The organism is Tissierella sp. (assembly GCF_031460495.1).
GTDB lineage: Bacteria > Bacillota > Clostridia > Tissierellales > Tissierellaceae > JAVKTS01.
In genome coordinates this window covers 1-57,671 of the sequence record NZ_JAVKTS010000004.1, presented here as the reverse complement: position 1 = coordinate 57,671, position 57,671 = coordinate 1, and the positions used below count along the sequence as shown (strand labels likewise).

The following is a 57,671-nucleotide window of genomic DNA, read 5'->3' as shown; positions in this document are numbered from 1 at the left end:
TCCCAATTTTTCATTATCCATTTATTATCCTCCCTTTAATTATTTATTAGGTAAATAAGGTTCAATTATTACTTCCCCATCCTTAATCTTTGCTACCTCTGGTACTCTAAAGGACTCAGAGTATTCATCAGGAGACCTGGAAATCTTATCTCCGATACGAAGCTGTGTAGGCTGCAAGTTGTATGAAGCTACTATGGAATTTAGATTTCCATTCATTCCTGCATGTGCTACACCTCTAAGTGTGCCAAGGACTATTATATTGCCATTAGCCACTATCAAGGCACCAGGGTTAACATCGCCAATTATAACTATATTACCATTATATTCGACTACTTGCCCTGATCTTAATGTCCCATTTACAAACCTTGTCATTCCACATTCAATACCTTCAAAAATACTGCCCTTATTATTCATGTCATTCTCTTCCATACTTTCATCCTTGGATTTTGAAGGTATCTCTGTAATATGCTGTGGTAGTTCATCATTTGAGACTATGAAATCATACTTATATTTTAAAATCATCTTCAATTCCATTATATCCTCAGGAGGCATCGAATCAGATTTTACACCAAGAAGTTTTGTGCCACGATAAAAATTAATTGTATCTTTCAACTTTGTATCTAGATCATTTTTTACATCTAATAAACTAGTACCTTCTACATTTACAAATATTCCTTCCCTTACGCCTTTAAATGTAATTAGTTCTTCTCTCAATTTAATTAGTACCTCCACAATAGTTAAATTATCGTGCTTTTATCTTGCTAAAATGTTTCTAATTGGTAATGCTTCTTTAGTTTCAACTGCATTTAAACCAAGATATTCTGCAATAATATCCCTAGCCAAAGGTGCTCCATATCCACCACTTCCTCCTTGGAAAATCACCACTGCCACTGCTATCTCAGGATCATCGTATGGTGCAAATGCAACAAACCATGCAAAATCATCATAAGTATCACCAGTCGAAGGGTTAATTCCTGATTTTTGCGCAGTACCTGTCTTGGACCCTACTTGAACAGGTAAAGATGAAAAAACTCTCCTCATTGAACCATCATTGGATACTGACAGCATACCTTTTTTAATATGTTCTAGGTTTTCATAATTATTTAGTTCTATTTTTTCAGTTTCTACTTGGTTTTCAAATACTGTTTTAGAATTATTATAATTCTTGATATTATCAATCAAAGTAGCTTTATTTCTATAACCACCATTGGAAATAGTTGCAATATAATTTGCCATTTGTATAGGCGTATATGAACTCTGTCCCTGACCGATAGTAACATTTATTGTATCTGATATATTCCAGCCTGCTTGGTTTAAATATGTGTACTTGATTTTATCAGCCAAACCTTCCCTTTCACCAGCCAACACCTTTTCTGGATATATACCAAATGCATCTAATCTTCTAATAACTTCGCCCCTAGTCAATGGCTCTTCCAAATCTGTCCAATTTACTATATCTTCAATTACCAGAGCAGTATCGTCCTCAGTCATCACTATATCTTCTTTAATATATTTAAATATATTCCTTTTTAGATAGTATCTTAATGAATTTTTAGTAATAATTATCTTTTGTTGAGGATTGGGTACTCCTCCTGAAAACTCAACAGGGATATTGATTTCTATTCCTGTTTTATCGTTTAGTCCCAATTGTTTAGATAAATTTACAATATCTTCTATTTCCACTTTGATACCCAAGTTTTCTCCTGTTCTTTGATTCTTACCCAAAGCTAAGGAATAAAAATAATAGTTACATGAATCCCTAATGGCTTCATATACATTTACATGTCCATGGGTCCCGTGGCTTTGGTTCCAAATCCAACATCCAAATCGAGTATTACCTATTTCTACGTAACCCATATCCCTAATGGTCTTTGTAGGGCTTAACCCCTTCTCCAATGCTGCTAATGCAGTTACCATCTTAAAAATTGAACCAGGTTGTACTGCTGTTTGAGTTGCCACATTATATAATGGCCTTGGGGCTAATGGATCCTTATCATTTTCTGGAAACAAACTTAGCCAATCAGCATTTGAAATTCCTGTAGCAAATAAATTAGGATCATAGGATGGATAACTTACAGATGCAAGAGTATCTCCTGTTTTTACATCTATTGCCACAACTGCACCAGATGTAGCATTTTCATATGGTCTTCCCTTTTTCCTATTGGTGCCAAATTGGTAGTCTCCCCATTTGCTTTCATAAATACCACCAGTACTAATTTTATCCAATGTTTGTTTCATGGAATCTTCTGCAGTTTTTTGTAGGTTCTTATCAATAGTTAAGTAAATATTATTTCCTGGTACTGGTTTTATTTCGTCAAGTACATTTGTAGTATTTCCAATTACATCTACTTCTACTGTCTTTATTCCATTCTCACCCTTTAGGTAATCTTCAAAACTCTCTTCAATCCCTGTTTTCCCAATAATATCATTAGGCGAATAATTATTCTCTTCAACATATTTTTTTATTTCTGAAGTTTGACTGATTTTCCCTAAATATCCTAGTATGTGAGCAGCAGTAGTTCCTTCTGGATAATATCTAACAGGTTCAATAGAAACTTGTATCCCAGGTTGTTCTGATAATCCTTCCTCAATTTTTGCAACAGTTGAATCCTGTATGTTATAGGCAATATTTATTGGTTGATAAGCCATATGACCTTGTTTATTAAGCTGTTCATAGAGTCTTAAAATACCTCTAGATTCATACATGCTCAATCCTTCAGACACATCATATCTTTTTTTAATTTGATTAAATGCTTCTTCAGTATTACTTCCTTCTTTAATTTTATTAGATGTAAACCAATTATTTTTGTTATTTATAGATACATATTCAAAACCCTTAGCAATTGAAATCTTTGTATTTATTCCAAGCCTCAATAGTTCTTCTTGTGCTAAAGATTTTATTTCATCACTAGTTATAAAGTCCTCAAGTAAGTTAAATTCTTTCCCATACTCAATTAGAATATCTATAGCTGTTTTATCACCAATATTATTGTCTCCTATATATTTATATATTGCAGTTGATTTATCTTCACTTAATTCAATTGTTACAGGTATATCTTTTTCTTTAGATATCATATCAAGTAGAATTTTACCTGGTATTAAAACTTCTTCTTTACCTTTTTCATCTTCACTTATGACTAGCTTTTCCAACAAATTGTTAAGAGAAGAATTAATAACAATATTTGCAAAATCCTCTTTTGCAGTTGTTTCTTGGGTTACTTCAATGTAAGAACTCATTAATGCTCTTTTTTGATTTTTATACTCTTCATCATATGATAAAGAATACTCTTCCATGGTAATATTATCATCTATATTTTTTTCAACCATTATGTCATAGGCTAATTTCCTAGATAATGGATGATCTATTATTTTTCTAATTAAAGTCTTATCGTCGCCAATTAGCTTAACTATTGCTTCAACTGGTGATAGTTCATTTGATATTCCATTTTTGTTTTTCCATCCGCTAAGTTCATCTGTTGCTCTGTATTCAATACTAATAGAATCATTCTCATTTATTGTAATAGGAACTTCGATTCCTTTATCTCTTAAAGAATTAATTGCCCTTTCAATAGTTGTAAATTTATAGTGTTCATCATATTCAGGGTGAATATAATATGTATATAATAATTCAGGCAATATATTATGATTGATTATTATATCAACTACTTTATCATCTGGGTTAATTTCCTCATTTAAATAGCTTTCTTCATCTTTATATTTAAATACATTTAAATTAATAGGGAACTCATCAGCATAGCTAATCCCATCTTCTTCTAATAATCTAATTATAGATAATAATGCATTGTTTTTTTTATCTGTGTCTTTTATATTTAGTTCATCTTTTAAAATTTGTACTGTAAAGCTTGGTTTATTTCCGGCTAAGAGTCTGCCATACCTATCTCTTATTTCTCCTCGTGGTGCAGTTGTATATATCTCTTTCAGTCTTTTATTGTCAGATATATCCCTATAGTAATCCCCTTGGGCTATTGTTAGCGTTGCTAATCTAACAGATAGAACAATCATCAAAAATATAATAATATAGGAAAGTATATTATACCTGTTAAATATTTTTTCTAATAATTTCATATTCACTCACCTCTATCTTTTGCCAAAATTTATAGTTGGCACCACAAAAATCTTTGAAAATATCTTATATATAGGAATAGATAAAACTCCCGTATATAATATCTCTATCAATAGTACATCTTTAGCAAATGATAAAAATGGAATATCCCGGGAAAGAAAAAACATGAAAACATAATAGGAAAAGTTGTAAAAAATAATGCCAATTATAGAAAATAGTAAGGGAATAAGAGCATTATCCCTAGTTAACTTATTCTCAATTAATCCAACAGAATAGCCTATAAAAAAATAAATGAATGAGTTTATTCCTATTATAGGGCTGAAAACAATGTCCTGAATCAAACCAATCATTATCCCTATAACTCCTCCATAAAATCTTCCTTTAAATAAAGCAATAGATATAACTATAAGAAGGGCTGTATTAGGTACAACCCCCAAGATACTAATATATGGTAAAATAGAACTCTGTAAAAAGAAGTTTACCAAAATTGCCAACGCCAGTATTAATATAATCATATTTATCACTCAACCTTAATTAGATATTACATACACATTATATAACTTTTTAAAATTTATTGCTGGCTTAACATGTATTCTCTTAGTTAAATCTTCATCCCCACTAATTACTTCATCCACTTCACCTATATATATATCACTTACATAAGCACCACCTAATCCAGAAGTAAAAAGCTTGTCTCCTTTTATTACATCGGCTTTGTTGTCAAAAAGATATCCAGATATCCTACCGTCTGTACTACCTGAAATAATCCCACCATCTTGAGTTCTTAGTATCTTAAAGGAAACATTACTCAATTCAACTGTGATTATCTTTGCCCAATTGTCACCAACCTCTATAACACGACCTACTATTCCTTCAATTACAGTATTCTGATCTAATTCAACTCCTTGGATAACAGTATCACCTTTCTTTATCTTGTCATTTATCCCTTTATCAATGGTAAATCTATCAAATCGATTGTCTGGTTCTTTCCCTACAATTTGAGCTTTTAGTAAATTATAGGTAGTTGAATTTAGTAGCTTGTATTCGCTTTTTAAATAGTCAGTTTTTCCAATAAGATTTAAGTAACTCCTATTCTCATCTTCCAAAACTACAATTTGCTTTTTAAGTTCCTCATTCTCTGCCTTTAAACTACTAATATTTCTAAGGTCTTCAAAAAAAACAGAAAGATTTTCTCCCACTGAATTAGAGATTTTTCCTATGGGGGTAAGAATATTACCTATTATTTTCTCCACCTTGGTCAATGCCATTCTTTCTGTACTAGTAACGCCAATTAGAACAAGGAGAATGATAGCAACAGATGCTACCATCATTCGTTCTTTATTCCTGTTGAAAAAGGACATAATATCACCACTTAATTTATTCTTTTATTATTTGATAAAGTTTTTTTAAGTATATCAATGCTATCTAATGCTTTTCCAGTCCCTATTGCCACACAATCTAAAGGACTCTCCGCTATATGCACAGGCATTCCTGTTTCATCATTGATTAATTTATCTAAGCCATCTAAAAGTGCTCCGCCTCCTGTAAGCATTATCCCTAACTCCATTACATCAGAAGCTAGTTCTGGTGGCGTTTTTTCTAAAGTAGATTTGATTGCTTCTAAGATATTAAAAATTGGCTCCTTCATAGCTGCATATATTTCTTTAGAGCTTACTTCTATAGTCTTAGGTAATCCAGTAATCATATCTCTACCTCTTATTTGCATAGTACCTAGCCCTGAATCTGATAAAGCTGATCCAATAGTTATCTTTACCTCTTCAGCAGTTCTTTCACCAATCATTAAACTATACTCCTTCTTGATAAAGCTAACAATTGATTCATCTAACTCATCTCCACCTACTCTTATGGATTTGGATGTAACTATACCACCTAAAGATATAATAGCTACTTCTGTAGTACCTCCTCCAATATCAACTACCATAGAACCAGTTGCATCTTGAACAGGTAGTCCAGAGCCTATAGCTGCTGCCATTGGTTCTTCAATTAAATATGCATCTCTTGCACCTGCATGTATTGCTGCCTCTTCAACAGCTCTTTTCTCAACTTCTGTTACTCCACTAGGTACACAAACTACAACCCTAGGTTGAAAGAAGGTCTTCCTTTTTGTTGCTTTTCTAATAAAATATTTTAACATACTTTTAGTAACATCAAAATCAGCAATTACTCCATCCTTTAAAGGCCTAATTGCAACAATATTACCAGGAGTTCTACCAATCATTTTCTTTGCTTCTTCACCTACGGCTAATACCTGTCTAGTATTAGTTTGAATTGCCACTACTGAAGGTTCCCTAGCTACAACCCCTTTACCTTTTATATAAACTAAAGTATTTGCTGTTCCTAGATCTATTCCTAAGTCTTTTACAAATCCACTAAATAGTCCCATATTGTTTGCTCCTTCCTTTACCATAACTTAAATTAAATTTTTTTCTTTAAAACTTATATATCTATTATCTCCAATTATTAAGTGATCTAGTACTCTTATTCCAATTAAATTTCCTGCATCTATTAATCGATTGGTTATATTAATATCTTCATTACTAGGCGTTGGATCTCCACTTGGATGATTATGTATCAAAATAATAGAATTGGCATTTCTCTTAATTGCTGCCTTAAAAACATCTCGTGGATGTACTATGGAAGCATTTAAAGTGCCAACTGATATCTCCTCAGTTACGATAATCTGATTCTTTGTATCTAGTAATAAAATTCGAAAATGTTCCTTCTGTAAATACCTCATTTCGTCCATATATAGATTTACAATAGTATTAGGATCTGTTATTTTCACCTTATCTAATGCATCTTTATAGTTTATCCTCTTACCTAGTTCTATTGCAGCTAGTATTTGAGCTGATTTGCATTGACCTACACCCTTGATTTCCATGAGAGATTGCAAAGTTGTATCGCGAAGGTGTACAAGCCCTCTGTTATCTTTACTTAATATTTTTCTAGCTAAATCAATAGCAGAATCGCTCTTGTTTCCTGTCCTAATAATAATAGCGATTAATTCCTCATTTGATAAAGCTTCTGGACCGTGAGTATAAAGTTTTTCTCTAGGCCTTTCAGTCATTGGAAGTTCCTTAATAGTGTAATTTCTTTCTAGATTTTGATCAGTACTCACACTTCCACCCACTTATCTATAATATTTTTATATTAAAAAATTCATTTAATAAGTAGTCAAGCTTTCCAAGAGGTAAGCCTACCACATTAGAATAGGACCCATCAATTTTCTCAACTAATATTTCTCCATACCCTTGGATTCCATAAGCACCTGCCTTATCCATTGGTTCCTTTGTATGGATATACCTTAATATTTGCTCTTCTGATAAATGTCTAAATCTAACTGTGGTAGTTTCGTAATCTATTATCTTAGTATTTGAGTTTGCTTTAATAATACAAACCCCACTAATTACACTGTGTTCTTTTCCACTTAATGAGCTTAATATTTCAAATGCATCTTTTTCATCTTTGGGCTTACCTAGTATTCTGTTTTCTAATACAACTATGGTATCTGCCCCTATAATAATTTCTCCATTACTAAAATGTCTACTAACCCACAAGGCCTTTTCAAAAGCTAAAGCCATTACAACCTGTTCAGGTGTTTCTCCTTCTATCTGTCTTTCTTCAATATGAGAAGGAAATATCATGGGTTCTAAATTGTATTTTTTTAGCATTTCTTCTCTCCTTGGAGATGAAGAAGCTAATATTATCTTATCCATATTGCCTCCTAACCTATCTAAACTGTGATTTTAAATGTTTCTGTAGGTTTTTTGAAATATAAATTGATCCTAGACCTACAAAATATCCAGTAAACAAACCAGTTAAAAGAAGAATCGGTAGATATGAATATATTCTAGCATTATACATCATAAGAGAAGCAACGCTAACTTGGGCAAAGTTGTGAGCTACTGCTCCAAAAATACTAACCCCAATTAGGCTAAATATCTTTGAAAAGTATTTATACACAATAAACATTGCAATACAGCTAAGAATAGCACCTGAAAAACTGTATAAGAAACTAGATATGCTACCTGTAATTAGTACAAGTACAATGCTTTTTAATATTCCTACCACTAAAGCTTCTTTAAATCCAAATAGTACTAGTGTAACCAATATAACCATATTTGAAAGTCCTAGTTTAGCACCTGGTACAGTAATTGGTAAAGGAATTGCAGACTCTAATACAGACAGTGCAAGACCTATTGCTACTAATAAGGACAAGAATATCATCTTTCTTAATCTTTTCATAGTTATTTATCATCCTTAATGGCTAATATTATCAACTCCTGGTACCTCACTTGAGCCTTTTATCTCTATTACAAGTCTATTTGGTAAGCAAACAATTATTTGGCCTGGAGCAGATATAGATCCTTGCTTTACATCCAATTCATCTGGACAAGAAGCCTCGATAACTCTTACTGTTCCATCACCAATTTCAACCAAATTGTAACCGAATTCAGTTTCAATTGGGATTGTCTTTCCAATAACACTTTTGTCGAATATTATTTTCTTATATTCCTTTCCATCAACTTGAATACTGATATACTTATCCATATATCCAACTGCGTTATTCTTAATAAACCCTAAAGATGTTAGGCTAATAGCTATGATAACTATAATTAAAATCTTATCGCCTTTAGTCATTATAATCATCCTTTTAAAGTAAGTTTATTCAAATTTCATACATTACTAGTTTACCATTAATGTTTTTCATTTACAAGTTACAATTTCATAAAAGCAGGGCCTTGAAGGCCCTGCTTTTAAATTGCTGCTTCTTTAGTTAGATTTGAGTATATAGCTTTTGTAGGACATTTTTCAGCACATATCCCACAGTTAGTACATTTTTCGTAATTAATCTTCGCCAAGTTGTTTTCAAAGCTAAATGCATCCACTGGACAATTTTTAACGCATATTTGACATCCAATGCAGCCAATGTTACATTTGCTTTTTACTTCTTTACCTGAGTCTTTACTCTTACATTTTACTACAAATTGATTGTCATATGGAACTAACTCAATTATTGATTTAGGACATACTTCTATACATTTCATACATGCAGTACATTTATCTTTGTTTACAACCGCTACTCCATTTACTATCTCTATAGCGTCAAAGGCACAAACTTCTTTACAAGTTCCACAGCCTAGACAACCAAAAGTACATGCTTTTCCACCAGATTGTAATATATTAGCTGCTCTACAATCTTGAATTCCTTCATATCTATATTTCTCTTTTGCCTTATTACAATCTCCTTGGCATAGGACTGTAGCCACATTTCTATCTACATTTAGAGCATTAACACCCATAATGTCAGATACTGCCTCCGCTACTGACTTGCCTCCTACAACACAGGCATTAGTGTTTGCATTCCCTTCAGCAATGGCATTTGCTAACCCATCACAACCTGGGAACCCACAAGCTCCACAGTTAGCTCCAGGTAAAGCAGATCTAATTTCTTCTACCTTTGGATCAACTTCTACTGCAAATGCATTGGATGCAATAGATAAGATTACTCCAAAAACTAATCCTAATCCACCGAGTACGATAATTGGGTTTAAAATATCAGTCATATTCCTACCTCCTAAACAAGTCCATTAAAGCCTAAAAAGGCTATGGACATTAATCCTGCAGTAATTAAAGCTATGGGAAATCCCTTTAATGCTTCAGGAATATCCGCTAACTCTAGTTGCTCTCTTATCCCTGATATAAGGATTAATGCTAATGTAAATCCAAGGGAAGATCCTATAGCATTAAATATAGTTTGTACTAAATTATATCCTTCTTGAATATTAAGTATTGTAACTCCTAATACTACACAGTTTGTAGTAATTAGTGGTAAGTAAACTCCCAATGCATTGTATAATGTAGGGCTCATTTTTTTCATTACTATTTCAACAAATTGAACTAATGCTGCTATAACTAATATAAAAACAATAGTTTGCAAATATTCCAAACCCATTAAATCCAAAATTCCTTTTTGTATAAAGTAGGTAATTATTGAAGATAGTGTAACTACAAATGTTACAGCAACACCCATTCCTGTAGCAGTTTCCATTTTATTTGATACTCCTAAAAATGGGCAAATACCAAGGAATCGAGCGAATACATAGTTATTTACAAATATTGTACTAATCAATATCGCTGCTATACTCATTAAGTTTTCCTCCTTATTTAAATTTCACTAGTAGTTTTTTTGTTTTTAACTAAATTGAAAACACCTATTAAAATACCTAATACAATAAATGCTCCTGGTGGTTGTACAAATATTCCAGCTGGCTGAAAACTAGCTCCAAATAATGCTTTACCTAAGAAAGTTCCAGCACCAAATATTTCTCTTATACTGCCTAGTATAACAAGTGCTATAGTATAACCAATTCCCATACTAAGACCATCTACGACTGAAGGTATAATTTTGTTTTTAAAAGCAAAAGCCTCTGCACGGGCAAGTATTATACAATTTACTACTATTAAAGGAAGAAATATACCTAAGGCTTGATAAATTGGCTGGGCATATGCCTTCATAAACATTTCTATTATAGTAACAAAAGTTGCTATTACAACAACAAATGCAGGGATACGAATTTTATCTGGTATTACATTTCTAAGCAAAGAGATTACAAAGTTCGAACCAATTAATACTACGGTTACAGCAGCGCCCATAGCTATACTATTTAATACATTAGTTGTAATAGCTAATGTTGAGCACATACCAACTAATTGTACAAATATTGGATTTTCACTTGCAATACCATTTTTAAATATCTTAAACAATTTCAATCATTCCACCTCCAATTTATTTAGTTTGAAAGTTGTGCATTAAACACTTCTCTAGCTTCATTTATACCTGACAAAACACCCTTAGATGTTATAGTTGCACCAGATATAGCTTCAACAGCGATTTCTTCAGCTGTGCTCTTACCTCTAAACTTATCTGTAAATTCTGGTTCTGCTGCTTTAGAACCTAAGCTAGGAGTCTCAGAATGTTCTAATATCTGCATTCCTACAACAGTTCCGTCATTTGCAAATCCAGTAATCATTACTATATCTCCACCAAAACCTTTTGATTTAGATTTTATCGCATATCCAGCTATATTATCTCCACTATATGCTTCAAAAACTTCTATAACATTTGAATTTGCAGCAATGATTTCATTTTGTTGCCCTTGAGCTAAAGGAGCAAATTTATCCATATCACCAAATATTTCTTTTAGTGCACCAATGCTTCCTTCCATTTCTAATTCAGCAATTTTATCTTTAGTCAAATTGTTTGATACAGCTAAAACTCCCGCTGCAACTACAGTGATGATTAGTAATATTAATCCTAATTTAATAGTTTCCTTCATCTATTTCGACCTCCCAAATACTCTTGGTGCAGTAAATTTATCTATTAGTGGAGCTGCTACATTCATTAAAAGTATAGAGTATGAAACTCCTTCTGGGAATCCACCCTTTACTCTGATTAAAGCAGTTAATGCTCCAGCACCAAAAGCAAATATTATTTGGCCAATTGGTGTTATAGCTCCAGATGAGTAATCTGTTGCCATATAGAATGCTCCAAGAATCAATCCACCACCTAGTATATGGTAAACAAGTTGATCTGTCTCAACACCTAATAACAATAAGAATACTGCTGTTGTTGCAATATAAATTACAGGAATCTTCCAGTCAATAACTTTTCTAATTAATAAATACAGTCCACCAATTAATAACAACAGTGCTGAAGTTTCTCCTATTGCTCCTCCCCTATTTCCAATGAACATATTCAATATTGAAGGTAATTCTGCCGCTGCTTGAGCTACTGTAGCTGAAGCACCTGCATCTGCTGCACCATATTTCATTATAGCCAATGGTGTTGCACCAGTTATAGCATCGGCACCTGGCAATACAAAGTTTGACATAATGTTTGGCCAAGAAGTTAATAGTACTGCTCTTGCTGCTAATGCTGGATTCATGAAATTTGATCCCAATCCACCAAATAATTGCTTCACTATAATAATAGCAAATCCTGAACCAAATACTGCAATCCACCAAGGTGCATTTGCTGGTAAATTGAATGCTAATAATATTCCTGTTATAACAGCACTATAATCATTTATTGAAATTTCCTTTTTCAACATTTTTTGTATGACAGCTTCAAAAAACAAAGCTGATGCGATGGATATTAATATTAACTTTAAGGCATTAAGCCCAAAGAAATAAACAGAACCAATCATTGCAGGTATTAGAGCTATTATTACATCTAGCATTATTCTCTTAACAGATTCATTTGATCTAAGATGAGGTGAAGATGATACTATAAGTAAATCAGATATTGCAGAATCTGTCTTCGTAGGGTTTAAAATTTTACCTTCCATTTAATTTCCTCCTAACTTCTATGATTTTTTTCTTTTTGCAAGGATTTCTCTTTTAGCAAATCTAATTGACTCTACTAATGGTCTCTTTGCTGGACATATAAATGAACATGCTCCACATTCAACACAATCTAGTGCATTGAATCTTTCAGCACCTTCAAAATTCTTCTTTAATGCATGGGCAGAAATGTGTAAAGGCTGTAATGTTACTGGGCATACTTCTAAACACTTCCCACATTTAATGCAAGGAGATACTTTTTCAGCTAAAGCTTCCTCCTCTGTAAGGACCAAAATACCACCAGAACCTTTTATTACTGGAACATCCGTGGAAAATTGAGCTAATCCCATCATAGGTCCTCCCATAATTATCTTGCCTGGAGTTCCATTGAATCCACCACATTGATCTATTACTTCTTGGAATTTTGTTCCAATCTTAACTACTATGTTTTTTGGCTCTTTAATTCCATTTCCTGTAACAGTAACAACTCTTTCATATAAAGGTTTTCCTTCTAATATGGCTTCTGCTATTGCCTTAGCAGTACTAACATTGTTAACAACACAGCCAACATCCATTGGTAATCCGCCAGAAGGAACTTTTCTCCCTGTTATTGCATTGATAATTCTTTTTTCATCCCCTTGTGGATATTTTGCTTTTAAGGTTACTATTTCTATTTTATCATCTTCTCTAATCACTGACTTTAATGCATGTACTGCGTCCATTTTGTTGTTTTCGACTCCAATGAACCCTTTTTCTACATTTAATGCTTTCATAATAGCTCTTAGACCAAATACTACCTTTTCTGGCATTTCCAGCATTAACCTATGATCTGCAGTTAAAAATGGTTCACATTCTGCTCCATTTAAGATAATGGTATCAATTTTTTTCTCAGGCGGTGGTGATAGTTTTACATGAGTGGGAAATCCAGCTCCCCCCATCCCAGTAATTCCAGCCTCCTTAATAATTGAAATTATTTCTTTAGATGAAAGCTTGTCCAAAGATTCTTTAGGTTTAACTGACTCATGGACTTCTTTTGTACCATCTGACTCTATAACAATACATGCTGAGTTCATTCCAGTAGGTGTTGTTATATTTGTGATGCTTTTTACAATACCAGCCACGCTGGAATGAATTGGTGCTGAGACAAAAGCTGAAGACTCTGCAATTTTTTGTCCAATTTTTACCCTATCCCCTACATTAACTAAAGCTTCACATGGTGCTCCAGTATGTTGATGCAATGGTATATATACTACACTTGGCTCATTTGCATAAATCAGGGACTTTTTTTCTGTCAATTCCTTGCTGTGTGGTACATGTACCCCACCCTTAAAAGTGAGATTTTCAAGTTTCATTCTTTCCACCTCTTTATTAATATTTTTATAATAAACATTAAAAAATTAAGCTATATTTCCCCTAGCTTAAAATACTAATTTATATTATAACATTAAGCCCTTGAATTGTACACATTTCATAGATGTAAAAGACTGTCAATTCTTTTACAATCATTGTTAATTTTTAATGTAATCTACTCTCTAAATTATTATTTTTCTAAAAATCACAAAAATGTATTTACTTAAAATATCTTTTATTTTCAAAAATACAGTAATCTAGATATAATAAAAGGACATATTTACAGTTATTATATCAATGTCCTTTATTAACAATAAATTTCTTTAACGATTAATACCATTATTCAAAATAAATTTAGTATTGTTTAACAATTGTCAAATTTACTCGATTTTCATATTTAAATTTTATTAAGAAAATTTCATATTTAATTATTTGCTCCTACGATTCTAAATCTAACAAAGAATCATTAACTAAAATCCTTCCTTAATATCAGTATGTATAATCTACTTAAGCAGATAATACTAGCCATTAGCTAGTATTATCTTATCTTTTATATTTAATTATCACTATTGTATTTTTGGTGCAGGAGAAGGGATTTGAACCCTCACAAGCTTTGCTTACTACCCCCTCAAGATAGCGCGTCTGCCGTTCCGCCACTCCTGCTTTCAATTTACCTACATTATTCTACTACACTTTTATAGTTTTTTCAATTAATATTTATTGTAAATCCTTAGGTATATAACATTTCTCTATTCCTCTATAGGGATTAAAGAAAGCAGGATCAATATCACCAACTATTTTTGTATCCATTAATAGTGCCTTATTTTTATAAAACAAGCTAATATATGGAAGTTCATTAACAATATAAGCTTGTAAATCATCATATGCATTAATTTTGTTTTCTCTAGATCCACTTAAAAAAGCAGCTTCTAATAATTGATCCATATTTTCACTGGAATATTTTATGAAGTTCGTATTATATGGAATTTGCGAACTATGAAAAGCAAATGATAAGTCTGGAATAGCAGATAACTGCCATCCAAGGAGAGCTATATCATAGTCTCCTGTAGAAAGAAGCTCATTTACTTCAATCCATTGTTGTTCAATATCTTCCTTAGTTGCTTCTTTGTCTAAGTTCTTTCCAGTACTAATATTTATATTAATTCCAATTTCTATTAAATCCTCTTGGATTAGCTCTGCAGTTCTAAGCCTCATAGGATTATATGTGTTTGTTAGCAAATTAAAAGATATTGCCTCACCGTTTTCGTCCTCTAATATGCCGTCATCATTTGTATCTTTCCATCCTATGTTATTCAATTCTTTCTTTGCCAGTTCTAAATTATAGCCATAGGTATTAGCTTTCTCTGATAACAACCAAGAATCGGGATGAACTGGGACATCAATTTGAGTTCCATGACCTAAGTAAAGTTTTTCTATTATGGATTGTCTATTTATACCATAAGCTATGGCTCGCCTTAATCTTTGTCCGTTTTCACCAGAAAAAACTTCTTTAGAGAAGTTAAATCCTAAGAATTCATAATTTGGTGATACAAATTCTACAGCTCTAATTCTGCTGTTTCCTCCATATTTATCCCAGTCTACCCCTATAGTTGTTGCTATATTTATCTGCCCTGTTTCAAATGCAGTCAATATATCTTCTTCACTATCTAATACTCTTCCTAATATCTCATCAATATAGGGTTTTCCATCTCTATAATTATCGTTTGCCTTTAATGTTATTTGCTTCATTTTTTCATAAGATTCAAATCTATAGGCTCCCGTACCAATAGGTGTATAGTCATTTAGCTCTAATGCTTTAATGAAATCATCGTTACCACCTTTTGTTGTTACAAATACATGCTTTGGAATTATAGGAAAAGTAAGTACTTCAAGATTATTGCTAAATGCCCTATCAAAAGTAATTGATATATTACTTTCATCTATTATAGCTACTTCAAGAATTCTTCTTAAATCTGATGCGCTTGTTAATCCCATAGCCTTAGCCAACATTTCCTTATAAGTGCTATTTGTATTAGCATATTTTATTGTGTTAATTGTAAAAGCAATATCCTCTGGTTTTAGTTTTTCTCCATCATGCCAAAACACATTATCTTTTAGCCTAATTTCAATTGTTCTACCATCATCTTTTATATTATAGCTTTCTGCCAGTTGATTTTTTACATTTAAATCATTATCAAATTCAAATAATCCTTCAAAGACGAGCTTACTAAAGAAATAATAACTACTGTTTTCTGTCATTAAGGGATTTAGGGTGTTAAAAGTAGTCAAAGGTAAAACCACTTGTCCTCCCTCTACTGGTTCATCATCAATATAAGCTTCTGTTGTTTCAATATCGTCTTCATCTTCCACAGTTTTCTCAAATTGTTGGCATCCTACAACTGTCATAGCTAGTAACAATATAATAATTAGTCTTAGATATTTGTTAAATTTCATTTTTTTCCCCCTTATCTTATGCTGCCTATAAATTCATCGAAAGTTCTTTTGATATTATGTAATAAATTAATATAAAAAGAATCGTTCTCATTTGGATTCATTATATATCTTTTATATACTGTACTATAAATATTATAGCCTTTCTTTACTTTTTCTAGATAGTCTTCAGTTTCTTTAAAGGGAATAGTTGATAGATTAGCTCCATCACTACAATATTCCTCATCATTCAACCATTTATTAACATTGCCACTTCCTGCATTATATGCCGCTAGAACTAAATCCAAATTTCCATTGAATTCCTTAAATAAAGTACTAATGTACCAAGTTCCCATACTTATATTTGTTTCAGGATCAAATAGGAGTTCCTCAGTATAATTTTCTATCCCAAGGACTTGACTAGCCCATTCTCCAGTCTGTGGTCCAATTTGCATTAGTCCTCTAGCGTTTTTTGGAGATGTTGCATTTTTATCATATCTGCTCTCAACATTGATTATAGATGCAATTAAATATGGATCCAACTCGTACATTTCAGAGTATTTTACTATCATAGTCTTATATCCTATTGGATATTTAGCGCTCATAACTACAAAAGCTATAGAAACTACTAAAACTATTGTAATTAACAATATTATTAATTTTTTTATTCCTCTAATAATTTTAAACAACCGAAAATCCCTCCAAGATTAGATTAATTCTAGTAACAATTCATCTACCTGTTTATTTAATAATTCAATATCTCCACTATTGATGATTGTCTTGGAAGACCTTGTTCTTTTAACATCTATTGGCATTTGAGACTCCACTTTTCTTAAAGCTTCATCCTGTGAAATTCCATCTCTTTTCATCAATCGATTTATTTGAATAGCCTTTTCTACATATACTAACCATATGTCTGTAAATTCAATATTATAATTCTCTATTAAATCAAACTGCTCAAACAACAATGGTATATCTAAGAAAATAATATTATGTTCTCTAGACAGTCTCTTAATTTCAGATTTTATAGTTTCAAATATATATGGGTGAGTAATATTATTTAATTTTTCTCTAGCTTCTTTTTCACTAAAGATAATATTTCCTAAGCTCTTTCTATCTAAGGTTTTATCCTCATTTAATATTTTTTCTCCAAACACTTCAACAATTTCTTTATAGGCTGGTCTATTAACCTGGACTATTTCCCTAGCAATCTTATCTGCATCAATAAGGGGATATCCTTTTTCTATTATTATATTTGAAACTGTAGATTTGCCTGTTGCTATTCCTCCAGTTAATCCGATTAATATAACATTATTTTGCTTCATACCAATTAGCACCTACTTCTAAATCTACTGTGAGAGGTATACTAAGCTTAATAGAGGTCTCCATTATTTCCCTCAATAAAATCTTTACTTCCTCAACTTCATCATTCTTAGCTTCTATTATAAGTTCATCATGAATTTGTAATATAAGCCTTGATTTTAATTTTCTTTTCTTCAGTTCCTTATATACATTTACCATTGCCATTTTGATAATATCTGCAGCAGACCCTTGTATTGGAGTATTCATAGCTATTCTCTCTCCAAAGGATTTGATATTGAAGTTTTTTGCTTTAAGCTCTGGTATATATCTTCTTCTGTGTAGAATAGTCTCTACATAGCCATTTTCCTTTCCATCCTCAACTATAGTCTCCATATAGTTTTTAACCATTTCATAGTTTCTTAAATAATTATCTATATACTCCTTTGCTTCTTTTCTAGAAATATTTAAGTCCCTTGATAAACCATAGTCAGAAATCCCATATACTATTCCAAAATTTACAGCCTTTGCTCTAGCTCTCATTTCAGATGTAACTTCATCTATAGGAAGGCCAAACACTTCAGAAGCTGTCTTTGTATGAATATCTTCATTGCTTATAAAGGATTCCATCATCTTAGGATCCTTTGATATATGAGCTAACACCCTTAACTCAATTTGAGAATAATCTGCATCTACGAGGATGTAGCCATTGTTATCTGCAATAAAAGCTTTTCTAATCTTCCTACCATCATCGGTTCTAATAGGAATATTTTGCAAATTTGGTTCTGTGCTACTTATTCTTCCTGTAGTAGTAATTGTTTGGTTAAAGCTTGAATGAACTCTCTCAGTTTCTTTATTGACTAAATTTAAAAGTCCGTCAATATAAGTTGATTTCAATTTTACAATTTGTCTATATCTAAGAACCTTACCTACTATTGGATGCTGGTCAATTAATTTATCTAAGACCTCTGCATCTGTTGAATATCCTGTTTTAGTCTTTTTGATAACTGGTAAAGATAATTTATCAAACAGTATATCTCCCAATTGTTTAGTTGAATTGATATTGAACTCTTGTTGAGCTAGTTCATAAATTTCACTGGTCAGTGAATTTATCTCTCCTTCATATTCTGTTCCTAATTTTCTTAGTTCTTCCATATCAATTTTAAATCCATAATGCTCCATACTTGCTAGAACCTGAACTAAAGGTAATTCAACATTGTAGTAAAGTTCTAACATTTCCTGTTCTTCTAGAACTTTTTGCATTTTTATCTCTACATTTAATACTGTATCTAATATAAATGAAATATATTCCCCTATTTCAGATTCGTTTAAATCAGCCATTTTTCTCTTATTCTTGCCCTTGCCTAAGAGGCTTTCCTCATCTACACCATAATAATTTAAATACTCCTTACTTATATCATTGATGGAGTAAGTGTTTTGAGAGGGATTAACCAAGTATTGGGTTATCATAGAGTCAAACCTGATATTTTCAATTTCTACACCAAGTCTTGATAATATAACAATATCAGATTTTAGATTGTGTCCGATTTTTTCAATAGTTTCATCTCTGAATAAATCCCCAAAACTATTAGCAAATTCTTCTTCATGCTTATCTAAGCAAATAATATTTGTTATAGAATCCTCAGTTTTCATACCTATAGCAATTATCTTATCCTCAACATAATTACCATCATCTACTATACATTTGAATGCAAACTTTCCTGCTTTTTTTAGATTGTTTACTAATTCACTATAATCTGATTGATTAATTATATTGAATTCTAAGGGAGCATGGAGTTCTTCTTCAACTGAATATCCATCGCTTATCTTTCCAAGCAAACTATTAAATTCTAGGTTTGAGTAGATTTTTATCAAAGGGTCTAAATTAGGTTCCTTTACTTTTAAATCTTCAATACCTAAATCTAAAGGTACTCTTGTCATGATTTCACCAAGTTTTCTACTCATAAAGGCAAGATGTTTATTTTCAACTAAATTTTCCTTTAATTTTTTACCGCTAATATTATCTATATTTTCATATATATTTTCAATTGTACCATATTCTTTTAACAACTTTAATCCTGTCTTTTCTCCAATTCCTGGCACTCCTGGTATATTATCGGATTGGTCTCCCATTAATCCTTTTAAATCAATTAGCTGATCAGGTGTAATTTCATACTTATCAATAATTATATTCCTATCAAATACTTCTAATTCAGTAATTCCTTTTTTAGTAATAAATACTTTAGTACTATCAGTCGCCAATTGAAGATAATCCTTATCTCCAGTGACCAATATAACATCAATTAGATTTTCTTCCCCCATTTTTGCTAAAGTTCCTGCAATATCATCAGCTTCAAAACCAGATAGCTCTAAATATTTAATATTCATAGCGTCAAGTATTTCTCTTATAATTGGAAATTGCTGTACTAATTCTGAAGGTGTTGCTTGTCTATTGCCCTTATATTTATCGTACTCTTCATGTCTAAATGTAGGCCCTTTTTTATCAAAGGCTACACAGATATAGTCTGGTTTTTGTTCTTCCTTTACCTTGTATAACATAGTCAAAAATCCATATACTCCATTGGTATATATGCCATCCTTGTTTGATAACAAGGGTAAAGCATAAAAGGCTCTATATATTAGAGAACTACCATCTATAATCATCAGTTTTTTCTTATCCATTTCCTCACTCCTATTCAAAGCTTCATATCTTCTAGTATACCTCAAAATACAATATGAGTAAACAAAATGAAAAAGAAAAATCTTGATTTATTAAGTTTTATATGCTATTATATTTCTTGTAATCATTTTAGCCGCTGTGATGGAATTGGCAGACGTGCTGGACTCAAAATCCTGTGGTAGTGATACCGTGCCGGTTCGACCCCGGCCAGCGGCACCAAGACAAAAAGAAGTTTAAGCTTTTACGCTTAAACTTCTTTTTTTATGATGTTATAGTTTAAAATCTCACCATGGAATACACAATATGGTCAGCTGCGCTATTAATAAATGTTGTGTCTAAACTCATTTATTTTATGCTTATCCTTAACTAGATAAATTGGAATTTGTTATAAAACATCAGCATAAAATTTATCATTATGTTCTGTAAAAACAACTTCTGCCGGAAACAGATTTGTTCCCATATTCGCCAGTCCTACTACAGGCATTGCCCACTCACTTAAATCATTAAGCAACCTATAACAGTAAGTCCTTTCAGGTTCTGCAATGGTAGCCAATGGAATACCTTCTCTGCTAAATCCAATTGAAAGAACAAAACATTTGCAACATCCATTCGTGAACTTCAATAATGGTTGCTGTAGTGCATCAAAAAACACCTTTGCGCCTCTCTTATTGGGAAGATAATCCTTTACTTCTGATGATATTGGATTAAACGGAAATTTATTTCTCATTCGGGCATAGTAATCTGCAAGGCATTCACATACATATGAGTTAAAATACTCGCCCTGCATATCGACATTCTGTTTTCTTATTTCTGCCGCCGAGGAAAAATGATTCATATAATTTAAAAGTGCAATCAATATTATTAAGTCATCAGAGTACTGTTTGAGATTACTACATTTACTGCACTTACATTTATTGCACAACTTAATCACTTTCTTCATTTAAGTATAAATATCATGATATTACATACTTTACTTGTTATGCGACATAAAAATAATGCTTTAATACAATTCTTTGTTATCATAATTGTTTCTATCCTAGATGACTTAATCCATCCTCAAATTAGAGCAACTCTTGTATTTCTACACCCCTACTTAGTAACATTTTAACAGTAATTCTCATATTATATTAGAGAGTTGGTTCTCTTAAAATAAACGGAGGTGTTAATTGTGGGCGAAATACTTGGTAGAGATAGAGATAGAGACTGTGACAGAAAAGGTATGGATACTTCTTTGTTGTTCTTCTTCCTGATACTAGTATTAATTTTCTGTAACTGTGATATATTTTAGTAGATTATAAGAGTCGGGGTTTGTCCCCGATTCTTATATTTAACCCATATCTCTAGCTCCATGCTGCATATAAATTACATTATCTTCTTGCTATGTGTCGTTCATTGATAGTTTGTTTAATTCTACTCCGTGTCCCTTGATTAACAATTTTTACTAATTCTCATATACTATTATGAGATATTTTATGAATAAATGGAGGTGTTTACTGTGGGCGTTGATTTATTATGTGATAGAGGCTGCGATAGAGATAGGGATTGCGATAAAAATAATAACTTTATGTTAATATTTTTTATTGTATTAATAATTATTTTCTGTGGTGATGATTTATTCGGTGACTTCTTTGGTAGAAAAAAAAGGTGCTAAATCTCACATTAGTCGGGGCTTGTCCCCGATTCTGTTTTTATAAATCTATCCTCTAGCTCTATAGTGCATATAAATAACATTTAATGCAGCTAATAATAGCTCTTAGAATGTGGCTTATATACAATATTTTTACAATATTTTTACTAAATATTTAGTTTTAGTGTATCTAACATTTTTAACTACTTATACAATATAAAGATATCTTAATATTGATTTTTTATATACTAAAGTTCTTGCGTTATTTTTAGTATCCATGCCATAATCCTTTCTTTAAATTATTAAAAAATGAGCTACATGTCTAGCTCATAAACCTCACTTTCTTCATTTTCTAATTGTACTACTTTTAATTGTTTTTTATATTTCTATTAATATGAACCAGATCCTCATTAAAATCTTTTAGCTCGGGAAACTCTATATTTATCTTATATCTATCCTGGTATTCTTTTTTTATATGATTAGCAGCATCAATACCCCATTTATCATTATTAAGGCATATATTTAACTCTCCTATATTAGGATTATCTTCTAAATATTGATTTAATGCTACAGGAGCTAAACATCCTAATGATAGCATATGGTGATTGAATTCTTCATGATATTTAAACTTCTTTTGTAGTGTTAAATAACTCATTACTTCTATAGGAGATTCAAATATATAGAGTTTATTAGTCTCTCCTGGGATATTGAAAGAAAAAGCTTTATTACTATTCTCAACTTCTCCCTTAAATTCCTTACTTGAGTTAGTACCCCTAAGACCTGCATATTTTGGTACTCCTTCTTTATCATATCCAACAAATACACAATTTCTTCTTTCATCTTCATAAAGTGTTTTACTTTGAATACAGTTATATACCATATCCTTATCAATACCTCTGGTTTTAATTAAGTATGCAATTATATGATTAAAGGTTTTATTTTTCTTTGGTAGAATAAATTCCTTACTAGTTTCTTTATCAATAATCTTATGACTTAAGTTTACATGACTACTTTCATAGTTGTTACCTAGTAAAGTCTTTACTGCTTCTACCCAAGTATTATTTTCCAAAAACATAACTAATTGAATTGGGCCTCCACCTTTGCCCTTAGAAAAACAGTTCCATTTGTTTTTTATAGGATCGATATATAATCCACCATGACCTTCTAGCTTAAAAGTCTTTCCAGCTCTTTTAGTTTCTAAATTCAAATTATTTATGTAATCTACTATGCTGACATTGTTCGCTTCATTTATTTCTTCATCAGTATATCTTTTAACTTCCATTAGATGCACCTCCAAAGCTTTTAAATAGAATAAAGAAGTATTAAAGTGCTTTTCTTTTTTACTTTCTTTTTTCTTTATTTGTTCAATTTAAAAAAACTAGCTATAGATACTTCTATTGCTAGTTTTAACTATTGTTCTATTTCCCAATCATCTTCTAAACCCAATTGCTCTTTGGACTCATCTTTTGATCTGTTTTTCTCAAATACTTCATCTGGTAGTTCATCATAATATTCTCCCCAATTCCAAAATGCCTTATCACCTTCTTTCTGTATCCCATGAGCTACTATGAACTGGTGACCCGTAAATAGTATTGCATCATCATCCCCAATTTTCAATACCAAGGTTTGATCATTTGCACCTGTTTTAATAATATCGCCTTAAAAAAAGAAGTTTAAGCTTTTACGCTTAAACTTCTTTTTTTATTGTATTATTTCATAACTTTTTTTACCAGATTTAATTGCCCCTCACTATATGGTGGATATCTCAATGGCATATCAATGTTCTTATGAGATTTGAGGATACTCTTTTTATGTGAAAATCTATCAAAGCTGTATCTTCCATGATAGTTTCCCATGCCGCTGTTTCCTACTCCTCCGAAAGGAAGTTTGCTATTAAGTAGATGTAAGAGTCCATTGTTAATACAGCCTCCTCCGAACTCAATTCTTTCAATGATAAAATCTTCTAACTCTTTATCATTTGTAAATAGATAAAGAGCCAATGGATATCGATTTTTCCTCACCACTTTTATTATTTGATCAGTATCTTTATATGTCATAACAGGTAAAATTGGTCCGAAAATTTCTTCCTGCATGATTGCACTATCTAAATCTATTCCATCAATTATAGTTGGAGCTATATACTTTTCTTCTCTATTACTTTCTCCACCGACTATGACATGACCCTCATCTAAAAATCCCTTAAGGACATCAAATCGCTTTTCATTAATAATTCGTCCAAGATCTTTACTTTCCCTTGGATTATCTCCAAAAAAGTCTTTTATATATTTTATCATTATCTTTAAAAAATCTTCTTTCACATCTTCATGAACCAATAGATAATCTGGAGCAACACATGTTTGTCCAGCATTATAGTATTTTGCAGTAGTGAGTCTCTTTGCAGCTAAGTCAAGATTTGTATTTTTATCTACAATAGCTGGACTTTTGCCTCCTAACTCCAAAGTTACTGGGGTTAAATGAGCAGCTGCCATTTTCAATACCTCTTTTCCAACCCTTTCACTTCCAGTAAAAAATATATGATCGAATCTAAATTTTTCAATTAACATGTTACCCAAGATAGATCCAGGTCCTTGTATTACACTAATATATTCCTCATCAAATATCTCAGTGATAATTTTCTCCACAACTTTAGCTGTGTTGTTTGCTTGATTAGATGGTTTAAGGATGGCACAATTTCCCGCAGCTATAGCACCTACTAAAGGTGCCATTAACAAATGAAAAGGATAGTTCCAAGGTCCAACTATGAGTACTACCCCTAATGGCTCTGAATATAAATAAGATTTAGCAGGATATGTTGTAACAGGTGTTGCCACTTTTTTCGGTTTCATCCATGATTTTAAATGCTTCATAATATAATTAATCTCATCATAAACAAACCCTATTTCTGAAGTAAATGCTTCAAAATCAGACTTATGTAGGTCTTTATAGAGAGCATCAACAATTTCAAGTTCATATCTCTTTATGGCATCTTTCAGTATTTGTAATTTATGAAATCTAAAATCATAGGATTTGGTATTTCCATTATCGAAGTATTCCCTCTTCAAATTAAAAGCTTCTTTTATCGATATATCATCCATTGCTTTCTCCTTTATATTCAGATTTTTAAATATTAATTGTTAATTTCTTAAGGTTGCCTTAACCATAATTTTATTAAGTAGTATTTCTAGAGCATCTATAATAGACCTAGTTACTATATCTGCTTTAGCTAACAATTTTCCTGAAGTACCTTCCCCTTCAATTACAGCAATAGATAATATAGCCTCTTCAAACATTGGTATATCATTAAAGCCATTTCCTAGACAAATAGTGTTACTACCGCTTAATTTTTTCACTATTTCTTTTTTAGATTCCCCAGCATTTTCTTTAGGAAATGTTAAAACCTTAGCATTAATACCCATACATTCTTTTTCTACAGTTCCATATGTATCAGCTGTTAGGATGTAGATATTTGCGCTTTCTGATAACTTATTTATTAACTCTTGAACTCCAACAATTAATTTTCCATCTACTGCTATGGTGCCATTGTAGTCAAAGACAATATTTTTGATATCAATATTGTCTCTGCCAGGTATTTCATATATCAACATATTTATTCCCCCAATTAGCATTATCCATATATTATTCTATTATTGTATGGTCCTTTTATATCACCATATTCCACTAATTCCCATCTAAAATAAATGCAGTATAATCTGATGTTCTTTTAGCTTGAGATAAATTATGGGTTACTATTATTATAGTATATTCTTTAGAAAACCTTAAGAGTATTTTTTCTAAGGTTCATCTAATAATAAAACCATAATAGTTTTACTATCTAAGCTTCTTTAACTCTTGTAGTAGTTATTTTACCATGTACCTTATTTAATGTTTTTATCTTGAATGTTGGGTTATGAACACCAAATTCTTCTATAATATCTTCAAGTACATTAAATTCTTTTCTTTTAATAACAATTTCAATTTTATATCTTTCTTCCTCATTGTTTCCACCAACGATAGAATTGTTAACTGTATACCCTGTTTTTCTAAGTTTGTCTGCAATTTTAATTGTTTTATCCTTATCATTAAGAAATAAATCTACTTCCATAATGCCAAGTGCTAATCTATCCTCAATCTTACCGCCTATAAAAACTCCTAAAGTTCTACCCAAAGCATATGCTACTGTAAATTGAATACCATCCGAGCTAGTAACTTTACTAACCGTAGTTGCGAAAATCATAGCATCTGCAAATACTAATATATAAACTGGATTCATAATCTTTTTAGACATCAATATTGTTTTTAATGTTGCTAAAATATTTGTAAAAGCAGTAATCAAAAACAAACCAATCAGTGCAAATATAACATTTGTCGTCATCACGACACCTCCTTTTTATTTTTTTCAATAACAAAAAACTACCATGCAAATTGCATGCTAGTTAGCAAATAATTAGTTCTATATCTATTTAAATAATTCATATTGAAAATTCAAGAATAGAATAAACACGATTTTGTATAAATAAGTCTATAAGTATGCCACGAGAAGGATTTGAAATTTCTTTCCTTCTTAACTTTAAAATAAGGATAAGATTATTGCAAAATTAATTTTTTATACTTTATATTTTATACTTTTACTAATCTAACTATTAAACCAACTTTTTTATTATATCACAAATCTCCAATATATGCAAATCAGCAAAAAAGAACAAAGGATTATCCTTTGTTCAAATCTGAATTGTTCTAATATCTCAATACAGCTGCTACAGTTTTACCATCTGGGACTTTATTTGGATCAACTGCATATACCGTTCCACCTCTTGATATAGTCAGAGTTGCAGCTAAATCCATAAGTTCTTCATTTCCATACTCTTCTTCCTTATGAAATTCTATTTTATTAGTATCTGGGTTAAATTTTCCCCATTGCTCGGCTTCTTTAGAGATAAATAATGTTTCTATTTGACCACTATATGCCTGAGGAATTATTTTCTTTAGTGAGTCAGAAAACAGATTATTTTTCTGACCTGAGAACTGTTTATACTTAGCTTCAGCTAATTCTTGTATCTTTAGAAACTTAGGCTCTATAAGTTCCCATGCCATTTTCTGCAAATCATCTCCATATAATATTTCAGGATTTCCTTTTATATATTCATCTAAAATATTTGGATAACCACTGATTTCTTTATATATAGGAATCAGATATTCCACTCCTGCTAATATTAAAGGTATTTCATTTCCTCCATGTAATTTTTTTACAGATTCGTCTATTGCACGGAAGTATTTATAAAGTTGATTTTTATTAAAATCATTTTCCACACCTTGCCCTTGACTTGCTGTATTATATACAAGAGAAGAACTGCTCACTGGGTTAGCAGTACGAATTTGCAATTTAGTTCTTGGATCATCATCCACCTTCACATCTTCTACAGATTTAGGTGCATCTTCCATTACTATTTCCTTAACTGTCTGTCTTGTAGCTCTAAACAATCTAACTTCATTCTGACTAAGTGCTAATATATAGAACTGTCCATCTGTTGTAAACAAAGGAAGAAGTGGTTTAGTGTAGAGCTTATTTGAAATCACAACCTGTTCCTTTACTTCAAATGGTAAATGATAATAATTCATTCCTTCTTGGGTAATAAATATTGCTAGACCTTCTGTTTGATTTTGCCAAAATAATGTCTCATCTATTAAATCACTTGCTGGTCGTAGGATATTTCCAACTTCTGCTTTATCTAATCCCATATTAAATAATTTATCTTCAGCTTCTCTAACTTGCTGTTTAAATCGTATTGGATTTTGCTTAATATCTACTCCCATACGATAGGTAGGTATATACATTGATACACAGCATTCTTCTTCTACATTTATTAATTCTTCAAATTTCTTTCTAGTTAGTATCTCCATTATATCCTCCTTGTTGAAAAATTATTTGATTAGTTTATAAACTATTATCTTTATTAATTTGCCCACTATTTTTTCTACTATGTAGATATTTATTTAGATTAATAGGATATGAATTCAAAAATCTCCAATTGCTTTTTTGCAATTGGAGATTTTTAATATTATTGTATTTTTTTAAAATTCATTAGCTAAATTTGTGAGTGCTTCATTGTGTACTCTGTAAACTGTCCATTCATCCATTGGTACAGCCCCTATACTTTTATAGAAATTAATTGATGGTTCATTCCAATCTATACACCACCATTCAAATCTTCCACAATTTCTATCTAGGGCAGTCTTTGCTAAAAATGATAGAAGTATTTTCCCATATCCTTTTCCTCTCATTTCAGGCCTTATATATAAATCCTCTAAGTAAATTCCAGGTCTCCCTAAAAAAGTAGAAAAATTATGAAAGAAAAGAGCAAATCCTACAGGTTCACCATCATGCTCTCCAATAATCACTTCTGCAACCTTTCGTTCAAACAAGCTTTCTTTTAGTATTTCCTCTGTTGCGACAACTTCATTTAATAATTTTTCATAATCTGCTAGTTCTTTTATAAAATCAAGAATTAGTTTTAAATCCTTTTCTTCAGCAAATCTAATTTTAAAATGCTCATTTTTGGTTTTAATTATTGTATTCATTTTTTACCCCTCTTTTTCTTTTATTTTATAACATTCCTCTTGAAAAATTAGTCCATCCATATATTCCACCTGTGTGGATAAATAAAATATTTTTGTGTTTATTAAATCTTCCTTTTTTTATTTCTTCTACTAAACCATACATAGCCTTTCCAGTATATACTGGATCCAATATTATCCCTTCTAGTTTAGCTAGTTTATGAATAAATTCTATCTCTTCTGCTCTGCTTAATGCATATCCTTTCCCCACATATCCATCTAATATATCTATCTCTTCTTTATTTACAGGAATTTCTTTTCGAGTATACTTAGATATCTCTTTAATTAGCTTTCCTATAATATTTCTAAAATGCTCTGCATCATTACAGACATTTACTCCATAAATTATTGCATTATTATTTTTAATCTGATTCATATAGTATAAGCCTGCATAGGTTCCACCAGATCCTACAGCTGTAACTATGGCATCAAACTTTATACCCAGTTCATTTTCTTGCATTAGTATCTCTTCCATAGCCTTGCAATATCCCAAGGAGCCTATTCCATTGGATGCTCCTTCTGGCAATATATATGCTTTATGCCCTTCTTTAGCCAATTCATTTTTGATTTCTTCCATAACATCCATTCTATAGTTTTTGTACTCTTCGGTAGTAATGAGCTTTATCCTAGCTCCAAGTATCCTATCTAAAAAATAATTTCCCTCTAAATCAGCCTCTTTTTTTCCTCTAAGAACAAGATAAGATCCTATACCTAGCTTTGCGGCTACAGCTGCTGTCGCTCTAGCATGATTTGATTGTATACCTCCACAAGTAATTAAATAATCACATCCATTGTCCAATGCCTCTTGTACAGCAAATTCTAATTTTCTTACCTTGTTTCCAGATATTTCGCTACCTGTTTGATCATCTCTTTTTATGTAGATTTGTGAACCTAATTCTTGACTTAATCTTTCTAATTTTTCAATTTTAGTTGGAAGATTTGCAAAATTAATTGATTTTGGTAAATTCATCAGATTCCCTCCATTTTTCTCTTATTATTCTGATTATATAATATATTATTTAAGTCATATATATTATATATATTATAAACCCTAATAGCCAATATAATATTTAAAAAATCAAGGCTAGCAGATATAATATCCACTAGCCAATTTTTATTTATAGTCTATTACTTTCTTTGGACAAACCTTTGCACATCTTCCACATACAATACATTCCTTTTTATTAATTACAGGATCTCTTTCTTTATCATCCCATGCTATTGCATCTGCAGGACAAGACTTTACACACATTCCACATCTAATACATCCTTCAGTTCCAACTTTATATCCATTTTTACTTTTACTTGAAAACACTGAAAACAAAGTTCCATAGGGACATAGGTATCTATGCCATAAACTTGGCTCGAAAAATATAGTCAACAATACACCAAGTGCGAATAAAATTGGAAGTACAGGCAATCTTTTACCAGTTTTAAAAACAAATATCATTGTTCCTAAAAATAGTATTAACACACCTACTCTTATAGTATTATGACTTATCCAAGTAGGAGTTTTGATTCTCTTCCTTTTTTTCTTGGATGCATCATCATCAATTACTTCCATAACAGTATTTATAGGGCATATATATCCGCAATAAAACCTCCCTAGAAAAGTTGATAATAATAAACTCCCTAAAAAAATTACCATCCAAATCTGGACTTTCCCTTTCACTATTAAGAAACTAAAAACAATTAAAGCTAATATCTGTATCCATCTTCTATACTTTAACATAATCTTTCCCCCATATTTTATGTTATTATCCCTAAATATTACTTATTCTCAAAAGTTAATTTTCTTTGAATCTCCTTACCTTCTTCTATTTCTTTTTTACTAACTATAAATCTATCTAGGATAATAATTACTGCTGGTAGTATAATAAATGTACTCATTAAAGCTAAGGAAACATTTATTACTGTCATTAATCCAAAGTCCTTTAATATTACAAACTTAGAAGCCATCAATACGCTAAAACCACCCACTGTAGTTAGTCCTGAGGCTACTGTAGCTTTGCCTATCATGGTTACAGTAATTAACATAGATTCTAGTTTTTCTTTGCCTGATTTTCTTTCTTCAAGATATCTTTCAAGTAACATTATGGTCATCTCTGTACCCATTCCCAAGACTAATGCACCTAATGTAGCCGTAATTGGAGTATACTTTAGACCTAGTAAATACATGATTCCTCCTGACATTCCTACTATTAATACTATTGGGAATACTGGAATAAATGCCTTAACTATATTTCTGTATATGAAAAGTAATACTACAAATACTAATCCAATTCCTATTAAAGTCATCTTAATTCTTCCAGAAGTTAAACCATCTACCATCTCAACATCTAAAACAGACTTTCCAGTGACATGGACTGTCATATCTGCATCACTTACTACACCTTTTAATTCATTCACAAATATTTGTAAGTCATCTGTTGGAAGGTGTTTTATATTTAATAAAATTACAGATTTATTCTGTTCTTCATTCAAAAACATTTTGCTTTGTGATTTAGGCAAACTGTTTACCATATCTATATATTCGCTATGGGAAATATCTTCTGTTTCAGCAATATTACTTACAACAGTATCTATAGATTTAATATCAACTACAATATCATCAAATCTATCCTCTATTTCTTTTATTGTATTCTTCATCCATGATTTGTTTTCTTCAGTTAGAATATTATCACTTTCCATGTAAATTGCCATTTGATTTGTAGACCCAACAATATCTCTAACTCTATGGATGTCATTTAAAGCTACCATGTCTTGAGGCATAAATGTTTCTATATCTGTTTCTACTCCAACTTTTCTATCTGCTACTACACCAAATGCAGCAATAACAATTGAAATAGCAATAACTATTATAGAATATTTCACAACAAATTTGGCACTTCCTTGGAGCATCTTATCTAACACAGTTGGTTTATCATCGATTACTTTTACCTTTCTATTTGTCTGTTTATCAAAGGTATCCCTTAGATACAATATTGGCATAAGCAAAAATACAGATCCGATAAAACTTATAAAAACTCCTATGGTTAACATCTTTCCGAAGTCTTGAATCATAGGTACTGGAGATGCATAAAGAGAAATAAATCCTAGAACTGTGGCCAATACTGCTATAGCTACAGCCTTTCCGATTTGCGCTAAAGTTACCTTTGCAGATTTTTCTTCTTCATATCTGTTTTGGAACTGTATTGAATAATCTATCCCTAGTCCGATTAAAATAGGAAAAACAGCCATAGACACCATTGTCATAGGTACATTAATAGTTCCCATAAATCCTAAAGTTGCTATTACTGAAACAAATATAATACCTAGACTCAATATTCTCCATCTAATTTTAAATACTAATAGCAATATTACAAACATTAAAGCAACAGCCATTGCCACCATTACTTTCATATTAACTTTCATTTCAGATCTTAAAGAAGAATCTAATACTGGTTTTCCAGATACTATATATGACAAATCCTTAAAGCCTTCTTCCTCTAAGGCAGTGGATATATCTTGATAAATCGCATCCTTATATTCATCTCCTAAATTCCCTTGTAACTTTACAATCATCACACTATGATTGGGGTCAACAATTACATCAGAAAATATTGAACGAAGTTCTAAATCTTCGTCATAAAGCAAATTATCTAACTCTTCTTGTGTCGTAGGTATATTTGCTACCATCATCTCAGATTTATTGTGGAAAAGTTCTAGACCTTCTGATATATCACCTAATTTTTCACCCATTGTAACAAATCCTGCTGCCATTTCTTTTAATTCATCTGGAGAAATTCCTCCATCTAATCCTCCTGTCATAGAAGATGTTTCTTCTGTTAATTGATTGCTAACATTAGTTAAAGCATTTGCAGTATTTGCTGTTCCATCTTTTATCATTGATGTTTTCTCTGACATTGTCATAAGCCCTATTGCACTTTTACTGATGTTCTCAGATAATGTATTTAGCTTCATCTTTAATTCCATATTATCCCCTGCTAAATTGCCTAATTCTTTTAATTGGATTGAAGCCATTTTCAAGCCTTCTGATGCATTAGATAATCCACCTTGTAGTTGAGTAGCTCCTTCAGTAAGATTGTTTTGACCTAATATCAATTTATTAAAGGCTTCAGTAGATTTAGATAGATTGCTTAATTTATCTTTTATCTCCTGTGGATCTTTTATATCCTTAGAGCCTAATGTACTTCCAATTTCTATCATCTTTTCTGACATATCACCAAGTCCATCAGATATGGTTAAAATTTGCTCTTTTATTTTTTCAGATTGCATTTCTGTCATTTGATGAACTATACTTGCTGTACTCATCATTGAAAAGATATTTTCTTCATATTTAAATCGCTGTTCTATATTCCACATCTTTTCAATATTATTAACAGATAATATCTCCTCTGTTGTTGCCCCTTCAAATAAGACAATAATTGAATCTCCACCAAAGTTTTCTTCCATTATTTTATTTGATTTATATACTTCATTATCTGCTTTTACTAAAGTTTCATTACCAGTAGCCATATTTACATTCAAAGCGCCTATAATTAATATGCCAAATAGCAATACAGTTCCTAGAAAAATCTTAATTGGATTTCTTTCAATTATCTTCCCTATCCACCCAAATATTCTGCCCAATATCAATCACTCCTCAAATTTCTAAATTAATTAAACTATTTATTATAATAGGTATAATGTGACTTACAAAATCTTTTATCTTATCTTCATCTGCTTCAGGCATAAAAAGGAAAGATAGTATTCCACCCATTAATATTCTCAAGGTAAATTCCTCATCTCTCATTGCAAATCCCATATCTGTTATAGTAGTTTTTAGAAGTTCTGCAATCCTTCCAATGAAGTTTAAATCATTTAATTCTCCAGTTATTTTACTCTCCATTAAGATTAGCCTTATAACTTTATAGTTTTTAGAAATTAAACTTATTCTTTCCCTAAGGATATACTCTAACTGTTCTCTTGGTGATAGATCTTTAGATGCTACTACTGATTCTTTTAGGGTTGTGAATATTATAGGCTCTATACCCTCCATAAATATTTCTTGTTTTGAGCTAAAATGCCTAAATAAGGTAACTTCAGTTATATCAGCAGCCTTAGCAATTTCTTGAGTTGTTGTGCCATTGTATCCCTTTTCTACAAATACTTTTAAAGCGGACTCTATTATTTGTTCCTTTCTATCTTCTTTACTCATTCGTTTCCTACTTTCTTTATTCTCCATTCTTTCCTCCTTATGTAAGTACTTACTAACATAATATATTTTTTTCTACTATCTGTCAAGTATATTTGTAAGTTTTATAATTAAAAAATCCTCAACCATTTACTGATAGTTGAGGATTTTTTCTATTGAAACATTAAATCAACAAATTCTTCTTTGCTTATATTTCCAAAATATTTTTCCAATGGCTCATTTTCTAGTAGCTTTGATATTTCAGTTTTATCATATCTTGTTCCATTTAATTTATCTTGTAGTAAAGAAACATCTTCAGTTCCAAAGAAATCTCCATATATCTTACTTCCCTTAATCAAGCCACTAACTACATCAAACCTAATGTCTATACTACCGAAATCAAATCTCTTATAATTTTGGTAATTTGATTTTGGTGATTCTCCATAGTTCCATTCCCAAGTTGAATATTTTTCTTCGAATAATTTCTGGATATTGTCTAGATCTTCCTGTGATAATTTATATTCTTCAGGTACTAATCCTTCCATTTCAAAAATATTCTTTAATAATACATCTCTAAATTCATAAATATCAATATCTTTTGCCATATGAGGTCTAATATTTGTTACTCTACTCTTTACTGATTTAACTCCTTTTGACTCAATTTTATCCTGCTTAACTCTCAATGCATTGGACAATACATCTAATTCAGTATCAAACAACAAGGTCCCATGATTTAATACTCTTTTCTTCCATACTGATTGTGCTATACCTGAAAATTTCTTTCCTTCTAAAGTTATATCATTTCTACCTGATAGCTCACAATTAATACCTAGTTTTTCTAAGGATTTTACTATTGGAATATTGTATTTTTTAAAGTCTATCTTTTCTGATCCAGTTGACATACTAATTATACTAAAGTTCAGATTACCAAGGTCATGGTATACAGCCCCACCACCAGTTACTCTTCTAACTACTTTGATTCCTCTTTCTTCTACAAAATCTGAATTTATCTCTTCTACTGTGTTTTGATTTTTTCCTACTATAATTGCAGGACCATTGATCCAAAGTATTACATAATCTTCATTTAAATCAAGATGCTTGAAACAATACTCCTCAAATGCTAAATTATATCTTGGGTCATTAGAATTGTTTACTAAATATTTCATAACTTCCTCCTATGTCTGTTTTTATCTTCCCATTAAAATATTTAAATCCATTAAAGTATTCTGCAAATCAATTAACTGATTCTTGATTGAATCGTATTCCTTGGCAAAAATCTTATCATCAATTGTTTTATTGGATTTATCTATTAGAGCCTCAAATTGATTATATGCTGTTTTTAATTCATTTTCAATATTTTCTCGTAATAAAGTAGGAGATGTATCCATTCCTTTAACTAATTCTACCTCAGTACTATCAATAGCATAGCTATCACCGATACTAGGGATTATGGTCTCTATTTTATATAGGTGTTTGATAAGAGTAGATAAGGCAGTAGCTGCATCTTCTTCTCCATGAACAATGAATATCTTTTTAGGCTTCTTTTTAAAATTTTCTACCCAGTCCAAGAGTACATTTTGGTCAGCATGACCTGAAAATCCCTCAAGGTCATATATTTCTGCCTTTACATCTATTTCTTCTCCAAGAATCTTTACTCTCTTCTTGCCATCTAAAAGAATCCTACCAAGTGTCCCTTCAGCTTGATACCCAACAAAAACCAGTGAATTCTTTTCATCCCATAGATTATGCTTCAAATGATGCCTAATTCTACCTGCAGTAGCCATACCACTGGATGATATTATTACTTTAGGGAATTTAGACTTATTCAGCAACATGGATTCCTCTTGAGATCTGCTATATACTAAGTTTTGGAATTGGAAGGGATTATCTCCTCTTAGTATAAGCTCTCTTGCTTCTTCATTGAAACTAGATGAATTTCTCTTAAAAGCCTCTGTAGCATCTATTGCCATAGGGCTATCTATATATACCGGTATCTTCATATATTCTTCAACGCTAGGATTGTACTCATAATATTTATTTAACTGATATATAAGCTCTTGAGTTCTTCCTACAGCAAAAGAAGGGATTATTACAGTTCCGCCTCTTATAACTGTCTTGTTAATTACTTCTATAAGTTTCTCTGTACTACCCTCATAAGTTTCATGAATCCTATCACCATAGGTAGATTCTATTACTACATAGTCTGCTTCATCTATATATTCTGGATTGCTGATAATAGGTCGGCCTGGCATCCCTAAATCACCTGAGAAAACTACCTTAAGTTCTTCTTTTCCTTCCTTAATCCACAATTCTAATATGGATGAACCTAATATATGGCCTGCATCTCTAAATCTAATTAGGATATCATCATTAATCTTTATTTTTTGTTGATAAAAATATGGTTCAAAATACTTCAAACTATTTTCTGCATCTTCCATTGTATATAATGGCTCTAAAGGTTTCTTTCCACCTCTTTGTCTCTTCTTATTCTCCCATTCCACATCTGATTCTTGAATCTTTGCACTATCCATTAACATAATTTTACATAAATCTAATGTTGGTGATGTGGTTATTATTCTACCTTTAAAACCATCCTTAACTAATTTAGGGATTCTACCACTATGATCAATATGTGCATGAGTAAGAATTAAAAAATCAACTTCTCCAGGATTATATGGAAAATCATTGTAATTTAATTTTTCCATCTCCTTATTACCTTGGAACATTCCGCAATCTACAAGTATTTTATATTTCCCTGTGTTTATTAAATAATTAGATCCAGTAACCATCTTTGCTGCACCATAAAATTGAATATCCATAATCTCTCCTCCCTACTATTACTTCAATTCTACATTGAAATTTTATACAAATTTACTTCCCTCTTTGATGTATTCATCTACACTGGAATTAGCAACAACTGCATTTCTAAGGGTATTCATTTCCTTCAAATCTCCAAAAAGTATTACCCCAACAATTCTTCCATCCTTTGCAAATATCTTGTGATGGATGTCTTGTGTATCATCCTTATACTCATAAACCCTGTCAAAATCATTGATTATTCCTGCTGAAAATAGATTGATACTACCTATTTGCAAAGCAGTAAAAATCTTAGGTTGATTGTATTCCAGTTCTTTCCCAGTCATATTGCCACCTACTACTTTACCTTGTTCGTTTCCAGCAGTCCAAAGCCCAAGTACCATACCATCTATCTCAACTACATCTCCAGCTGCATAGATATTATCAAGATTTGTCTTCATATGATTATCAACTTTAATTCCCTTATCATACTCTATTTCACTATCTCTAACTAAATCTAGATTTGGTCTAACTCCAGATGAAATTAAAATTGCACCGCTTTTAAGTTTTCTGTCACCATTTAATTGTATTCCATCTGATTTACCTTCACCTAGTATTTCTTCAGCTTGGGAAGATAGGTAAACCTTAAAACCTACTTCTGATAGTTTTTGTTCTAATTTGTTGGAAATCTCTTTGTCTAATTGCCTAGGCAATAAATATGGTGCAAATTCAATTATACTAACTTCTTTGCCTAGTTCTTTCAAAGACCAAGCAGCTTCAAGCCCTAAAAGTCCACCACCTATTACAGCAACATCATTACAAGACTTTAGATAGTTCTTAATATAATGTAAGTCTTTTAAAGTTCTTAAGGCAAATACACCCTCTTTGAACTTTCCGTTGATTGGCGGAATAAATGGGCGACTACCTGTAGCAATCAACAGTTTTTCGTATTCAATTTCTTGACCATCATCTAATCTGACCTTGTTATTTTTTGTATCAATATTTTCTACTATCTTGCTTAGTAATACCTCTATATTCTTTTCTTTATACCAAGTTTCTTTACTTACTAAAAGTTCTTCATCAATAAAATCCTTAGCTAAATATTCTGTTAATTTTACTCTATAATAAGTTAGAGACGGTTCACTACTTATCATTAGCAGGCTGCCATTTTGATCATTGCTTCTTATTTCTCTTGCAGCTGCCAGACCTGCAATCCCATTACCGATTATTAAATATTTTGTTTTTATCATCTTTGATTCATCCCCTTATATATAATTATCTACCTATTATTACCCATTTAATTCCTCAATTACACAAAGGTATAGCTATAAATATTTATAGAACCAAGCAATACTCTCTTCCATCATATTTGTGGTTAAATAATGGTTCAAATTAGGATATTCAATTAATTCGACCTTTTTTGGATCCTGGTACAAAGATTTAATTGAGCTATAGAAATTTCTCTGGCTCTCCACTGATACTACATTGTCATTTGTGCCATGGAGCATAAGTATAGGCCTATCTCTTAATAGATGCATATTATTAGATGGATCTATTAAGTTAATTTTATCTTCCATTACCTTTAATTCTTCATTCATAGTTATATTCATTTCTTCTTTAAATATATCATTGGAATTCTTCCATCCACAGGATCCATTGAATACTACTAAAGCCTTTGCTTTTGCATTGTGAGTAAATACTCCTGATGATATGAATCCTCCCATGGAATGACCCGCTAGCCCTATCCTATTTGGGTCTGCTTTATATTTTTCTATCAATTCTTTAATTATTAGTTCAGATTCATCAAAAGTATTTAATATTACATCCCAAAAGTATCTTGCATTTTCTGCAGTATATTCAATTGGATTTCTTTCTCCATGATAAATAGCATCAGGTATTATAACCTGATATCCTACTGAAGCTAAAATAAAACCTCTCATTCTTTGAGATTCTTTACTTGAACTCCATCCATGATAGAAAATAATAGTAGCTAATAAAGCCTCTTTTTCTTTAGGTCTGAAAAGTATAGCTGGAATATCTCCTATATGTATCTTCTCTTCAATTATATTATTTGATTTTAAATAATCTGTCATATAACCCCTCCATTCCAATGCAAGATAAATTCTACAGAAAACCTATATATATTATACCACTAAATTCCAGAATATTTGAATAAAGGGAAACAAAAAACTGGATTATAGCTTTATTGCCATAATCCAGTGGTCTGAGTATATTAATTCTCTGCTACTTTATCCCATTTTTTATACTCATCTTCAGTAATCTCTAGATAAACAGAGTATGGCTCCAAAAATTCAGGGCGAGATTTACTTACAAAACCTAATTTATGATATAGTTTCCATGCACTTTTATTGTCAGGATTTGGATCTACATAAGCCCTTGTTGCCAGCTTATTTTCAAATACTTGAGTAATAGCAAATCTAAGAGAAAATTCTGCTATGCCCTTGCCCTGAGCATGTGGCAATAGTTTTATATCCAATGCAGACAAATTATTAATACAGTCAATCTCATAATAAGTTTCTCCACAGTAGCCTATTCCATCTGCATATATGCTATAATGCTTGCGGTATTGATTTTGATTAACACCAGATAACCATTTTTCGAGTTTATCCATAGTAATTCCTAACCCTTTCGGAAATCCTACATAAAACATAACTTCTCCATTGTTCCATAAATTCATAATATTATCTAAATCCTCAACTGTTGTTTCCTTAATTGTAATTTTCCCTGTATACATAATTCCTCCTTAAATTGTTGGAGGGTCTATCTATTTATGCCCTCCTTCATAATTGTCGGTATATTGCTAAATAGTTTTTTCATATGTATCACCCTTTCGTATATATTGTAATAATTTTACATTGAATTCCCCTGTAAGCTTTGTTAAGTAGCCAATCATAATATGGCTACTAATATTTTTATTGTATCATATCTTATAGCTTTACAACAGTATAAATATATCATCTTAAGTCTTCTAACAACTTGTTAATTCTAGAATATTTGAATAAGATGAAATAAAAAACTGGATTATAGCTTTATTGCCATAATCCAGTGGTTTGAGTATATTAATCTGAGAATATTTCAGTCCAGATTCTATCGTATTCTGATATTATATCAGCTGGGTCTTTGAATATCTCTGTATTTTCTATTTCTTCATCTGATGGATATGCAACTTTAGAGTTTTTTATATCATCTGGTAACAGTTCTATAGCCTCAGGTATAGGACTTGAATATCCAATATAATCAGAATTTCTTGCAGCAATATCAGGTCTGCACATGAAATTGATAAAGGCTTCAGCCCCTTCCTTATTCTTTGCAGTACTTGGTATTACCATATTATCAAACCAAAGATTTGTACCTTCCTTTGGTATAACATATTCTAAGTCTGGATTATCTCTAATCATAGCTACTGCATCTCCTGACCAAACTACAGCAAAAGCTGCTTCTCCGCCTACCATAGCATCCTTTACTTCATCTCCTAGATAAGCCTCTACTAATGGTCTTTGATTGATTAGCTCTTGTTTTGCTTCTTCTAGTTCATTGATATCTCTTGTATTCATTGAGTAACCTAGTTTTAATAATGCTACAGCAAGAGTATCTCTTTGACTATTTAACATAAATATTTGACCTTCATATTTTTTATTCCATAAAATATCCCAGCTATCTACCACATCATCTACCATTGTTTTGTTATAGATTATCCCTACTGTTCCCCACATATAAGGTACTGAATACTCATTACTTGGATCAAAATCTAAGTTGAAAAACTTTTCATCTACATTATTGATATTAGGCACATTATTTTTATCTAGTTTAGCCAACAAACCTTCTCTTGTCATTTTTTCAATCATATAGTCAGATGGAAATACTACATCATAGCTGCTTCCACCTTGTTTCAATTTTACATATAAGTCTTCGTTAGTTGAATACATGCTATAATTTACTTTGATATCAAATTCATCTTCAAAATCTTTGATTACAGATTTGTCTATATAGTCGCCCCAATTATATACATTGATACTTGGTCTACTATCACCACATCCTGATGCTATAACTCCAACAATTAAAACTAAAGCTATGAATAAAATAGATTTCTTTGTCTTCAAATTAAACACCTCTCTCCAACTCATTTTTTTCTGTTCTCTTATTTATTATTAATAGCATTATCAACATACCAACAAACATTAAGGTAGATAATGCGTTAATTACAGGATTTATTCCACGCCTTGTCATAGAAAATATTTCAATACTTAGGTTTGATACGCCGTTGCCTGTATTGAAGAAGCTAATGACAAAATCATCAATTGATAATGTAAATGCCATTAGTCCACCTGTGATTATTCCAGGCATTATTTCGGGTATAATTACCTTCCGAAGAGCATAAAATGGCGTTGCTCCTAGATCCATTGCTGCTTCTGCTAAATGCTTATTCATCTGCTTTAATTTAGGTAACACTGATAATACCACATAGGGTGTACAAAAAGTAATATGAGATAAAAGCATAGTTGCAAAACCAAATTCCATTTTTAAGAATCTAAATAGTGCCATTAGCGATACTGCAGTAACTATATCAGCATTTAATACTGGTAGATAATTTAAATTCAAAGCGATTTTCTTATTCAAACCAGGTAGATTAAATATTCCAATAGCTGCAAATGTACCTAATATTGTAGATATAATTGTTGATAGAGTCGCTATTAGAAAGGTATTATAAAGAGCCTTCAATATCTCAGCATCCTTAAATAATTCTACATACCATTTTAATGTAAATCCAGCCCATACCCCTCTTGATTTGGAATCATTGAAGGAGAACACTATTAGTACAATAATTGGTGCATATAAAAATAAAAATATCAAAAAAGTATATAACTTCTTAATACCTTTATTTACCATAGTCCTCCACCTCCTCCTTCTTTCTCCTTATCAAATTTAGATGTAAGTGCCATTGTTAAAAGGATAAACACCATTAGTATTATAGACATAGAAGAACCGAAATGCCAGTCTCCAGTCCACCTAAATTGCTGTTCAATAAGGTTTCCTATTAAATTAGATTTATTTCCACCTAACAGGCTTGATATAATAAATGTGCTCACTGCTGGAATAAATACCATGGTTATGCCTGTAATAATACCAGGGATACTTAAGGGTAGTATGACTTTGCTAAATACTTCCATTTTATTAGCGCCTAAATCTTCAGCTGCCTCTATTAAATTTTTATCAATTTTTACAAGGACGGAATATATAGGTAAAACCATAAAAGGTAAAAAGTTATATACCATCCCAAGTAAAACAGCTGTATCATTATACATTAAGTCAAGTGGCTGAAATCCTATTTTTGTAACTAAATAGTTTATAAACCCGTTCTTGCCAAGTAAAGTAAGCCATGCGTAAGTTCTTAATAAAAAATTCATCCACATTGGTATTACAAACATTAAAATCATAAGATTTCTTTTTCTTGCCTTCTCCTTAGATATAATTAATGCCATGGGATATCCAATTATCAAACAAAGAATTGTTGAAACAACGGCCAAATTCACCGACCTACCTAATACCTTTAGGTAAATTGGATTAATAAATCTTTTAAAATTAGCTAGACTAAATTGAAATGTAGAAAGATTTTGACTATCACCAACGGTAAAGGCAAAATATAATACTAGAAAAAGTGGAATCAATATAAATATTCCCATCCAAATTAAATATGGATATGATGCTTTTTTCATTTTCAACTTGCTCTCACCTTCTTCATTATATGAATGTTTTCAGGTAGTACAGACATCCCTATTTCTGTTCCAATAGGTTTCATTATTGTTGAATGTATCATCCATTCAAAATTTGGAGCTTGAACCATTATCTCATAATGAACACCCTTAAATGTAACTGATGTAACTACACCACTTAGACAAGCTTCATCTATAGGTACTATATCTAGATCTTCAGGTCTTATGACTACTTCTATGTTTTCTTCTTTATCAAATCCCTTATCTACGCAAACAAATTTCTTTCCTGCAAATTCAACTAAGAAATCCTCATGCATAATCCCATCTATAATATTACTTTCTCCTATAAACTGAGCTACAAAAGCATTCTCAGGTTCATTATATATATCAACAGGTGTTCCTATTTGTTGAATTTCACCTTTATCCATTACAACTATAGTGTCTGACATGGTCAATGCTTCCTCTTGATCATGGGTTACATAGATAAATGTTATACCTACTCTTTTTTGCATATTCTTTAATTCAATCTGCATATCTTTTCTAAGTTTTAAATCCAAGGCTCCTAAGGGTTCATCTAGTAAAAGTACCTTAGGCTCATTTACTAAAGCTCTAGCAATTGCAATCCTTTGTTGTTGACCTCCACTAAGGGAATCTATTGTTCTGTTTTCAAAACCTTGAAGATTTACAAGTCTTAGCATTTCCTTAACTCTCTTATTTATTTCATCCTTATGCATTTTTTTAATCTTTAATCCAAAGGCTATATTGTCGAACACATCTAAATGCGGAAACAAAGCATATTTTTGAAAGACTGTATTTATTTGTCTTTGATAAGGTGGAACATTACTAACATCCTTCCCCTCAAATAAAACCGATCCATTAGTTTGTTGTTCGAATCCGCCTATAATCCTAAGAGTAGTGGTCTTGCCACAGCCACTTGGCCCTAAGAGAGTCAAAAATTCATTTTCTTTAATATAAAGATTTATATTATTTAAAACAGTAACTCCATTATAATCCTTAGAGATATTATTTAATTCAACTGCGTACATTTTTCTTCCTCCCATCATCTTTAGAAACTAGGTGGCGTGCTCACCCAAATAACTGAAGCCTTTGTCTTTCCTTCATTTGATATATAATGGTTAGAGTTAGCTTTGTAATAAAAACTCTCACCTTTCCTAACTTTATATCTTTCTCTACCTATATAAACATAAATACTTCCATTTAACACATATCCAAACTCTTCACCTTCATGGGGTATATCTTCTTTTGATCTTCCCCCAGCTTCTAGTTCAATGAGAATCGGCTCCATTCTATTCTTTTGGGCATTTGGTATTATCCATTTAAGTACATACTTTAATTCATCATTTTCTACTTCGAAGGCATCATCTTTAGAAAATACTATTTTCTCATCTATAGTCTCATTAAAAAAATCCTTTAAATTCGTGCCTAATCCTTCTAGTATATCCACTAAAGTTGCTATGGAAGGAGATGCTAAATCTCTTTCTAATTGAGAAATAAATCCTTTTGTTAATTCCGATCTATCGGCTAATTCTTCTTGGGTAAGTGAATTTTGAATTCTTAGCCTTCTAATCTTTTCACCAATTTTCATAGTACACCTCCTATTGAAATCCTAACTATATATTAAATAAAAAGTTTATCTTTACTAAACTTTATATATACTAACTACCATATTATAGACAAATATATAGTAGTTGTCAATAGATTTTTTAATTATTTAAAAATTGTCAAGATGTGTATTATACTTGATTCTAGCTTTTTTAAATTACTATTAGTTTAGTATATATATACGAAATCTAACATTTGGTAAATTTCGTATTATTTTTTCTGTTTTTAAACAAAAAACTGACTTTATATATTAAATAATATATAAAGTCAGTCTATATTTATTAGTATCTACCATTTTCCTCCAGCTCCACCACCACCAGAGCGTCCTCCACCACCTGAAGATCTTCCACCCCGTGATCCTCCAGAGCTTCCTCTGCCTATATTACGCAGTATGGCATAGGTAATCCATCCTCCAAAAAATTTGAAATCTATAATTATCAGGATAATTATACCAATAATAATTGGTATACTAAGGAAATTAAACTCTGATTCATTGCTATCATTTATAGAGGGATGATCCTCAATTGTCAATGATTTATCCAAACTTATAGTATATTCTTCTTCTAATCCTATAAGTATTTGATTAAATCCTGATAAAATTCCATTTGAATACTCTCCTTCTGAGAAATAAGGTAAGATGTAATTATCTATTATTCTATTAACCTTACTATCTGGAAATGGTCCCTCTAGACCATATCCTACCTCAATCCATAATTCTCTATCTGTAGGTACAATTAATAATAGCATTCCATTATCATATTCATCGCTACCTATCTTCCACTCTTCAAAAAGGGATGTGGAATAAGAGTTTATATCTGCTCCTTCTAAAGAATTTATAGTGGCTACTACCACTTGTGCACCTGTTTTCTTATATAATTCTTTGTTCACTTCAAGGATGTAGCTCTCAATCTCTTTGTCTATTACATTTGCTTCATCATAAACATAAAAATCATAATTAGGCTCAGGCAATTTATTACTAGCACCAAAGGCGGTTGTAGTTAGAAGTAGAATTGTACAAAGAATAATAAAAATCTTTCTATTCTTCTTCATATAAAACATCCCCTTAGAAATTTACTTTTGGTAATTCTGCATCCTGCTCATTTATTTCAAAGTATTGAGCTTTTTCAAATCCTAACAAGCCTGCCCATATATTTGTAGGTAGTTTTCTAATCTTCCCATTATATTTCTTTACTGTTTCGTTATATCTCATTCTTTCCGTAGCTATTCTGTTTTCAGTACCTGCTAATTCAACTTGAAGGTCTGCAAAATTTTGATTAGCTTTTAAATCCGGATAATTCTCTACTATTACATTTAATGATTTTATAGCATTAGTTAATCCTGCATCTGCTTGTGCATACTCTTCTGGAGTGCTAGCATTAGCATATTGTGCTCTAGCTGCAGTTATACTATCTATTACTTCTGTTTCGTGAGCAGCATAACCTTTAACTGTTTCTACTAAATTTGGAATCAAATCTGCCCTACGCTTTAATTGGTTCTCAACTTGAGCCCATGCATTATTTATTTCTTCATCTAATGAAACTAGATTATTATATGAACCTATTCCCATAATAACAAACAATACAATAATCCCAACAATAATTAATAAACCTTTTCCCTTCACAACAAATCCCCCTTCAATTTACTCTATTATGGTTATTTTCATGCCTTCTATTGCTTGATCAACAAGAAAATTTATATCTAAAGCTTCTTCAGAAGCCTCAATATCCTCTATCTTTGGTTTTGTAACTGGATGTTTAGGTAGAAAAACAGTACAACAATCTTCAAAAGGTAGTACAGATGTGTCAAATGTTTCAATATCCTTTGCAATCTCAATTATATCTACCTTATCTAAGCCTATTAAAGGCCTAAATACAGGAAGATTAACTGATTCATTGGTCATAGTAATGCCTTCAATAGTTTGACTGGCTACTTGCCCTAAACTCTCCCCAGTTATTAATGCATTTAATTCATTTTCCAATGCTATTCTTTCTGCTATCCTCATCATAAATCTTCTAGATAAAATTGTCATCTCCTTTTCAGGACATTTTGCATTTAGTTCCTTCTGTATATCTAATAAGTTTACACTATACATTTTTATCTTGCCTGTATATCTAGATAGAATAGCAGCCAAATCCTTAACTTTCTCCTCTGCTCTTTCAGATGTAAAAGGATAAGAGTGATAATGTACTGCTGATATTTCAACACCTCTTTTAGCCATGAGAAATCCTGCTACTGGGCTATCTATACCCCCGGATAACAATAGTAAACCTTTTCCATTAGTACCTATTGGCATACCACCATGACCCTTTATCTTATCAGTGTAGACATACACATTCTGCTTAATATCAATAAATAAAAATGTATCTGGCTTGTGTACATCAACACTTAGTTTGTCAAAATTTTTAAGTATAAATCCTCCCATTTGTCTAGAAAAATCTGGTGATTTTATTGGAAAGTTTTTATCCGCCCTATTTGTCTCTATCTTAAATGTGCTGATTTTTTCCTTTTCCATTTTATGTTTCATTATGTCCAGTGCAGCCTTTTCAATATCTGCTACATCTTTTCCTACTCTTATACATGGGCTTATATAAACAAGGCCAAATACTTTCCTCAATCTATTTGTCATTTGAGGAAAATTATGTTCCTCAGCTTCTATATATATCTTACCCTGTTCCTTATATATCTTTTCAAAACCAATATCCTTTATTGCATTTCTAATATGTTTAATCAATTTGTCTTCAAAATATTTTCTATTTAATCCTTTTAGGGCAATTTCACCTAAACTTACTGATAGTACGCTATCCACTAAATCACCTCTTAGTTATTTGTCTAATATCAGATATTGATTCTTTTAATATCTGAATTGTATAATCTATATCTTCTATTGTGTTTTCATATGAGAAGCAAAATCTAATTGCTCCTTCTATCTCTTCATCCTTTAAAGAAATGCCTCGTAATACATGGCTTTTTTCAGTGCCCTTAGAAGAACACGCCGATGAAGTAGATACATATATCTCCTTATCCTCTAAATAATGTAAAAGAACTTCTCCCCTAACATATTTAAATGAAACATTCAATATATATGGAGATGATCTTTCATCTAAGGTCGTGTTAAATTTTATATCTTCTATTTCTTCTTTAATTTTAGTAGCAAAACTTTTTTTCAGTTCATAAGCATGTTTGGCTTCTTTATAAAAATTATCATTCATAATTCTTACTGCTTCACCAAATCCAATAATACCTGTTAGATTTTCGGTTCCAGATCGTAATCCTTTTTCTTGGTTACCACCATATAATATTGGTGCTAGTGTATGCTTTTTATCAATATATAGGCCACCAATTCCCTTTGGCCCATATATTTTATGCCCACTAAAAGAATAACTATCTACACCTGATGCTTTTAGTGAAAGTTCAACTTTGCCAAAGCCCTGAACTCCATCTACATGAAATATTGTATTAGGATTTATTTCTTTAATAAGTCTATTTATTTCAGAAATAGGCTGTATTGACCCAATTTCATTATTCACATGCATAATAGCAACTAGAATAGTCTCTTGAGAAATATTGCTTCGTAGCTCATCTAAAGAAATGATTCCATGTTCATCTACATTTAAATAAGTAACACTATAGCCTTGTTTTTCATAGCTTTTCATTATATTTAAAACTGAAGAGTGTTCAATTTTTGTAGTAATTATATGTTTTCCTCTTTTGTGTAGTTTATTAACCACACTTTGTATAGCTATATTGTTACTCTCAGTACCTCCAGATGTAAAATATATTTCACTACTTTCTACATTCAGATATCTTGAAATATATTCCCTTGATTCTTTTATCTTCTTTTCTGCTCTCATACCCAGCCTATGAAGTGAAGATGGGTTAGCAAAATCTTCAACCATACTCTGGGAAATTACTTTTACAACTTCTTCTCTTGGTCTTGTTGTAGAACAATTGTCTAAATAAATCAAATATATACACCTCTTAAAATTAATATCCTAGTTCTTCATCTATTAAATATATGTGAATTTTAGTGGATCCTGGATTCCTATGAAGTATTACCTCTGCTTTACAAATCCTTTGTGGTGAATCACAATCAATGCATTTTCCTGTATGTACACATGGAGTATTTAGGTTTAATCTTTTAGCATTCATTGGTGCAGCAATATTTTTAATTCTTTCCCTAGCTGCTTCATAATCACTGCAAATTTTGTTTTTTCCAACAAGAATATAAACATCCTTATGTCCGTAAATCATAGCTCCCACTCTATTTCCATTCCCATCCATATTCACAAGCTTACCATCCATTGTTATGGCATTTGTACTAGTAATATAAGTATCTGCATTTTTGGCTTTATTAATTGCATTTTCAATATCTTTTTTCCAATGCCAGTAAACATCATTTCCTCTATCTCTTAAATCTTCGTATAATTCCATTTCTTGAACTGTAATAGATCCACCCATTCCTACAGATTCTTCTAGCTTTATTTGAGATAATAATTCTTCTTTTGCTTCTACAATATTATTAAACATTTTAACTTCAAAGCTATTTCTTTTTAACATGCTTTCTAATTCAATAAATCTACCATCCATCTGAGTCCCTCCTAAAATAACTATCCATTTAATACTATTATATAGGAATTCAATATATTATTAAAGTAAAATTAAAAAATCTTCTATTTCAAAGGCTTTATGTAAACTTCCTGTCTAATTTTGAAATATTTTAAAATAGATATTGCATCTTTTGTCGATATTTGTTATAATGAGTTTGTGGTTATCCCCCTGGTAACCTCAAATAAGATCTCTATTCCCAATACCCCTTTTGAACGGTTTATTTACATCCAAATTGGGTGAAGACTCCTCGGTGGAGTCTTTTTTTTATTCTTTTTTACAATAATTGTGTAAATTATGTTATATTTATATTATAAATATATACTGGAGGTATTTTATATGTCTAATCAGAATAAAGTAGCTATAATATTTACGGGCGGTACAATTTCCATGAAAATTGATCCCCGGCTTCATGCAGCTATTCCATCATTATCTTCCAAAGATATCATTGGAATGCTTACAAATATAGAAGACTTTTCAGAGATTGAAGTCATTGATTATGCTAATGTTCCTAGCCCACATATTACTCCATCAATGATGATGGAAATTGGTGAATTAGTAAAAAAAACCATAGTTAGAGATGATATTACAGGTGTTATCGTTACCCATGGTACAGATACTTTGGAAGAAACAGCATATCTATTAGATTTAATAATACATACTGACAAACCTGTTGTTGTAGTAGGGGCAATGAGAAACAGCTCTGAACTGGGATATGACGGCTCTAGTAATTTGTCTGCAGCTCTTTGCACTGCAATCTCAAAAAATGCAAAAAATAAGGGTGTTTTAGTTGTTATGAACAATGAAGTAAATGCTGCTAGTGAAGTAACTAAAACCAATACTTTATCTCTAGACACATTTAAATCACCAGAATTCGGTCCATTAGGAATAGTTGATAATGATCAAGTCATCTTTTATCGTGATATAGTATCCCATCAATTTATTGATACTGATAATATTGAAGAAAAGGTAGCATTAATTAAATCAGTACCAGGTATGGAATCAGATATATTTGATTTTTATTTAGAGTCTGGCTATAAAGGTATAGTAATAGAGTCCATGGGTAGAGGTAATATTCCTCCGGCAATGGTTCCAGGAGTAAAAAAGGCAATTAGTCAAAACATTCCTGTAGTTATGGTATCTAGATGTCCTACTGGTAGAGTATTAGATTCATATGGCTATGAAGGCGGAGGTAAACATTTGCGTGAATTAGGTGTAATTTTTGGAGGAAACCTACCTGGGCAAAAAATAAGAATAAAACTCATGTTAGCATTAGGACTTACAAAAGATATGGTAAAGGTTAAAGAAATCATTGAACAAAATTTATTTATATAATCTAATTAAAAAGGCCTAATATGGCCTTTTTTTAGAAGCTCTTCTTATATACTCCTTTAGTTCTCCGATTTAAAAATCTCTCAATCTCTTCTATATTATCCTCCAGTGTACTAATTCTTTCTTCCAACTTCATTACTATATTTTCTAAATCCTTATGGGATTTGTAAACTTCTTTTTTTTTAATGGTATCTCTAAGGCATTAGCTGTAGATCCAAAACCAATAAATTCGATGTCTGGACTTACTTTACCAAATGAATGATTTAAGATTACATCTTTTTCAGGAATAATTGTCAGATATTTGTATCTAAGGAAATCTATACTTCTTGAACTATTCCACATATAGACTGATTCCCAACTTTGTCCTCTATCTCCGCTATATCTACTTAATACTTTATTGGATTCTACCCAAGTAATCCATAGCTTATCTTCATAAAATATTATAGTTGGATAAGATGGGCTCCCTTCATTAGATATTATTTCTGTATTCTGCTCAATACCTCCTGCAAAGGATAACCTCTCATATTTTACTACTAAATTTCCATCTATAAATTGGCAATAAGATAAATGTACATACTCATCTATTTTAAGCATATCTAAAAACAATTTCTCAGTTGGTGTATCTACTAATTTTATTCCATCACTCCATTCCAATTTGCTAAAAGAAAATTCCTTTAATTCAATGGTAAAACTACTTTTATAGTATGATAATAGTAGCTTATCATCTAGTCCTATTAGTTTAAATGGATTTAAAGCTCTTTGTGCTGTTATTTCATCAATGGTATAGTTAAACCACTTATTTCCATCATAATAATGATGATTAATATAATATTTCTGTTCATCAACTGATATTCTAGTTTGGTAAACTATATGTATTGTATTATTATTTGTCAAAATATTTAAATCAAATACTTCTAAAATAGGATCCACTGTCAGTTGGATTTCTTCTATTTTACTGTCTTTAATTGTTACTAGAATAAGGTGCATATCTTTGTTCTGGTATACTATATAGATTTTATTTGGATTAACAATAGTTACATCATATTCTTCAAGTATATTTGATGCAATTACCTCTGTCCTATTAGTATCTTTATCTCCACCTAACCTATCCATCAAAATCTCACTTTTCACTTTCCTAACTAATATCATGCTATTATGACTAGTTCTCCCAATGACCCACTTATCTAAGAAAAACGACATTTACTCACCATCTTTCATTAAAATTTCTATAAAATTATTCCCTTCTTAATAATAAATATTAAATTAGTGTTCTTTATATTACTGCTTTATTTGTAACAGAACAATAGTCTGCGGAATATATTATCAATGAGAAGTAAACTTAAATTTATTTAAAAGGAGGAAAAAAAATGGGTACAACAAATATATTACCAGAAGACATTACCCAAAATATTGCTGATAGATGCTGTGTCGGGACAACAGGCTGTGAATGGGATGGAACTCTAAGAAGAGTGGTAACAGAACCTATCTTTGTACAAAAAGTTTACGATGCTATCCTAGTAAACTTACAAGCTCTTAGTACTGTAAATAATGTTAGATTTACTCCTAACTTACCAGCAAATTCCAGAATACTAAGAGTAATAGACATAAGATGTAGAAAATTCTTTAATCCGGCAAATATAAATGACCCTCGTAACTTAATTGTAGATCCTGAAACAATTCTTTCAGGTGGAGAATTTGTTAGAGATGAAAAAGGATGTTTTGTTGAAGTAGTAGGTCCTGATGGACTATCAAATCAAAAGTTAATATTTGCTGACACTACAGAATGTGATGACATTGGAAGAGGTACACCAGTATTTGGTACACAAAGGATATTTTTAAGAGGAAATGTATTAGTAGAAATTGATGTATTAGTTCTAGATTCTAGAGGGAGAAGAATAACTATTACACTGTCTGCTAATATCCCTATTGCACCAGTAAACGCACCTATAGTGCTCACTAATTTCTTTGAATTATGTATACCTTCAGTATTTGATTCAGCTTTCTTCCCAAGATTTGCTGAATTCTGTAATATACTATGTGAAACAAGATTAGCTACAAACAGTATTTCAAGAGATATACGTATAAATCCTGAAACAGGTGAGGTAAGAATCGATTTAATAATCGCACTTTGTATTAGTTGTGAGAAGAAAATAATAGTTCCTGTTCAACTATGCGTACTTTCCACAGGATTTACTCAACTATCACCTGAAACTTCACCAATCTGCGGAACCTTCCCAACTCTATTCCCAAGACAAATAGATTCAGATAGTGTAGGTGGAATTGAAGACCCAGGTAAACCTGGTCGCCCAGGATGTAGAGATAATTTCCGAGGACTAGTTGCAGAAGATTATTATGAAGATGAAAACGATATAGAATAATGAAAAGAAGGTGCTATATTAGCACCTTCCTTTATATTGTTTATATATTAGTTAATCATATCTTTAATTCTATTCGATTCAATACTTTTGATGCAAAATAAGAAATAATTATAGCAACCCCTACCCTTACCCCCAATAGAAGCCATAAATTAGCTCCAATAACTACAAATAAGAGGGTATCCTCAATTACAGCATGACATGCTATTAAAAATATCATTAAAGTATAAAGATCTTTCTTGCTTAAATTATTTTCTTCCACACTTTCTATGATTACTCCTGCTCCATAAGATAGTCCAAAAATCAAACCTATTATCAATGGAAGAACAGCTTCATTTGAAATGTTTAGAAATCTAGCAATAGGTCTCATCTTTTTAGATATCTTGTCTATCAAATCTAAACTCTTAAATATCTCCATAGCTATCATTAAAGGAATTATTATCTTTGCCATTGTAATTACTGAACCTAAAGCCCCAGTGGAGCTCTCTTTTATATATAGCCAAAAATCCATTTTTCTTCCTCCTACAAAATAATATTAAGTATTATACCAGAAGCTATTGTTAAACTAAGCCTAATCAGCACTACCATAATTAGACTGACCCCAGTCCTCTTTGCCACTGCTGATTCTAATAACATGCTGTGGGAAAAGGATAGCATCACTGATAAGATAGTTATTTGCTTGATACTTAAACTCAAGCTAGCAATAACCCCTATTCCAGCATATAAATTAACAAAATTGCCTATTACTAAGGCTAGGGATGCTTCTCCTGGTAATCCTAATAATTTCATAGCAGGTTCAAACCATGATGAAATATATCCTAAGAGAGGTGTCATCTTTAAAAAAGTAATAAAGAAATATACAGGAACTATAATCTTTGTAAGCCTCCATAGGGTAATAAGTCCTTTTTTAAATCCTTTTTTAGTGCTTTCAATTAGCATTAACATCATCCTTCTTAAAGTATTGTATATAATTTCTAGTATCAATATGGCTAATTGAAACTTTGATTTTATATATATTTCCATGTATAATTAAAACATAACAATAGTATTATAACATAAATAAAGAATTGGGTGAACGGATTATGGAAGTCATAAAAAATATAATTTCTCATTCATTAGATATAAGTAAATATTTTGGAGATGAGACTGTCTGCTTTTTAGATATAGAAACTACTGGATTAAGTAGGGATAAAAATGTAATCTACTTAATTGGAGTTCTATATCTTGAGGGCACCGCATGGATATTAAAACAATATTTTGCTAACTCCATAGCTAAAGAAAAGGATTTGTTAGTACAATTTATATCAGATATATCTTCTTTTGGTAAGATAATCACCTACAATGGTGATTCCTTCGATTTACCTTTTATTAACCATAGACTAATGCATCATCAAATAAATAGTAATATATCCAAAGATAAATCTTTTGATATATATAGAATAGTTAAGAATAACAAGCAATATTTAGAACTAGAAAACTTAAAGTTAAAAACTATAGAATTAGCTCTTGGTTTTGAGAGAGAAGATATATACTCTGGACTTGATTGTATTGGATTTTATTATGATTATATTAAATCTAATAATAAATTGATGAAAGATAATACTTTAAAACATAACTATGACGACCTTGTTCACATGCTAGATATAATCACAATATTAGATATTATAGATGATAAAAAAACTATTATCTTAGGATCCCCTAGTAATGTCATTAAATTTTCAATTGATAATATTGTTACTAATGGTGATCTCCTAAATATCAATGGCACAATTAGCAATCCTCTAGATAGTAACATCAAATACTTTGGAGAAAATTATAATTTGATAACTGAAGATTTAAATAAGTTTACTATATCTTTAGAGATTAAGAAGGGATATATATCAGAAAAAGATAAATGTAGATATATCGAAACTAATGATTTCCCAAACATAGATGATCTTGTAGATTCCAGTGGATACAAATTGCCTACTAATATTATTCTCCTCATGGTTGGTAATAAATATTGTATTCCCAATATAAAAAACTTATTAACAAAAATACTTGAAGCTATAGTTATATAAAGGTTAAGTATTTATTCAATACTTAACCTTTTTATAACTTTGTACTTTGTTTTTTTGTGTGTATCCAATGATATATTTTTATGATATAATAAAAAAATATCTTTTAAAAACTTTAATCCCTAAAAACCCCATTAAATCACATAAACGGAAATCCCTTCCATGTTTATATTTAAGCAAACTTTCCAATGATAAAAATAAATTATTAGTACCACTTCACAATATTCAGGAGGTAATATGAAAAAATGGCAAATCTCTATTTCTAATAATAATTTTAATCTTATGTTAATATCTTTTACTCCTATTCTTTTAATTATCATAGGATTCATAGTTGATTCACCTAAAGAAATCTTCAAAGGATTATTCGACATAATTATAGCCCCTGATTTACTTCTAACAGACTATTTAGCAGTTGGTGGTATTGGAGCAACTCTTCTAAATTCAGGGCTTCTTAAGTTATTATGCATTTCCCTTATATATTATTTAAAAATTCCTTTAACAGGACCTTTGATTGCTGCCACATTTACAGTTAGCGGCTTTGCATTCATAGGAAAAAATATTGGCAATGTATGGCCAATTATAATTGGAGGATTGCTATACTCCAATTATAAGAAGATAAACTTTAGGACAATTGTCACACCAATATTGTTCTCGACGACTTTAGCTCCTGCAGTTAGTGAAATTGCTTTTGGTCTAAATGTAAGCCATTATATTAGTATACCCTTAGGTATAGCAACTGGGATATTAATTGGATTTGTAATTATACCAATTTCTATTCATATGTCAACGTTCCATGGCGGATACAACCTATATAATATAGGCTTTACAGGTGGCATCATAGGTACATTACTAACTTCATTGATCAAAGGCTTTGGCTTTAGTATACGAACTCAATCGATTATATCCACAGAATATAATGGGTTTGTTCTAGGATTATTAATTTTCATTTCTTCTTATTATTTACTTATTGGATTTATAATAAATAATAAGAGCTTTAAAGGGTATTCTAAGGTATTAAATCATAGTGGTCATTCCTTAAGTGACTTTACTGAAACATTTGGATATGGTCTAGCCTATATAAATATTGGTATTATGGGCTTTATATCTATTCTCTATGTAATACTTGTAAAAGGTACCTTTAATGGACCTATAGTTGCTGGAATTATGACAATAATTGCCTTTGCTGCTCTAGGAAAGAATCCTAAAAACTCTATACCTATTCTCTTGGGAGTATATTTAGCTACTTTGCTTAAAATATTTGATGCTTCCTCTACTAGTATAATTATGGCTGCCTTATTTGGTACAACACTTGCTCCAATTACAGGTGTATATGGCCCTCTAGCTGGTATATTTGCAGGTTTTTTACATGTTTCTGTTGTATCTAATGTAATACAAGTCCACAGTGGATTGAACTTATATAATAATGGTTTTGCTGGTGGAATAGTTGCTGCAGTACTGGTTCCAATTTTTCAAACATTTTCTAAGGAAAAGGAAGATAATAATTGAAATAAAAAATACCTGCCTAAGTAAGCTATGAATTTATTTAACTATAATTAGAGAATACTTAATTAGATGTTTCTTACCATAATAACAAAAGAACAGACCAATTGGTCTGTTCTTTTGTTATTATGGTGGGCCTTCAGGGACTCGAACCCCGGACCTACCGGTTATGAGCCGGGCGCTCTAACCGACTGAGCTAAAGGCCCCAATGGTGGGAACAACAGGGCTCGAACCTGTGACCCCCTGCTTGTAAGGCAGGTGCTCTCCCAACTGAGCTATGCTCCCAAATAATGTTATTAATTGTTTTTCATCATATGTAGATAATTATACTTTGGCAGGGGTGGCAGGATTTGAACCCACGACATTCGGTTTTGGAGACCGACGTTCTGCCGCTGAACTACACCCCTATGATAGTTTAATAGTGAATATCTAATAATGAATAATTGAAAATATTTAGTTAAAAACTTATTCAATCTTCTCAGTCTATTAGTTATTCACTATTCATAATTTGCTGCTTATGGTGGGCCTTCAGGGACTCGAACCCCGGACCTACCGGTTATGAGCCGGGCGCTCTAACCGACTGAGCTAAAGGCCCATAGTATTATTATACTATGGTATTTGATAATCATTGGTGCCCGAAGCCGGAATCGAACCAGCGACACGCAGATTTTCAGTCTGCTGCTCTACCGACTGAGCTATCCGGGCATGGTAAATTGTTTTGCTTGCAAAATTAATTATGTAGCTTATGAAAAAATACATGGTGGGCCTTCAGGGACTCGAACCCCGGACCTACCGGTTATGAGCCGGGCGCTCTAACCAGCTGAGCTAAAGGCCCCAAAATATTTTTGGAAAATGCATATTAATTTTTAAGCTTCATACTACTTTTTTCAGAACAAATTTTTATGGCGGAGAAGGAGGGATTTGAACCCTCGCGCCCCGTGAAGGACCTACTCCCTTAGCAGGGGAGCCTCTTCAGCCGCTTGAGTACTTCTCCATATAAAAAAATTGTCCTAATGGACACTCCTGTAATTTGTTGCGGAGTGCATTAAATGGCGGAGAGGGTGGGATTCGAACCCACGTGGGCTTGCACCCTAACGGTTTTCAAGACCGCCCCGTTATGACCGCTTCGGTACCTCTCCAAAAACAGCACTATTGTGCACTTGTTCTATGTCTCCACATTCACTTCAATAGTGATATAAATTGGTGATCCATCCGCGACTCGAACGCGGGACACCCTGATTAAAAGTCAGGTGCTCTACCGACTGAGCTAATGGATCTTATTAAATGATTATTAGCTGAAATATTTTTATTGAAAACTGGCTGGGGTGACAGGACTCGAACCTGTGAAATGCTAGAGTCAAAGTCTAGTGCCTTACCGACTTGGCTACACCCCAATATTTATGGCGCGCCTAGGAGGATTCGAACCCCCGGCACACGGATTAGAAGTCCGTTGCTCTATCCGACTGAGCTATAGGCGCATATTTTTAAAATGGAGCGGGTGAAGGGGATCGAACCCTCGCAACCAGCTTGGAAGGCTGGGGCTCTACCACTGAGCTACACCCGCAAGTTGATAATACAATTTCATATTAAATAATATAATGGTGGAAGAGACTGGATTCGAACCAGTGAAAGCTTAGCTAACGGATTTACAGTCCGTCCCCTTTAGCCACTTGGGTACTCTTCCTTAAAGAAGTAATATTCATCATACTGGATTACTAAATCGAGTCCAGTAGATAAATAAGATATGGAGCCGGCAAGAGGACTTGAACCCCCGACCTACTGATTACAAGTCAGTTGCTCTACCAACTGAGCTACGCCGGCACATTATATTAAAAAGATTTTATTGGCGACCTGGAAGGGACTCGAACCCTCGACCTCCAGCGTGACAGGCTGGCATTCTAACCAACTGAACTACCAGGCCATTGATAGTTAATGGTGGGAACAACAGGGCTCGAACCTGTGACCCCCTGCTTGTAAGGCAGGTGCTCTCCCAACTGAGCTATGCTCCCAAATAAGTAATAATTGG

General features: G+C 31.6%; 55 protein-coding genes and 18 tRNA genes (1 of these 73 running past the window's edge). 6 read left to right on the top strand and 67 right to left on the bottom strand.

Features of this window, described 5'->3' with window-relative positions:
• The 21 genes from minD to polA form a co-directional block, all read right to left on the bottom strand.
• A protein-coding gene (gene minD, locus RIN63_RS10820; protein ID WP_399324841.1) for a septum site-determining protein MinD crosses the window boundary here: on the bottom strand, positions 1-6 show its start. Its footprint begins 792 nt before the window's first position; 6 of the gene's 798 nt are visible here — the first part of the coding sequence; the start codon lies at positions 4-6; its stop codon lies off the left edge, out of view.
• 33 nt (positions 7-39) lie between these two features.
• Positions 40-714: a septum site-determining protein MinC gene (gene minC / locus RIN63_RS10815; RefSeq protein WP_310444741.1), complete on the bottom strand. Its 675-nt coding sequence runs from the start codon at positions 712-714 to the stop codon at positions 40-42.
• 39 nt (positions 715-753) lie between these two features.
• A complete protein-coding gene (locus tag RIN63_RS10810) occupies positions 754-4,086 on the bottom strand; it encodes a penicillin-binding transpeptidase domain-containing protein (protein ID WP_310444740.1) in 3,333 nt (1,110 codons plus the stop codon).
• 12 nt (positions 4,087-4,098) lie between these two features.
• Complete coding sequence (mreD, locus tag RIN63_RS10805) at positions 4,099-4,599, bottom strand: rod shape-determining protein MreD (protein ID WP_310444739.1); 501 nt, start codon at positions 4,597-4,599, stop codon at positions 4,099-4,101.
• 15 nt (positions 4,600-4,614) lie between these two features.
• Entirely contained in the window at positions 4,615-5,445 is an 831-nt protein-coding gene (mreC, locus tag RIN63_RS10800; RefSeq protein ID WP_310444738.1) for a rod shape-determining protein MreC, read from the bottom strand.
• An 11-nt stretch (positions 5,446-5,456) separates the two neighbouring features.
• A complete protein-coding gene (locus RIN63_RS10795) occupies positions 5,457-6,488 on the bottom strand; it encodes a rod shape-determining protein (protein ID WP_310444737.1) in 1,032 nt (343 codons plus the stop codon).
• A gap of 27 nt (positions 6,489-6,515) precedes the next feature.
• A complete protein-coding gene (radC, locus tag RIN63_RS10790) occupies positions 6,516-7,223 on the bottom strand; it encodes a DNA repair protein RadC (protein WP_310444736.1) in 708 nt (235 codons plus the stop codon).
• A 16-nt stretch (positions 7,224-7,239) separates the two neighbouring features.
• On the bottom strand, positions 7,240-7,821 hold the full coding sequence (locus RIN63_RS10785) for a Maf family protein (protein WP_310444735.1): 582 nt from the start codon (positions 7,819-7,821) through the stop codon (positions 7,240-7,242).
• Positions 7,822-7,834: 13 nt separating this feature from the next.
• The gene (locus RIN63_RS10780; protein ID WP_310444734.1) at positions 7,835-8,350 is read right to left on the bottom strand and encodes a Gx transporter family protein; all 516 of its coding nucleotides are present in this window, start codon (positions 8,348-8,350) and stop codon (positions 7,835-7,837) included.
• Positions 8,351-8,365: 15 nt separating this feature from the next.
• Positions 8,366-8,746 carry a NusG domain II-containing protein gene (locus tag RIN63_RS10775; protein ID WP_310444733.1) on the bottom strand — a complete coding sequence of 127 codons (381 nt, stop codon included), beginning with the start codon at positions 8,744-8,746 and terminating at the stop codon, positions 8,366-8,368.
• Between the two features lie 116 nt (positions 8,747-8,862).
• A complete protein-coding gene (gene rnfB, locus RIN63_RS10770; protein WP_310444732.1) occupies positions 8,863-9,672 on the bottom strand; it encodes an RnfABCDGE type electron transport complex subunit B in 810 nt (269 codons plus the stop codon).
• A gap of 11 nt (positions 9,673-9,683) precedes the next feature.
• A complete protein-coding gene (rsxA, locus tag RIN63_RS10765; RefSeq protein ID WP_310444731.1) occupies positions 9,684-10,256 on the bottom strand; it encodes an electron transport complex subunit RsxA in 573 nt (190 codons plus the stop codon).
• 17 nt (positions 10,257-10,273) lie between these two features.
• Complete coding sequence (locus tag RIN63_RS10760; protein ID WP_310444730.1) at positions 10,274-10,879, bottom strand: electron transport complex subunit E; 606 nt, start codon at positions 10,877-10,879, stop codon at positions 10,274-10,276.
• Between the two features lie 20 nt (positions 10,880-10,899).
• On the bottom strand, positions 10,900-11,445 hold the full coding sequence (locus RIN63_RS10755) for an RnfABCDGE type electron transport complex subunit G (RefSeq protein ID WP_310444729.1): 546 nt from the start codon (positions 11,443-11,445) through the stop codon (positions 10,900-10,902).
• A complete protein-coding gene (locus tag RIN63_RS10750; RefSeq protein ID WP_310444728.1) occupies positions 11,446-12,456 on the bottom strand; it encodes an RnfABCDGE type electron transport complex subunit D in 1,011 nt (336 codons plus the stop codon). It abuts the gene before it with no gap.
• A gap of 18 nt (positions 12,457-12,474) precedes the next feature.
• Complete coding sequence (gene rsxC, locus RIN63_RS10745; protein WP_310444727.1) at positions 12,475-13,803, bottom strand: electron transport complex subunit RsxC; 1,329 nt, start codon at positions 13,801-13,803, stop codon at positions 12,475-12,477.
• Between the two features lie 576 nt (positions 13,804-14,379).
• A tRNA-Leu gene (locus RIN63_RS10740) sits at positions 14,380-14,464 on the bottom strand.
• Between the two features lie 54 nt (positions 14,465-14,518).
• The gene (locus RIN63_RS10735) at positions 14,519-16,255 is read right to left on the bottom strand and encodes a peptide ABC transporter substrate-binding protein (protein WP_310444726.1); all 1,737 of its coding nucleotides are present in this window, start codon (positions 16,253-16,255) and stop codon (positions 14,519-14,521) included.
• A gap of 11 nt (positions 16,256-16,266) precedes the next feature.
• Positions 16,267-16,920 carry a lytic transglycosylase domain-containing protein gene (locus tag RIN63_RS10730; protein ID WP_310444725.1) on the bottom strand — a complete coding sequence of 218 codons (654 nt, stop codon included), beginning with the start codon at positions 16,918-16,920 and terminating at the stop codon, positions 16,267-16,269.
• Positions 16,921-16,938: 18 nt separating this feature from the next.
• Positions 16,939-17,556 carry a dephospho-CoA kinase gene (gene coaE, locus RIN63_RS10725; RefSeq protein WP_310444724.1) on the bottom strand — a complete coding sequence of 206 codons (618 nt, stop codon included), beginning with the start codon at positions 17,554-17,556 and terminating at the stop codon, positions 16,939-16,941.
• Positions 17,543-20,212 (bottom strand): DNA polymerase I, encoded by a 2,670-nt coding sequence (polA, locus tag RIN63_RS10720; RefSeq protein ID WP_310444723.1) that lies wholly within the window; start codon positions 20,210-20,212, stop codon positions 17,543-17,545. The genes coaE and polA overlap by 14 nt, the downstream gene beginning before the upstream one ends.
• Before the next feature lie 130 nt (positions 20,213-20,342).
• Here polA and RIN63_RS10715 point away from each other — a divergent pair.
• Positions 20,343-20,429 (top strand) — tRNA-Leu (locus RIN63_RS10715).
• Positions 20,430-20,595: 166 nt separating this feature from the next.
• Here the strand turns inward: RIN63_RS10715 and RIN63_RS10710 are convergent.
• The gene (locus tag RIN63_RS10710; RefSeq protein ID WP_310444722.1) at positions 20,596-20,937 is read right to left on the bottom strand and encodes a hypothetical protein; all 342 of its coding nucleotides are present in this window, start codon (positions 20,935-20,937) and stop codon (positions 20,596-20,598) included.
• 768 nt (positions 20,938-21,705) lie between these two features.
• Between RIN63_RS10710 and RIN63_RS10705 the strand changes: the two genes are divergently transcribed.
• Entirely contained in the window at positions 21,706-21,861 is a 156-nt protein-coding gene (locus RIN63_RS10705; protein WP_310444721.1) for a hypothetical protein, read from the top strand.
• 343 nt (positions 21,862-22,204) lie between these two features.
• On the opposite strand, the gene RIN63_RS10700 is transcribed toward RIN63_RS10705, so the two are convergent.
• From RIN63_RS10700 to RIN63_RS10575, 26 genes are all read right to left on the bottom strand, one after another.
• Positions 22,205-23,119, bottom strand: coding sequence for a DUF3991 domain-containing protein (locus RIN63_RS10700; protein WP_310444720.1), 915 nt, complete (start codon positions 23,117-23,119; stop codon positions 22,205-22,207).
• Between the two features lie 128 nt (positions 23,120-23,247).
• Positions 23,248-23,454, bottom strand: a complete 207-nt coding sequence (locus RIN63_RS10695) for a hypothetical protein (protein ID WP_310444719.1) — start codon at positions 23,452-23,454, stop codon at positions 23,248-23,250.
• A 92-nt stretch (positions 23,455-23,546) separates the two neighbouring features.
• A complete protein-coding gene (locus tag RIN63_RS10690) occupies positions 23,547-24,932 on the bottom strand; it encodes an aldehyde dehydrogenase (RefSeq protein WP_310444718.1) in 1,386 nt (461 codons plus the stop codon).
• Between the two features lie 39 nt (positions 24,933-24,971).
• Positions 24,972-25,442 (bottom strand): HAD hydrolase family protein, encoded by a 471-nt coding sequence (locus tag RIN63_RS10685; protein WP_310444717.1) that lies wholly within the window; start codon positions 25,440-25,442, stop codon positions 24,972-24,974.
• A 227-nt stretch (positions 25,443-25,669) separates the two neighbouring features.
• Positions 25,670-26,209 (bottom strand): DUF5698 domain-containing protein, encoded by a 540-nt coding sequence (locus tag RIN63_RS10680; protein ID WP_310444716.1) that lies wholly within the window; start codon positions 26,207-26,209, stop codon positions 25,670-25,672.
• A gap of 362 nt (positions 26,210-26,571) precedes the next feature.
• Positions 26,572-27,735, bottom strand: coding sequence for a hypothetical protein (locus RIN63_RS10675; protein WP_310444715.1), 1,164 nt, complete (start codon positions 27,733-27,735; stop codon positions 26,572-26,574).
• A 171-nt stretch (positions 27,736-27,906) separates the two neighbouring features.
• Positions 27,907-28,413, bottom strand: coding sequence for a GNAT family N-acetyltransferase (locus RIN63_RS10670; RefSeq protein ID WP_310444714.1), 507 nt, complete (start codon positions 28,411-28,413; stop codon positions 27,907-27,909).
• A 25-nt stretch (positions 28,414-28,438) separates the two neighbouring features.
• Positions 28,439-29,419 (bottom strand): D-cysteine desulfhydrase family protein, encoded by a 981-nt coding sequence (locus RIN63_RS10665; RefSeq protein WP_310444713.1) that lies wholly within the window; start codon positions 29,417-29,419, stop codon positions 28,439-28,441.
• A 144-nt stretch (positions 29,420-29,563) separates the two neighbouring features.
• Complete coding sequence (locus RIN63_RS10660; RefSeq protein WP_310444712.1) at positions 29,564-30,181, bottom strand: 4Fe-4S binding protein; 618 nt, start codon at positions 30,179-30,181, stop codon at positions 29,564-29,566.
• 38 nt (positions 30,182-30,219) lie between these two features.
• Entirely contained in the window at positions 30,220-33,081 is a 2,862-nt protein-coding gene (locus tag RIN63_RS10655; protein WP_310444711.1) for a hydrophobe/amphiphile efflux-3 (HAE3) family transporter, read from the bottom strand.
• Positions 33,082-33,094: 13 nt separating this feature from the next.
• Positions 33,095-33,676, bottom strand: coding sequence for a TetR/AcrR family transcriptional regulator (locus RIN63_RS10650; RefSeq protein WP_310444710.1), 582 nt, complete (start codon positions 33,674-33,676; stop codon positions 33,095-33,097).
• A 122-nt stretch (positions 33,677-33,798) separates the two neighbouring features.
• Positions 33,799-34,791: a lipoate--protein ligase gene (locus tag RIN63_RS10645; RefSeq protein WP_310444709.1), complete on the bottom strand. Its 993-nt coding sequence runs from the start codon at positions 34,789-34,791 to the stop codon at positions 33,799-33,801.
• Positions 34,792-34,812: 21 nt separating this feature from the next.
• On the bottom strand, positions 34,813-36,444 hold the full coding sequence (locus tag RIN63_RS10640; RefSeq protein WP_310444708.1) for an MBL fold metallo-hydrolase: 1,632 nt from the start codon (positions 36,442-36,444) through the stop codon (positions 34,813-34,815).
• A 42-nt stretch (positions 36,445-36,486) separates the two neighbouring features.
• Complete coding sequence (locus RIN63_RS10635) at positions 36,487-37,671, bottom strand: FAD-dependent oxidoreductase (RefSeq protein ID WP_310444707.1); 1,185 nt, start codon at positions 37,669-37,671, stop codon at positions 36,487-36,489.
• A 75-nt stretch (positions 37,672-37,746) separates the two neighbouring features.
• Positions 37,747-38,514: a YqiA/YcfP family alpha/beta fold hydrolase gene (locus tag RIN63_RS10630; protein WP_310444706.1), complete on the bottom strand. Its 768-nt coding sequence runs from the start codon at positions 38,512-38,514 to the stop codon at positions 37,747-37,749.
• Between the two features lie 140 nt (positions 38,515-38,654).
• Entirely contained in the window at positions 38,655-39,176 is a 522-nt protein-coding gene (locus RIN63_RS10625; RefSeq protein ID WP_310444705.1) for a GNAT family N-acetyltransferase, read from the bottom strand.
• Between the two features lie 325 nt (positions 39,177-39,501).
• Complete coding sequence (locus tag RIN63_RS10620; RefSeq protein WP_310444704.1) at positions 39,502-40,542, bottom strand: spermidine/putrescine ABC transporter substrate-binding protein; 1,041 nt, start codon at positions 40,540-40,542, stop codon at positions 39,502-39,504.
• A gap of 1 nt (position 40,543) precedes the next feature.
• On the bottom strand, positions 40,544-41,329 hold the full coding sequence (locus RIN63_RS10615; RefSeq protein WP_310444703.1) for an ABC transporter permease: 786 nt from the start codon (positions 41,327-41,329) through the stop codon (positions 40,544-40,546).
• Complete coding sequence (locus RIN63_RS10610) at positions 41,323-42,156, bottom strand: ABC transporter permease (protein ID WP_310444702.1); 834 nt, start codon at positions 42,154-42,156, stop codon at positions 41,323-41,325. The genes RIN63_RS10615 and RIN63_RS10610 overlap by 7 nt, the downstream gene beginning before the upstream one ends.
• A 2-nt stretch (positions 42,157-42,158) precedes the next feature.
• A complete protein-coding gene (potA, locus tag RIN63_RS10605; RefSeq protein ID WP_399324743.1) occupies positions 42,159-43,199 on the bottom strand; it encodes a spermidine/putrescine ABC transporter ATP-binding protein in 1,041 nt (346 codons plus the stop codon).
• A 20-nt stretch (positions 43,200-43,219) separates the two neighbouring features.
• Complete coding sequence (locus tag RIN63_RS10600; RefSeq protein ID WP_310444700.1) at positions 43,220-43,759, bottom strand: XRE family transcriptional regulator; 540 nt, start codon at positions 43,757-43,759, stop codon at positions 43,220-43,222.
• Between the two features lie 305 nt (positions 43,760-44,064).
• Complete coding sequence (locus RIN63_RS10595; RefSeq protein ID WP_310444699.1) at positions 44,065-44,826, bottom strand: TPM domain-containing protein; 762 nt, start codon at positions 44,824-44,826, stop codon at positions 44,065-44,067.
• Positions 44,827-44,839: 13 nt separating this feature from the next.
• Entirely contained in the window at positions 44,840-45,343 is a 504-nt protein-coding gene (locus RIN63_RS10590; RefSeq protein ID WP_310444987.1) for a LemA family protein, read from the bottom strand.
• Between the two features lie 72 nt (positions 45,344-45,415).
• Positions 45,416-46,582 (bottom strand): tRNA uracil 4-sulfurtransferase ThiI, encoded by a 1,167-nt coding sequence (thiI, locus tag RIN63_RS10585; RefSeq protein WP_310444698.1) that lies wholly within the window; start codon positions 46,580-46,582, stop codon positions 45,416-45,418.
• A gap of 4 nt (positions 46,583-46,586) precedes the next feature.
• Positions 46,587-47,741: a cysteine desulfurase family protein gene (locus tag RIN63_RS10580; protein WP_310444697.1), complete on the bottom strand. Its 1,155-nt coding sequence runs from the start codon at positions 47,739-47,741 to the stop codon at positions 46,587-46,589.
• 19 nt (positions 47,742-47,760) lie between these two features.
• Positions 47,761-48,363, bottom strand: a complete 603-nt coding sequence (locus RIN63_RS10575; RefSeq protein WP_310444696.1) for a lactate utilization protein — start codon at positions 48,361-48,363, stop codon at positions 47,761-47,763.
• Between the two features lie 357 nt (positions 48,364-48,720).
• Here RIN63_RS10575 and RIN63_RS10570 point away from each other — a divergent pair, with 357 nt between their 5' ends.
• Positions 48,721-49,716 carry an asparaginase gene (locus tag RIN63_RS10570; RefSeq protein ID WP_310444695.1) on the top strand — a complete coding sequence of 332 codons (996 nt, stop codon included), beginning with the start codon at positions 48,721-48,723 and terminating at the stop codon, positions 49,714-49,716.
• A gap of 144 nt (positions 49,717-49,860) precedes the next feature.
• Here RIN63_RS10570 and RIN63_RS10565 read toward each other — a convergent pair whose 3' ends face one another.
• Complete coding sequence (locus RIN63_RS10565) at positions 49,861-50,862, bottom strand: hypothetical protein (RefSeq protein ID WP_310444694.1); 1,002 nt, start codon at positions 50,860-50,862, stop codon at positions 49,861-49,863.
• A 218-nt stretch (positions 50,863-51,080) separates the two neighbouring features.
• On the opposite strand from RIN63_RS10565, the gene RIN63_RS10560 reads away from it, so the two are divergent.
• Positions 51,081-52,091 carry a hypothetical protein gene (locus RIN63_RS10560; RefSeq protein WP_310444693.1) on the top strand — a complete coding sequence of 337 codons (1,011 nt, stop codon included), beginning with the start codon at positions 51,081-51,083 and terminating at the stop codon, positions 52,089-52,091.
• Positions 52,092-52,146: 55 nt separating this feature from the next.
• Here RIN63_RS10560 and RIN63_RS10555 read toward each other — a convergent pair whose 3' ends face one another.
• Both RIN63_RS10555 and RIN63_RS10550 read right to left on the bottom strand, forming a co-directional pair.
• Positions 52,147-52,599, bottom strand: a complete 453-nt coding sequence (locus tag RIN63_RS10555; RefSeq protein ID WP_310444692.1) for a nucleoside recognition domain-containing protein — start codon at positions 52,597-52,599, stop codon at positions 52,147-52,149.
• An 11-nt stretch (positions 52,600-52,610) separates the two neighbouring features.
• Positions 52,611-53,111 (bottom strand): nucleoside recognition domain-containing protein, encoded by a 501-nt coding sequence (locus RIN63_RS10550; RefSeq protein ID WP_310444691.1) that lies wholly within the window; start codon positions 53,109-53,111, stop codon positions 52,611-52,613.
• Between the two features lie 59 nt (positions 53,112-53,170).
• On the opposite strand from RIN63_RS10550, the gene RIN63_RS10545 reads away from it, so the two are divergent.
• Together RIN63_RS10545 and RIN63_RS10540 are read left to right on the top strand one after the other, a co-directional pair.
• Entirely contained in the window at positions 53,171-54,148 is a 978-nt protein-coding gene (locus RIN63_RS10545; RefSeq protein ID WP_310444690.1) for a ribonuclease H-like domain-containing protein, read from the top strand.
• A gap of 234 nt (positions 54,149-54,382) precedes the next feature.
• Positions 54,383-55,651 carry a DUF1576 domain-containing protein gene (locus RIN63_RS10540; RefSeq protein ID WP_310444689.1) on the top strand — a complete coding sequence of 423 codons (1,269 nt, stop codon included), beginning with the start codon at positions 54,383-54,385 and terminating at the stop codon, positions 55,649-55,651.
• A gap of 123 nt (positions 55,652-55,774) precedes the next feature.
• Here the strand turns inward: RIN63_RS10540 and RIN63_RS10535 are convergent.
• The 16 genes from RIN63_RS10535 to RIN63_RS10460 form a co-directional block, all read right to left on the bottom strand.
• Positions 55,775-55,851, bottom strand: a tRNA-Ile gene (locus tag RIN63_RS10535).
• Positions 55,852-55,854: 3 nt separating this feature from the next.
• Positions 55,855-55,930, bottom strand: a tRNA-Val gene (locus RIN63_RS10530).
• A 47-nt stretch (positions 55,931-55,977) separates the two neighbouring features.
• Positions 55,978-56,052, bottom strand: a tRNA-Trp gene (locus RIN63_RS10525).
• A 111-nt stretch (positions 56,053-56,163) separates the two neighbouring features.
• Positions 56,164-56,240, bottom strand: a tRNA-Ile gene (locus RIN63_RS10520).
• A gap of 34 nt (positions 56,241-56,274) precedes the next feature.
• Positions 56,275-56,350, bottom strand: a tRNA-Phe gene (locus RIN63_RS10515).
• A gap of 53 nt (positions 56,351-56,403) precedes the next feature.
• Positions 56,404-56,480, bottom strand: a tRNA-Ile gene (locus RIN63_RS10510).
• A 68-nt stretch (positions 56,481-56,548) separates the two neighbouring features.
• Positions 56,549-56,639: transfer RNA gene (locus tag RIN63_RS10505), tRNA-Ser, on the bottom strand.
• A gap of 56 nt (positions 56,640-56,695) precedes the next feature.
• Positions 56,696-56,784: transfer RNA gene (locus RIN63_RS10500), tRNA-Ser, on the bottom strand.
• A 62-nt stretch (positions 56,785-56,846) separates the two neighbouring features.
• Positions 56,847-56,922 (bottom strand) — tRNA-Lys (locus tag RIN63_RS10495).
• A gap of 40 nt (positions 56,923-56,962) precedes the next feature.
• Positions 56,963-57,039 (bottom strand) — tRNA-Gln (locus RIN63_RS10490).
• A gap of 7 nt (positions 57,040-57,046) precedes the next feature.
• Positions 57,047-57,123, bottom strand: a tRNA-Arg gene (locus RIN63_RS10485).
• 12 nt (positions 57,124-57,135) lie between these two features.
• Positions 57,136-57,209: transfer RNA gene (locus RIN63_RS10480), tRNA-Gly, on the bottom strand.
• A 35-nt stretch (positions 57,210-57,244) separates the two neighbouring features.
• Positions 57,245-57,329, bottom strand: a tRNA-Tyr gene (locus RIN63_RS10475).
• A gap of 61 nt (positions 57,330-57,390) precedes the next feature.
• Positions 57,391-57,466, bottom strand: a tRNA-Thr gene (locus RIN63_RS10470).
• 23 nt (positions 57,467-57,489) lie between these two features.
• A tRNA-Asp gene (locus RIN63_RS10465) sits at positions 57,490-57,566 on the bottom strand.
• A 12-nt stretch (positions 57,567-57,578) separates the two neighbouring features.
• Positions 57,579-57,654, bottom strand: a tRNA-Val gene (locus tag RIN63_RS10460).
• Between the last annotated feature and the right edge of the window lie 17 nt (positions 57,655-57,671).

Coding starts and splice junctions, on each gene's coding strand:
- RIN63_RS10810 (WP_310444740.1), bottom strand. CDS start 4,086: ATGAAATTATTAGAAAAAATATTTAACAGGTATAATATACTTTCCTAT.
- mreD (WP_310444739.1), bottom strand. CDS start 4,599: ATGATTATATTAATACTGGCGTTGGCAATTTTGGTAAACTTCTTTTTA.
- mreC (WP_310444738.1), bottom strand. CDS start 5,445: ATGTCCTTTTTCAACAGGAATAAAGAACGAATGATGGTAGCATCTGTT.
- RIN63_RS10795 (WP_310444737.1), bottom strand. CDS start 6,488: ATGGGACTATTTAGTGGATTTGTAAAAGACTTAGGAATAGATCTAGGA.
- RIN63_RS10785 (WP_310444735.1), bottom strand. CDS start 7,821: ATGGATAAGATAATATTAGCTTCTTCATCTCCAAGGAGAGAAGAAATG.
- RIN63_RS10780 (WP_310444734.1), bottom strand. CDS start 8,350: ATGAAAAGATTAAGAAAGATGATATTCTTGTCCTTATTAGTAGCAATA.
- RIN63_RS10775 (WP_310444733.1), bottom strand. CDS start 8,746: ATGACTAAAGGCGATAAGATTTTAATTATAGTTATCATAGCTATTAGC.
- rnfB (WP_310444732.1), bottom strand. CDS start 9,672: ATGACTGATATTTTAAACCCAATTATCGTACTCGGTGGATTAGGATTA.
- rsxA (WP_310444731.1), bottom strand. CDS start 10,256: ATGAGTATAGCAGCGATATTGATTAGTACAATATTTGTAAATAACTAT.
- RIN63_RS10755 (WP_310444729.1), bottom strand. CDS start 11,445: ATGAAGGAAACTATTAAATTAGGATTAATATTACTAATCATCACTGTA.
- RIN63_RS10750 (WP_310444728.1), bottom strand. CDS start 12,456: ATGGAAGGTAAAATTTTAAACCCTACGAAGACAGATTCTGCAATATCT.
- rsxC (WP_310444727.1), bottom strand. CDS start 13,803: ATGAAACTTGAAAATCTCACTTTTAAGGGTGGGGTACATGTACCACAC.
- RIN63_RS10735 (WP_310444726.1), bottom strand. CDS start 16,255: ATGAAATTTAACAAATATCTAAGACTAATTATTATATTGTTACTAGCT.
- coaE (WP_310444724.1), bottom strand. CDS start 17,556: ATGAAGCAAAATAATGTTATATTAATCGGATTAACTGGAGGAATAGCA.
- polA (WP_310444723.1), bottom strand. CDS start 20,212: ATGGATAAGAAAAAACTGATGATTATAGATGGTAGTTCTCTAATATAT.
- RIN63_RS10710 (WP_310444722.1), bottom strand. CDS start 20,937: ATGAGAAATAAATTTCCGTTTAATCCAATATCATCAGAAGTAAAGGAT.
- RIN63_RS10700 (WP_310444720.1), bottom strand. CDS start 23,119: ATGGAAGTTAAAAGATATACTGATGAAGAAATAAATGAAGCGAACAAT.
- RIN63_RS10690 (WP_310444718.1), bottom strand. CDS start 24,932: ATGGATGATATATCGATAAAAGAAGCTTTTAATTTGAAGAGGGAATAC.
- RIN63_RS10685 (WP_310444717.1), bottom strand. CDS start 25,442: ATGTTGATATATGAAATACCTGGCAGAGACAATATTGATATCAAAAAT.
- RIN63_RS10680 (WP_310444716.1), bottom strand. CDS start 26,209: ATGACGACAAATGTTATATTTGCACTGATTGGTTTGTTTTTGATTACT.
- RIN63_RS10675 (WP_310444715.1), bottom strand. CDS start 27,735: ATGGAGATACTAACTAGAAAGAAATTTGAAGAATTAATAAATGTAGAA.
- RIN63_RS10670 (WP_310444714.1), bottom strand. CDS start 28,413: ATGAATACAATAATTAAAACCAAAAATGAGCATTTTAAAATTAGATTT.
- RIN63_RS10665 (WP_310444713.1), bottom strand. CDS start 29,419: ATGAATTTACCAAAATCAATTAATTTTGCAAATCTTCCAACTAAAATT.
- RIN63_RS10660 (WP_310444712.1), bottom strand. CDS start 30,181: ATGTTAAAGTATAGAAGATGGATACAGATATTAGCTTTAATTGTTTTT.
- RIN63_RS10650 (WP_310444710.1), bottom strand. CDS start 33,676: ATGGAGAATAAAGAAAGTAGGAAACGAATGAGTAAAGAAGATAGAAAG.
- RIN63_RS10645 (WP_310444709.1), bottom strand. CDS start 34,791: ATGAAATATTTAGTAAACAATTCTAATGACCCAAGATATAATTTAGCA.
- RIN63_RS10640 (WP_310444708.1), bottom strand. CDS start 36,444: ATGGATATTCAATTTTATGGTGCAGCAAAGATGGTTACTGGATCTAAT.
- RIN63_RS10635 (WP_310444707.1), bottom strand. CDS start 37,671: ATGATAAAAACAAAATATTTAATAATCGGTAATGGGATTGCAGGTCTG.
- RIN63_RS10630 (WP_310444706.1), bottom strand. CDS start 38,514: ATGACAGATTATTTAAAATCAAATAATATAATTGAAGAGAAGATACAT.
- RIN63_RS10625 (WP_310444705.1), bottom strand. CDS start 39,176: ATGTATACAGGGAAAATTACAATTAAGGAAACAACAGTTGAGGATTTA.
- RIN63_RS10615 (WP_310444703.1), bottom strand. CDS start 41,329: ATGGTAAATAAAGGTATTAAGAAGTTATATACTTTTTTGATATTTTTA.
- RIN63_RS10610 (WP_310444702.1), bottom strand. CDS start 42,156: ATGAAAAAAGCATCATATCCATATTTAATTTGGATGGGAATATTTATA.
- potA (WP_399324743.1), bottom strand. CDS start 43,199: ATGTACGCAGTTGAATTAAATAATATCTCTAAGGATTATAATGGAGTT.
- RIN63_RS10600 (WP_310444700.1), bottom strand. CDS start 43,759: ATGAAAATTGGTGAAAAGATTAGAAGGCTAAGAATTCAAAATTCACTT.
- RIN63_RS10595 (WP_310444699.1), bottom strand. CDS start 44,826: ATGAAGAAGAATAGAAAGATTTTTATTATTCTTTGTACAATTCTACTT.
- RIN63_RS10590 (WP_310444987.1), bottom strand. CDS start 45,343: ATGGGAATAGGTTCATATAATAATCTAGTTTCATTAGATGAAGAAATA.
- RIN63_RS10575 (WP_310444696.1), bottom strand. CDS start 48,363: ATGGATGGTAGATTTATTGAATTAGAAAGCATGTTAAAAAGAAATAGC.
- RIN63_RS10570 (WP_310444695.1), top strand. CDS start 48,721: ATGTCTAATCAGAATAAAGTAGCTATAATATTTACGGGCGGTACAATT.
- RIN63_RS10565 (WP_310444694.1), bottom strand. CDS start 50,862: ATGATATTAGTTAGGAAAGTGAAAAGTGAGATTTTGATGGATAGGTTA.
- RIN63_RS10560 (WP_310444693.1), top strand. CDS start 51,081: ATGGGTACAACAAATATATTACCAGAAGACATTACCCAAAATATTGCT.
- RIN63_RS10555 (WP_310444692.1), bottom strand. CDS start 52,599: ATGGATTTTTGGCTATATATAAAAGAGAGCTCCACTGGGGCTTTAGGT.
- RIN63_RS10550 (WP_310444691.1), bottom strand. CDS start 53,111: ATGGAAATATATATAAAATCAAAGTTTCAATTAGCCATATTGATACTA.
- RIN63_RS10545 (WP_310444690.1), top strand. CDS start 53,171: ATGGAAGTCATAAAAAATATAATTTCTCATTCATTAGATATAAGTAAA.
- RIN63_RS10540 (WP_310444689.1), top strand. CDS start 54,383: ATGAAAAAATGGCAAATCTCTATTTCTAATAATAATTTTAATCTTATG.